This window comes from Massilia sp. BSC265 (assembly GCF_000740675.1).
GTDB lineage: Bacteria > Pseudomonadota > Gammaproteobacteria > Burkholderiales > Burkholderiaceae_D > Telluria.
Genome location: NZ_JPXI01000031.1, coordinates 55,794 through 111,626 on the forward strand (window position 1 = coordinate 55,794; position 55,833 = coordinate 111,626).

Annotated in this window: 58 protein-coding genes and 1 other RNA gene (2 of these 59 running past the window's edge); 38 read left to right on the forward strand and 21 right to left on the reverse strand. The window is 65.1% G+C overall.

Translation table 11 applies throughout. The features are described 5' to 3' along the window. The 5 genes from MA09_RS10965 to htpX all read left to right on the forward strand — a co-directional run. On the forward strand, positions 1–276 hold the 3' portion of the coding sequence (locus tag MA09_RS10965) for an EAL domain-containing protein (RefSeq protein WP_051933370.1). 2,466 nt of this gene lie to the left of the window's left edge; 276 of the gene's 2,742 nt are visible here — the last part of the coding sequence; its start codon lies beyond the left edge, outside the window; the stop codon is at positions 274–276. Between the two features lie 203 nt (positions 277–479). Beyond that, on the forward strand, positions 480–1,043 hold the full coding sequence (locus tag MA09_RS10970; protein WP_036248150.1) for a manganese efflux pump MntP family protein: 564 nt from the start codon (positions 480–482) through the stop codon (positions 1,041–1,043). A gap of 62 nt (positions 1,044–1,105) precedes the next feature. After that, positions 1,106–1,420 (forward strand): hypothetical protein, encoded by a 315-nt coding sequence (locus MA09_RS10975; protein WP_036248153.1) that lies wholly within the window; start codon positions 1,106–1,108, stop codon positions 1,418–1,420. 129 nt (positions 1,421–1,549) lie between these two features. Further along, positions 1,550–3,109: a TerC family protein gene (locus tag MA09_RS10980; RefSeq protein ID WP_036248157.1), complete on the forward strand. Its 1,560-nt coding sequence runs from the start codon at positions 1,550–1,552 to the stop codon at positions 3,107–3,109. A gap of 33 nt (positions 3,110–3,142) precedes the next feature. Next, the gene (gene htpX / locus MA09_RS10985) at positions 3,143–4,015 is read left to right on the forward strand and encodes a protease HtpX (RefSeq protein ID WP_036248159.1); all 873 of its coding nucleotides are present in this window, start codon (positions 3,143–3,145) and stop codon (positions 4,013–4,015) included. A 43-nt stretch (positions 4,016–4,058) separates the two neighbouring features. On the opposite strand, the gene MA09_RS24570 is transcribed toward htpX, so the two are convergent. From MA09_RS24570 to yghU, 4 genes are all read right to left on the reverse strand, one after another. Further along, positions 4,059–4,274, reverse strand: a complete 216-nt coding sequence (locus MA09_RS24570; protein ID WP_152594623.1) for a hypothetical protein — start codon at positions 4,272–4,274, stop codon at positions 4,059–4,061. A 241-nt stretch (positions 4,275–4,515) separates the two neighbouring features. Next, entirely contained in the window at positions 4,516–5,151 is a 636-nt protein-coding gene (locus MA09_RS10995) for an exopolysaccharide biosynthesis protein (RefSeq protein ID WP_229440663.1), read from the reverse strand. A gap of 123 nt (positions 5,152–5,274) precedes the next feature. Next, the gene (locus MA09_RS11000) at positions 5,275–5,754 is read right to left on the reverse strand and encodes a VOC family protein (protein WP_036248163.1); all 480 of its coding nucleotides are present in this window, start codon (positions 5,752–5,754) and stop codon (positions 5,275–5,277) included. Between the two features lie 120 nt (positions 5,755–5,874). Next, a complete protein-coding gene (gene yghU, locus MA09_RS11005) occupies positions 5,875–6,711 on the reverse strand; it encodes a glutathione-dependent disulfide-bond oxidoreductase (protein ID WP_036248166.1) in 837 nt (278 codons plus the stop codon). A gap of 179 nt (positions 6,712–6,890) precedes the next feature. On the opposite strand from yghU, the gene MA09_RS11010 reads away from it, so the two are divergent. Further along, positions 6,891–7,316 (forward strand): GNAT family N-acetyltransferase, encoded by a 426-nt coding sequence (locus tag MA09_RS11010; protein WP_036248169.1) that lies wholly within the window; start codon positions 6,891–6,893, stop codon positions 7,314–7,316. Between the two features lie 104 nt (positions 7,317–7,420). Here the strand turns inward: MA09_RS11010 and rpoH are convergent, their stop codons facing one another. The 4 genes from rpoH to ftsY all read right to left on the reverse strand — a co-directional run bounded on the left by rpoH (position 7,421) and on the right by ftsY (position 11,539). Continuing rightward, on the reverse strand, positions 7,421–8,311 hold the full coding sequence (rpoH, locus tag MA09_RS11015) for an RNA polymerase sigma factor RpoH (RefSeq protein ID WP_036248171.1): 891 nt from the start codon (positions 8,309–8,311) through the stop codon (positions 7,421–7,423). Positions 8,312–8,789: 478 nt separating this feature from the next. After that, positions 8,790–9,704, reverse strand: coding sequence for a permease-like cell division protein FtsX (ftsX, locus tag MA09_RS11020; protein WP_036248173.1), 915 nt, complete (start codon positions 9,702–9,704; stop codon positions 8,790–8,792). Next, positions 9,701–10,375, reverse strand: coding sequence for a cell division ATP-binding protein FtsE (locus tag MA09_RS11025; RefSeq protein ID WP_036248175.1), 675 nt, complete (start codon positions 10,373–10,375; stop codon positions 9,701–9,703). The genes ftsX and MA09_RS11025 overlap by 4 nt, the downstream gene beginning before the upstream one ends. 24 nt (positions 10,376–10,399) lie before the next feature. Next, a complete protein-coding gene (ftsY, locus tag MA09_RS11030; RefSeq protein WP_036248178.1) occupies positions 10,400–11,539 on the reverse strand; it encodes a signal recognition particle-docking protein FtsY in 1,140 nt (379 codons plus the stop codon). A 24-nt stretch (positions 11,540–11,563) separates the two neighbouring features. Between ftsY and MA09_RS24575 the strand changes: the two genes are divergently transcribed. After that, the gene (locus MA09_RS24575) at positions 11,564–11,980 is read left to right on the forward strand and encodes a hypothetical protein (protein WP_152594624.1); all 417 of its coding nucleotides are present in this window, start codon (positions 11,564–11,566) and stop codon (positions 11,978–11,980) included. A 126-nt stretch (positions 11,981–12,106) separates the two neighbouring features. Here the strand turns inward: MA09_RS24575 and MA09_RS11040 are convergent, their stop codons facing one another. Next, the gene (locus MA09_RS11040) at positions 12,107–13,810 is read right to left on the reverse strand and encodes a thiamine pyrophosphate-binding protein (RefSeq protein WP_036248184.1); all 1,704 of its coding nucleotides are present in this window, start codon (positions 13,808–13,810) and stop codon (positions 12,107–12,109) included. 161 nt (positions 13,811–13,971) lie between these two features. On the opposite strand from MA09_RS11040, the gene rnpB reads away from it, so the two are divergent. The 4 genes from rnpB to MA09_RS11055 all read left to right on the forward strand — a co-directional run bounded on the left by rnpB (position 13,972) and on the right by MA09_RS11055 (position 16,605). After that, an RNA gene (gene rnpB, locus MA09_RS23690) (RNase P RNA component class A) lies at positions 13,972–14,310 on the forward strand. Between the two features lie 38 nt (positions 14,311–14,348). Then, the gene (glpK, locus tag MA09_RS11045; RefSeq protein WP_036248564.1) at positions 14,349–15,836 is read left to right on the forward strand and encodes a glycerol kinase GlpK; all 1,488 of its coding nucleotides are present in this window, start codon (positions 14,349–14,351) and stop codon (positions 15,834–15,836) included. Between the two features lie 50 nt (positions 15,837–15,886). Next, complete coding sequence (locus MA09_RS11050; protein WP_036248186.1) at positions 15,887–16,261, forward strand: hypothetical protein; 375 nt, start codon at positions 15,887–15,889, stop codon at positions 16,259–16,261. Positions 16,262–16,344: 83 nt separating this feature from the next. Beyond that, on the forward strand, positions 16,345–16,605 hold the full coding sequence (locus MA09_RS11055) for a hypothetical protein (protein WP_152594625.1): 261 nt from the start codon (positions 16,345–16,347) through the stop codon (positions 16,603–16,605). A 12-nt stretch (positions 16,606–16,617) separates the two neighbouring features. On the opposite strand, the gene MA09_RS11060 is transcribed toward MA09_RS11055, so the two are convergent. Beyond that, on the reverse strand, positions 16,618–17,568 hold the full coding sequence (locus MA09_RS11060) for an AAA family ATPase (RefSeq protein ID WP_036248191.1): 951 nt from the start codon (positions 17,566–17,568) through the stop codon (positions 16,618–16,620). Between the two features lie 470 nt (positions 17,569–18,038). On the opposite strand from MA09_RS11060, the gene mraZ reads away from it, so the two are divergent. From mraZ to lpxC, 19 genes are all read left to right on the forward strand, one after another. Beyond that, positions 18,039–18,467, forward strand: a complete 429-nt coding sequence (mraZ, locus tag MA09_RS11065; protein WP_027867878.1) for a division/cell wall cluster transcriptional repressor MraZ — start codon at positions 18,039–18,041, stop codon at positions 18,465–18,467. Next, entirely contained in the window at positions 18,454–19,446 is a 993-nt protein-coding gene (gene rsmH, locus MA09_RS11070; protein WP_373887844.1) for a 16S rRNA (cytosine(1402)-N(4))-methyltransferase RsmH, read from the forward strand. The genes mraZ and rsmH overlap by 14 nt, the downstream gene beginning before the upstream one ends. Beyond that, positions 19,443–19,715: a cell division protein FtsL gene (ftsL, locus tag MA09_RS11075; protein WP_036248195.1), complete on the forward strand. Its 273-nt coding sequence runs from the start codon at positions 19,443–19,445 to the stop codon at positions 19,713–19,715. The genes rsmH and ftsL overlap by 4 nt, the downstream gene beginning before the upstream one ends. After that, positions 19,712–21,487 carry a penicillin-binding protein 2 gene (locus MA09_RS11080; protein WP_036248197.1) on the forward strand — a complete coding sequence of 592 codons (1,776 nt, stop codon included), beginning with the start codon at positions 19,712–19,714 and terminating at the stop codon, positions 21,485–21,487. The genes ftsL and MA09_RS11080 overlap by 4 nt, the downstream gene beginning before the upstream one ends. Beyond that, the gene (locus MA09_RS11085) at positions 21,487–23,022 is read left to right on the forward strand and encodes a UDP-N-acetylmuramoyl-L-alanyl-D-glutamate--2,6-diaminopimelate ligase (protein WP_036248201.1); all 1,536 of its coding nucleotides are present in this window, start codon (positions 21,487–21,489) and stop codon (positions 23,020–23,022) included. Before MA09_RS11080 ends, MA09_RS11085 begins: the two co-directional genes overlap by 1 nt. Then, on the forward strand, positions 23,022–24,395 hold the full coding sequence (gene murF / locus MA09_RS11090; protein WP_036248204.1) for a UDP-N-acetylmuramoyl-tripeptide--D-alanyl-D-alanine ligase: 1,374 nt from the start codon (positions 23,022–23,024) through the stop codon (positions 24,393–24,395). Before MA09_RS11085 ends, murF begins: the two co-directional genes overlap by 1 nt. A gap of 1 nt (position 24,396) precedes the next feature. Further along, positions 24,397–25,566 (forward strand): phospho-N-acetylmuramoyl-pentapeptide-transferase, encoded by a 1,170-nt coding sequence (mraY, locus tag MA09_RS11095; protein WP_036248207.1) that lies wholly within the window; start codon positions 24,397–24,399, stop codon positions 25,564–25,566. A 3-nt stretch (positions 25,567–25,569) separates the two neighbouring features. Then, complete coding sequence (gene murD, locus MA09_RS11100) at positions 25,570–27,069, forward strand: UDP-N-acetylmuramoyl-L-alanine--D-glutamate ligase (RefSeq protein WP_036248209.1); 1,500 nt, start codon at positions 25,570–25,572, stop codon at positions 27,067–27,069. Beyond that, positions 27,069–28,286 (forward strand): putative lipid II flippase FtsW, encoded by a 1,218-nt coding sequence (gene ftsW / locus MA09_RS11105; protein WP_036248211.1) that lies wholly within the window; start codon positions 27,069–27,071, stop codon positions 28,284–28,286. Before murD ends, ftsW begins: the two co-directional genes overlap by 1 nt. Continuing rightward, complete coding sequence (gene murG / locus MA09_RS11110) at positions 28,283–29,359, forward strand: undecaprenyldiphospho-muramoylpentapeptide beta-N-acetylglucosaminyltransferase (RefSeq protein WP_229440666.1); 1,077 nt, start codon at positions 28,283–28,285, stop codon at positions 29,357–29,359. Before ftsW ends, murG begins: the two co-directional genes overlap by 4 nt. Next, the gene (murC, locus tag MA09_RS11115) at positions 29,356–30,744 is read left to right on the forward strand and encodes a UDP-N-acetylmuramate--L-alanine ligase (protein WP_036248213.1); all 1,389 of its coding nucleotides are present in this window, start codon (positions 29,356–29,358) and stop codon (positions 30,742–30,744) included. The genes murG and murC overlap by 4 nt, the downstream gene beginning before the upstream one ends. Further along, complete coding sequence (locus MA09_RS11120) at positions 30,731–31,720, forward strand: D-alanine--D-alanine ligase (RefSeq protein ID WP_036248216.1); 990 nt, start codon at positions 30,731–30,733, stop codon at positions 31,718–31,720. Before murC ends, MA09_RS11120 begins: the two co-directional genes overlap by 14 nt. Before the next feature lie 6 nt (positions 31,721–31,726). Beyond that, on the forward strand, positions 31,727–32,551 hold the full coding sequence (locus MA09_RS11125) for a cell division protein FtsQ/DivIB (protein ID WP_036248219.1): 825 nt from the start codon (positions 31,727–31,729) through the stop codon (positions 32,549–32,551). Positions 32,552–32,564: 13 nt separating this feature from the next. After that, on the forward strand, positions 32,565–33,797 hold the full coding sequence (ftsA, locus tag MA09_RS11130; protein WP_036248222.1) for a cell division protein FtsA: 1,233 nt from the start codon (positions 32,565–32,567) through the stop codon (positions 33,795–33,797). Positions 33,798–33,976: 179 nt separating this feature from the next. Then, positions 33,977–35,170 (forward strand): cell division protein FtsZ, encoded by a 1,194-nt coding sequence (gene ftsZ / locus MA09_RS11135; protein ID WP_036248224.1) that lies wholly within the window; start codon positions 33,977–33,979, stop codon positions 35,168–35,170. Positions 35,171–35,398: 228 nt separating this feature from the next. Continuing rightward, complete coding sequence (locus MA09_RS11140) at positions 35,399–35,902, forward strand: peroxiredoxin (RefSeq protein WP_036248226.1); 504 nt, start codon at positions 35,399–35,401, stop codon at positions 35,900–35,902. 47 nt (positions 35,903–35,949) lie between these two features. Beyond that, positions 35,950–36,399, forward strand: coding sequence for a GNAT family N-acetyltransferase (locus MA09_RS11145; RefSeq protein WP_036248228.1), 450 nt, complete (start codon positions 35,950–35,952; stop codon positions 36,397–36,399). A gap of 35 nt (positions 36,400–36,434) precedes the next feature. After that, positions 36,435–37,277 (forward strand): DMT family transporter, encoded by an 843-nt coding sequence (locus tag MA09_RS11150; RefSeq protein WP_036248231.1) that lies wholly within the window; start codon positions 36,435–36,437, stop codon positions 37,275–37,277. A gap of 49 nt (positions 37,278–37,326) precedes the next feature. Continuing rightward, a complete protein-coding gene (gene lpxC, locus MA09_RS11155; protein ID WP_036248233.1) occupies positions 37,327–38,262 on the forward strand; it encodes a UDP-3-O-acyl-N-acetylglucosamine deacetylase in 936 nt (311 codons plus the stop codon). A gap of 43 nt (positions 38,263–38,305) precedes the next feature. On the opposite strand, the gene MA09_RS11160 is transcribed toward lpxC, so the two are convergent. Then, the gene (locus tag MA09_RS11160; protein WP_307183709.1) at positions 38,306–39,091 is read right to left on the reverse strand and encodes a DciA family protein; all 786 of its coding nucleotides are present in this window, start codon (positions 39,089–39,091) and stop codon (positions 38,306–38,308) included. Between the two features lie 108 nt (positions 39,092–39,199). Here MA09_RS11160 and secA point away from each other — a divergent pair, with 108 nt between their 5' ends. The 3 genes from secA (at position 39,200) to MA09_RS24125 (ending at position 43,314) form a co-directional block, all read left to right on the forward strand. Next, a complete protein-coding gene (gene secA, locus MA09_RS11165; RefSeq protein ID WP_036248238.1) occupies positions 39,200–41,983 on the forward strand; it encodes a preprotein translocase subunit SecA in 2,784 nt (927 codons plus the stop codon). A gap of 213 nt (positions 41,984–42,196) precedes the next feature. Then, a complete protein-coding gene (locus MA09_RS11170; protein WP_036248242.1) occupies positions 42,197–42,823 on the forward strand; it encodes a LysE family translocator in 627 nt (208 codons plus the stop codon). A gap of 101 nt (positions 42,824–42,924) precedes the next feature. After that, on the forward strand, positions 42,925–43,314 hold the full coding sequence (locus MA09_RS24125; RefSeq protein ID WP_229440670.1) for a DUF2750 domain-containing protein: 390 nt from the start codon (positions 42,925–42,927) through the stop codon (positions 43,312–43,314). An 11-nt stretch (positions 43,315–43,325) separates the two neighbouring features. On the opposite strand, the gene alr is transcribed toward MA09_RS24125, so the two are convergent. After that, positions 43,326–44,429 (reverse strand): alanine racemase, encoded by a 1,104-nt coding sequence (gene alr / locus MA09_RS11180; RefSeq protein ID WP_036248245.1) that lies wholly within the window; start codon positions 44,427–44,429, stop codon positions 43,326–43,328. A 7-nt stretch (positions 44,430–44,436) separates the two neighbouring features. Next, complete coding sequence (locus MA09_RS11185) at positions 44,437–45,726, reverse strand: D-amino acid dehydrogenase (protein ID WP_036248248.1); 1,290 nt, start codon at positions 45,724–45,726, stop codon at positions 44,437–44,439. 111 nt (positions 45,727–45,837) lie between these two features. Here MA09_RS11185 and MA09_RS11190 point away from each other — a divergent pair, with 111 nt between their 5' ends. Then, entirely contained in the window at positions 45,838–46,323 is a 486-nt protein-coding gene (locus MA09_RS11190; protein WP_036248250.1) for an Lrp/AsnC ligand binding domain-containing protein, read from the forward strand. Positions 46,324–46,368: 45 nt separating this feature from the next. Here the strand turns inward: MA09_RS11190 and MA09_RS11195 are convergent, their stop codons facing one another. The 4 genes from MA09_RS11195 to MA09_RS11210 all read right to left on the reverse strand — a co-directional run bounded on the left by MA09_RS11195 (position 46,369) and on the right by MA09_RS11210 (position 49,947). Further along, a complete protein-coding gene (locus MA09_RS11195; protein ID WP_036248252.1) occupies positions 46,369–47,319 on the reverse strand; it encodes a PD40 domain-containing protein in 951 nt (316 codons plus the stop codon). A gap of 168 nt (positions 47,320–47,487) precedes the next feature. Next, a complete protein-coding gene (locus MA09_RS11200; RefSeq protein WP_036248255.1) occupies positions 47,488–48,519 on the reverse strand; it encodes a MerR family transcriptional regulator in 1,032 nt (343 codons plus the stop codon). Between the two features lie 119 nt (positions 48,520–48,638). Beyond that, entirely contained in the window at positions 48,639–48,995 is a 357-nt protein-coding gene (locus MA09_RS11205; protein ID WP_051933373.1) for a peptidoglycan-binding protein, read from the reverse strand. Between the two features lie 190 nt (positions 48,996–49,185). Beyond that, a complete protein-coding gene (locus MA09_RS11210; protein WP_036248258.1) occupies positions 49,186–49,947 on the reverse strand; it encodes a transglycosylase SLT domain-containing protein in 762 nt (253 codons plus the stop codon). Between the two features lie 357 nt (positions 49,948–50,304). Between MA09_RS11210 and argJ the strand changes: the two genes are divergently transcribed. Genes argJ through MA09_RS11225 form a run of 3 tightly spaced genes read left to right on the forward strand, consistent with a single transcriptional unit; the run spans position 50,305 to position 52,870 of the window. Further along, on the forward strand, positions 50,305–51,543 hold the full coding sequence (gene argJ / locus MA09_RS11215) for a bifunctional glutamate N-acetyltransferase/amino-acid acetyltransferase ArgJ (RefSeq protein ID WP_036248261.1): 1,239 nt from the start codon (positions 50,305–50,307) through the stop codon (positions 51,541–51,543). 12 nt (positions 51,544–51,555) lie between these two features. After that, complete coding sequence (locus MA09_RS11220) at positions 51,556–52,461, forward strand: ATP-binding protein (protein WP_036248264.1); 906 nt, start codon at positions 51,556–51,558, stop codon at positions 52,459–52,461. Further along, on the forward strand, positions 52,454–52,870 hold the full coding sequence (locus MA09_RS11225) for an NUDIX domain-containing protein (RefSeq protein ID WP_036248267.1): 417 nt from the start codon (positions 52,454–52,456) through the stop codon (positions 52,868–52,870). The genes MA09_RS11220 and MA09_RS11225 overlap by 8 nt, the downstream gene beginning before the upstream one ends. A 16-nt stretch (positions 52,871–52,886) precedes the next feature. Here MA09_RS11225 and yacG read toward each other — a convergent pair whose 3' ends face one another. The 4 genes from yacG to MA09_RS11245 all read right to left on the reverse strand — a co-directional run bounded on the left by yacG (position 52,887) and on the right by MA09_RS11245 (position 55,435). Beyond that, on the reverse strand, positions 52,887–53,069 hold the full coding sequence (yacG, locus tag MA09_RS11230) for a DNA gyrase inhibitor YacG (RefSeq protein ID WP_036248269.1): 183 nt from the start codon (positions 53,067–53,069) through the stop codon (positions 52,887–52,889). Positions 53,070–53,083: 14 nt separating this feature from the next. Next, on the reverse strand, positions 53,084–53,839 hold the full coding sequence (zapD, locus tag MA09_RS11235; RefSeq protein ID WP_036248271.1) for a cell division protein ZapD: 756 nt from the start codon (positions 53,837–53,839) through the stop codon (positions 53,084–53,086). 104 nt (positions 53,840–53,943) lie between these two features. Further along, positions 53,944–54,561 (reverse strand): dephospho-CoA kinase, encoded by a 618-nt coding sequence (coaE, locus tag MA09_RS11240; RefSeq protein ID WP_036248275.1) that lies wholly within the window; start codon positions 54,559–54,561, stop codon positions 53,944–53,946. Between the two features lies 1 nt (position 54,562). After that, positions 54,563–55,435 (reverse strand): A24 family peptidase, encoded by an 873-nt coding sequence (locus tag MA09_RS11245; RefSeq protein WP_036248278.1) that lies wholly within the window; start codon positions 55,433–55,435, stop codon positions 54,563–54,565. Between the two features lie 213 nt (positions 55,436–55,648). Here MA09_RS11245 and MA09_RS11250 point away from each other — a divergent pair, with 213 nt between their 5' ends. Next, positions 55,649–55,833 carry the beginning of an MBL fold metallo-hydrolase gene (locus MA09_RS11250; protein ID WP_036248280.1) on the forward strand. It continues 1,186 nt past the right edge of the window, so the window shows 185 of its 1,371 coding nt (coding positions 1–185); the start codon lies at positions 55,649–55,651; its stop codon lies off the right edge, out of view.

A 55,833-nucleotide genomic window follows, 5' to 3' on the forward strand; every position in this document is an offset into this window, starting at 1 on the left:
ACCACCGAACTGGGCAACTCGAAAGAGGGCAAGGTGTTCTTCCAGGCGATCGTGTCGATGGCGCATGCACTCGGCATGTCGGTGGTGGCCGAAGGTGTCGAGACCGAGGAGCAGCTCGACATCCTGCGCGGCCTGGACTGCAACGAGGTGCAGGGCTACTACATCGCGCGTCCGGTAGCGGCGGCCGAGATGGCGGCGATGATGCGGCGCCGCTTCCTGCTCGGGCAGGGCGCGCTTGCGTCCGGTTCGCTTGCGCCGGAGGTTGTTTCCTTCTAGAATGCCCGCACCCTTTGGGGAGTAGCCTCTTCCCGCGCAACGCGGGAGGGCCCGTGTCAACATACTCGCTTCGCTCAGTTTCTTTCGCTGAAGCGTGGCGCGGGCGACCTAGCGGTTGGCGAGACCATCGGCCCATCCGCGCCAACTCGGGCGCGCGGATGCGCCTTTGCGCTCTACCCGAACCCAGCCCGACCGGAACCAGCATGACCTTCACCGCCCTCATCTTCCTCGCCCTCGCGATGTCGACCGACGCCTTTGCCGCGGCCATCGCCAAGGGCGCCGCCCTGCGCAATCCGGGGCTCCCGCAGGCGCTGCGCATCGGCCTGCTGTTCGGCTGCATCGAGACCATCACCCCGCTGATCGGCTGGGGCCTCGGCTCGCTGGCCGCCGACGCCATCCGCCAGTGGGATCACTGGATCGCCTTCGTCCTGCTGCTGGGACTGGGCGGGCGCATGCTCTGGCTGTCCTTCGCCGACGAGGACGAAGAAGAAGAGGGCGCCGGCGCGCAGAGCCTGCTGGTGCTGGTGCTGACGGCGGTGGCGACCAGCATCGATGCGATGGCGGTCGGCGTGGGGCTGGCCTTCGTGGACGTCTCGATCGTCCATGCGGCGGCGGCGATCGGCGTGGCCACCACGGTGATGGTGACCATCGGCGTACTGCTCGGGCGGCGCCTGGGCGCAGCGGTGGGTCGCCACGCCGAGCGCATCGGCGGGGTGGTGCTGGTGCTGGTCGGCACGACCATCCTGATCGAACACCTGTCGCATTGAGGCCGCAGCAAAGCAGGCGCGGCCCCATGCTATACTGGCCAGGTCATGTGTTTCCTCATCGTATGAGACGAATCCTCGTCATCTTCCTGATCCTGCTGTTCCCGCTGAACGTGATGGCGCTGTCGATGTCCGTGTCGATGGCGCAGCAGGATGGCGCCTCCGCGCATGCCGGCGTGGCATCCGGCGATGCCTTCCAGGGCGATACCCACCCCGACATCGATCCCGACGAACCGCCTGCGGCCGAACTGCATGACCTCATGTACCAGGACGGCTGCCTTCAGCTCGCCGTGCTTGCTGCCGCTGTCGTTGCGCCGCACGCTGCGGCGCCGTACTGCTTCTCCCTTCCGCCTCCCGACAAGCCGCCCCGCCTCGCCTGACGCGGGAGCTTTGCTCCGGCATCCGTCCGGTTCGCGCCGGGCGGCGCCGCACGCGCCTGCCTGCCTCCGGACGCTTCCTCCGGCCGCGGCCGGCGGCCACACTCTTTCAAATTTGACAAGGCAAGCAAGATGGAATGGCTAATGGACCCCTCGATCTGGGTGGGTTTGCTGACCCTGGTGTTCCTGGAAATCGTCCTGGGCATCGACAACCTGATCTTCATCGCAATCCTGGCGGACAAGCTGCCGCCGCACCAGCGCGACAAGGCGCGCATGCTGGGCCTGTCCCTGGCCATGGCGATGCGCCTCGGCCTGCTGACGATCGTCTCCTGGCTGGTTACCCTGACCACGCCCCTGTTCTCGCTCGGCTCCTTGTCCTTTTCGGGGCGCGACCTGATTCTCCTCATCGGTGGCCTGTTCCTGCTGTTCAAGGCCACCGTCGAGCTCCACGAGCGCCTCGAAGGCGTGGTCCACGTCCAGTCCGGGAACAAGGTGTATGCCGGCTTCGCCGCCGTGGTGGCGCAGATCGTGGTGCTCGACGCCGTGTTCTCGCTCGATGCGGTGATCACGGCCGTCGGCATGGTCGACGAGCTGGGCGTGATGATGGCGGCCGTGATCATTTCGATCGGCGTCATGATCCTGGCTTCGAAGCCGCTGACCCGCTTCGTCAATGCGCACCCGACCGTGGTGGTGCTGTGCCTGAGCTTCCTCCTGATGATCGGCCTGAGCCTGGTCGCCGAAGGGCTCGGCTTCCACATCCCGAAGGGCTACCTGTATGCGGCGATCGGCTTCTCGGTGCTGATCGAAACCCTGAACCAGTTCGCGCGCCGTAACTTCCTGAAGAACGAGGCGCGCCTGCCATTCCGCGAGCGGACCGCCGACACCGTGCTGCGCCTGCTGGGGAAGCGCCGCCATGACCTTGAAGCGGCGCCGGAAGAAGGGCAGGTACAGGACGACAGTTTCGCCGTCGAGGAGCGCAACATGGTCAGCGGCGTGCTGACCCTGGCCGACCGCTCGATCCGCTCGGTGATGACGCCGCGCGCGCAGATGTCCTGGGTGAACCTGGACCAGGCGCCGGCCAGCATCCTGCGGCAGCTGCAGGAAACCCCGCACAACCAGCTGCCGGTCTGCCGCGGCGACGTCGACCAGGTGGTGGGCGTGGCCCGGACCAAGGACCTGATCGGCGCGCTGCTGCTGCACCGGCGCATCGACCCGTCGGACACGGTGTTGCTGCGCAAGCCGATCTACCTTCCCGATACCGCCGGCGTGCTCGGCGCCATGGAAACGCTCAAGCGCGCCCGCGGCCAGCTGGTGCTGGTAGCCGACGAATACGGCGTCATCCAGGGCCTGCTGACCCCGATCGACATCCTGGAGGCGATTGCCGGCGAGTTCCCCGACGAGGACGAACAGCCGGCCATCCGCCAGCAGGGGCCGGACCGCTGGGAGGCCGACGGCAGCGCCGACCTGCACCTGCTCGAGCAGGCATTGCAGACCGATGCGCTGGTCGGCGGCGATGCCGGCTACACCTCGCTGGCCGGCTTCCTGCTGGCGCGCTTCGAAACCCTGCCTGCCGCCGGCCAGGCCGTCGACGTGAATGGTCTGCGCTTCGAGATCCTGGCCGTGGAAGACAGGCGCATCGTGCGGGTCGCGATTCTCCGCCTCGACCCGCAGGCCGAAGACGCCGCAAGCTGACCACCCATTACTTTTGCTATTGAAGGAAATTACATGAAACGCATCGTCCTGTTCCTCGCCACCAACCTGGCCGTCGTCCTGGTGCTGAGCCTGAGCGCCAGCCTGCTCGGCGTGAACCGCTTTCTCACAGCAAACGGGCTCAACCTCGGCATGCTGCTGGCCTTCGCGGCCCTGATGGGCTTCGGCGGCGCCTTCATCTCGCTGTGGCTGTCCAAGCCGATCGCCAAATGGTCGACCGGCGCGCGCGTCATCGCCCAGCCGGCCAATGCCACCGAGGCCTGGCTGCTCCACACGGTGGAGGCGCAGGCGCGCAAGGCCGGCATCGGCATGCCGGAAGTGGCCGTGTACGAGGGCGAGCCCAACGCCTTCGCCACCGGCGCCACCCGCAACGGTTCGCTGGTGGCGGTCTCCACCGGCCTGCTCGCATCGATGTCGCAGGAAGAAGTGGAAGCCGTGCTGGCGCACGAGGTGGCCCACATCGCCAACGGCGACATGGTGACGCTGACCCTGATCCAGGGCGTGGTCAACACCTTTGTCGTGTTCCTGGCCCGCGTGGTCGGCTACGCCGTCGACCAGATGCTGCGCCGGAACGACAGCGAACAGTCGGGACCGGGCATCGGCTACATGGTGACGGTCGTGGTCTGCGAGATCCTGTTCGGCATCCTGGCCAGCATCATCGTGATGTATTTTTCGCGCCAGCGCGAATTCCGGGCCGACCGCGGCGCCGCGCGGATCCTGGGACGTCCGCAGCCGATGGTCGCGGCGCTGCGGCGCCTGGGCGGGCTGGCCGAAGGCGAGCTGCCGAAGAACATGGCCGCGTTCGGCATTTCCGGCAAGGGTGCGCTGTCGCTGTTTTCCAGCCATCCGCCGATCGAGGCGCGCATCGCGGCATTGCAGGCGCAATGAGTGCGCCGGGCGCGGCTATCGGTGGGCAACCTGCCGGCCGCGCTCAGCGAAGGGGGCGGGGCTGCCGGCGGCGGTCGCGCTGGCGAAAGTGTTCGGGAGAGCACAGGACGCGCAGCGCTACCCGGCGAGGCACCCCGACCTGTTCCATGAACAGCAGGGCAGGGTGGACGCCATGACGGGCGCACAGCTTCAGCCCTTCATCGACCTGGCCAGCCGTCACGAAATCGGTGCGTGCATCGTTTCTGCTTTGCTCAACCATGTGCTCCCTCCATGCGAGCGAAGGATGCTAGCAGAGCTGTAAACGCACTTAAAGTAATTTCTTAAGAGTGTGCAGTAACTTGATGCTTTAGTAGCTAATTTGCAAAAATTGCCAGTCTGGTATTGCGCACTGTTGGCACCGTCGTTAGTGCCAGCTTGCATGTTCAAGCAAAGGCTGGTGCGCAGGGGCTGGAACGGAGACGAGCCGGATCGACCCAGCCCGTCGCATGCGGGAAGACAACTCAGCCGGCCATGCGATTGAAGAGCTCGCGCAGTGCGAGGCCACCGCCACCGATGAGCAGGCTGAAATACAGGATGGTGACGATGTTGCTGATGTGACCCAGCAACACGCTGACGCCGTCGCGCTGCAGCAGGCCGATCGCCAGGAACAGCAGCGCGATCGCAGGGAAGGTATTGCTGAATGGAATCAGGCCGAAAGGCATCATCAGCAGCACCGCGCCCAGGATCAGGCCGGCATTGTTGAGATGCTGGATCGGGCCGTGCGCCACCAGCCACTGGATACGGTTGGGCTTGCACACGCGTTCGATCCGGTACAGCCAGGGCAGTGCCTTACGCAGGGCCGGGCGCAGCTTGCTGGTGGAAATCGTCCGGTGCTTCAGTTTTGCCGGAACCCAAAGTTCGCGGCCGAACAGGCGGCTGATGCCGATCAGGAGGATCGCGGCGCCGAACACGGTGCTCACGCCCGGGATCGACACCGGGATCAGGAACACCAGGGTGAGCAGTGCCGTGAGGATCAGCAGGCCTTCGTTGCCGACGCGATGGATCAGTTCGCTCAGGGTGATACCGCCTGGCGGCAGGGAGCGGACCAGGCCGCGGAGTTTCTTGAAAACCGGTTCACCTTGCATGGGTTCTTTCATCTTGCTTCTCATGGTTCCTGGACTGGCAGGCAGCGTGCTGCCTGGTCGAAAGGCAAGAGTATAGTGCAGGACGTCCCGTTTCCGTGTCCGGAATGCCTGGCAATACGCGAATTCCACAGCGGTTCAGCCGCCGCGTGCCGCCTCGATCGCCGCCACGTCGATCTTGCGCATTGTCATCATCGCCTCGAACACGCGTTTCGCCACGGCCGGGTCGGGGTCGGCGATCCCCTCGGTCAGGGCGCGCGGCGTGATCTGCCACGACAGGCCCCATTTGTCCTTGCACCAGCCGCATGCGCTCTCCTGGCCGCCGCTGCCGACGATGGCATTCCACAGGCGGTCGGTTTCTTCCTGGTCGTCAGTCGCGATCTGGAAGGAAAAGGCTTCGGTATGCGGGAAGACGGGGCCGCCGTTCAGGCCGATGCAGGGAATGCCGGCCACGGTGAAGGCGACGGTCAGCACGTCGCCTTGCTTGCCGGCCGGATAGTCGCTCGGTGCACGGAATACCTGGCCGACTGCGCTGTCGGGAATGGTCGCCGCATAGAACTGCGCCGCTTCCAGCGCCGTTCCGTTGAACCAGAGGCAGATCGTGTTCTTGCTCACCATGGCATCTCCAATCGTTGGCAATTCATGCAGGAAGGCCGCGCCAGCATAACGCAAGCGCGCGGCCCTTCGTCAGCTGCCGGGGTCTGGCTTAAGGAAGATCAGCCATGGTGCATGAAGGCATCAATCGAGGTCGGCAGGGTCGTGGCGTTCCGGCACCTGCTCGTCCGGATTGCCGCGCACGCGGTTGACCTTGCGGCCACGGATGACGGCCGGGCGCGCCGCGATCTCGTCCGCCCAGCGGCGCACGTGCCGGTACTCGTGCACGGACAGGAATTCGCCCGCCTCGTACAGCTCGCCGCGCACCATGCCGCCGTACCACGGCCAGATTGCCATGTCGGCGATCGTGTACGTGTCGCCGGCTACATAGCGCTTGTCGGCAAGTTCGCGGTCGAGCACGTCGAGCTGGCGCTTGGTTTCCATCGCATAGCGGTCGATCGGGTATTGCAGCTTTTCCGGCGCGTAGGCGTAGAAGTGGCCGAAGCCGCCGCCCACGAAAGGTGCCGAACCCATCTGCCAGAACAGCCAGTTCATGGTCTCGGCGCGCGCCGGTCCGCTCTTGGGAAGGAAGGCGCCGAACTTCTCGGCCAGGTAGACCAGGATCGAGCCCGATTCGAACACGCGCACCGCTTGCTCGCCAGTACGGTCGACCAGGGCCGGGATCTTCGAATTCGGGTTGATCTCGACGAAGCCGCTCGAGAACTGGGCACCCTCGTTGATCTTGATGAGCCAGGCGTCGTATTCGGCCTGGACGTAGCCGAGGGCCAGCAGCTCTTCCAGCATGATGGTCACCTTGACGCCGTTGGGCGTGGCCAGCGAATACAGCTGCAGCGGGTGCTTGCCGACCGGGAGTTCGGCTTCGTGGGTCGGGCCGGCGACCGGACGGTTGATGTTGGCGAAGGTGCCGCCGGATGAGGCGGGCGGGGTCCAGACTTTCGGTGGGACGTAGGGTTCGGTCATCGGGGGCTCCGTTGGCATCTGGTCAAAGTGCCATTCTAGCCGGGGCATGCAGAACCTGCCGGACGGCGAGGGAGCGGAAAGACGGGCTGCGCGTTGACGAGTCGCCCCTCAACTACAGGTATACTTCGACGACTTCAAGGCCAGGGGGCCGTGAATTCGTATGCAAGGAGATCGCAACGGTGATTCGTCAGATGTGCAACTACGATATGGAAAGAGTGCTGGACATCTGGCTGCGTGCGTCGATCCAGGCGCACGCTTTCATCAGCGAGCAATTCTGGCGTGCGCAGCTCGGCAACATGCGCACCCTGTACCTGCCTGCGGCCACCTCGTATGTGTTCGAACGCGATGGCGGGGTAGCCGGCTTCTATAGCCTGTACGGCGACGCCTTGGCCGCGCTCTTCGTGGATCCGGATCGTCAGGGAGCAGGCATCGGGAGCCTGCTCCTCGCAGATGCCAAAAACCATCGAAGCGGGCTCGAACTGGCGGTGTATTCGGCCAATCACGCAGCCCGGAGATTCTATGAAAGGCATGGTTTCATCGCGGTCGATGAACGGCCGGATGAGCATACGGGGCATCCGGAAACCCTGTTGCGCTGGCAGGCCTAGCGGACGCCGTGAGGCGCTGAGGGTGGGATCGGTGTCACCATCCCGCTAGAAAAAAGAACGGCCCGGCCGCAATGCGACCGGGCCGTTCTTCATGGGGGGCAGGCTTACACGTATGCCGCCAGCGCGCCCTTCATCTTCTTCAGCGCAGCCGATTCGATCTGGCGGATACGCTCGGCCGACACGCCGAACTCCTCGGCCAGCGTGTGCAGCGTGGCGCCCGAACCGTCGTCGTTGGCCAGCCAGCGCGCTTCGACGATGCGGCGCGAACGCGGGTCCAGCTTCGACAGGGCGGTCTCCAGGCCTTCCGACTGCAGGCGGTCGTGTTGCTCGGCCTCCAGCACGCGGGTCGGTTCCTGCTGCTCCGACGACAGGTAGGCGATCGGGGCGAACTTGTCGTCTTCGTCGTCGGTCGGCGATTCGAGGGCGATGTCACGGCCCGACAGGCGGGTTTCCATCTCGATCACTTCCTCGCGCTTGACGTCGAGCATCTTCGCCAGTTCGTCGACCTGGCTTGGGGTCATGGTGTCCAGGCCCTGCTTGTTGCTGCGCAGGTTGAAGAACAGCTTGCGCTGGGCCTTGGTCGTCGCGACCTTCACCAGGCGCCAGTTCTTCAGGATGTATTCGTGCATCTCGGCCTTGATCCAGTGCATCGCGTACGAAACGAGGCGCACGCCCTGGTTCGGATCGAAGCGCTTGACCGCTTTCATGAGGCCGATATTGCCTTCCTGAATCAGGTCGGCGTGCGGCAGCCCGTAGCCGAGATAGCCGCGTGCGATCGACACCACCAGGCGCAGGTGCGACAGCACCAGCTTTTGGGCGGCGTCCAGGTCATTCTTTTCCCGCAGCGATTTCGCCAACGAAACTTCTTCTTCGTGGGTCAGCATCGGCAGGCGGTTGACGGCCGAGATATAGGCGTCGATATTGCCGAGATTGCCGGTGAAACCCAGGTTCAGGGCGCGACTGCCGGCAGGGACCAATGCGGATTGTGCGGACATGTTCATTTCCCTCGTAGTGATCTTGCTGCACCCCCCAATGTGCCACGGACCCATGCCGCGCGACACCAGCGTTACTGCTTGTTACGGGATGCTTTTCCTTGATTTCGCTGTATTCGAGACATATATTAGCACTCTCCTAGGGTGAGTGCTAGGCAGGCCATCGCTTTATCGAAATCGATTAAGTTTGGCTAAAGTATTGCTCATGGGAATCAAAATCGCGTCGTTTTTACTGTAGAGCAGGCGACCCGAATTTGATTGATACAGCTCAAAAGTGAACAAAAATAGCTGGAAAACGTGTTAGGGACAGGTTAAAGGCCCTGGGTAGTGGCCTTCTGTTGGATGGCGCACATTCGTCAAAGACGGCCTGTAGGAGTAGCGCTCGTCTGAGCGTAGGGTGGAACGGCTAGGCCGTTCGGAGTGTATGCCGAGAGACTGGACGCGCGGCCGGCTCGAGCGCTGCGCGTCCAGGGATGAAGACCTAGCGGACGCGCGCCAGGTGCCGCTGCACCGACAGCATTGCCCCGATCAGACCCAGGCCCGCGCTGATCGCGAGCACGCCGGTGGTCTCCAGCGCGCCGAGCGGCGCCAGCTGGAATTCCGAGGCGTACAGCCGTGCAAAGTCCGCGATCGCGCCGTTCAGCGGCCGCAGGGCCAGCACCACCGCGCCGAGCGCCACGGCGCCCGCGCACAGGCCGAGCAGGGCGCCCGTGTAATAGAAGGGGCGGTGGATGAAGTTGTCCGTCGCCCCCAGCAGCTTCGACACGGTAATCTCTTCCTTCTGCGTCAGTACCTGCAGGCGGATGGTGTTGAACACCACCGCGATCACCACGATACCGAGGGTGACGGCCAGCAGCAGCAGGGCCAGGCGCAGGACGGCCAGCATGGCGGCCAGGCGCTTTACCCAGGCCGAGTCGACCTGCACCACGTCGACGCCGGGCAGGGCGCGCAGCTGTTCGGTGATCGCATCCACCTGGGCCGCGGCACTGCTGCCGTCGAGCCGCATCTTGTAGCTGTCCGGCAGCGGGTTTTCGCCCAGCGTGTCGATCACGTCGCCCAGGCCGCTCCCGTCCTTCATCGAGGCCAGCGCTTCCTCGCGCGCAATGAAGTCGACGGCGGCCTTGCCGCCGGAAGACGCGATCGCCTTGAGGCGCGGCTGCAGGGCAATGGCTTCCTCGCGGGTCGCCTCGAGCTTCATGAACACGCTGATCTCGGGATCGACCGACAGTTGCTCGGACAGCGGCCGCACGTTGTCGAGCAGGGTGATGCCGGCGATCGGCAGCATCAAGGCGAAGGCGACGACGAGCACGTTGAACAGGAAGCTGCCCGGCGACTTGCGCACGGTGGACAGGGCTGCCCCCAAGGCAAAGCGGTGCTGGCGGAACCACGGGCTCATGCTGCACCTCCGGCGCGGCCGGCGTAGGCCAGTTGGCCGTGCTCGAGGCGGATCACGCGCGCCGCCCCGTCGAGCACCTGCTCGTCGTGGGTCGAGATCACGCAGGTCACGCCGACGGCGTGGAAGGCGCGCAATGCGTCGAGCACCTTGTCGGCGGCCACGCGGTCGAGGTTGGCGGTCGGTTCGTCGGCCAGGATGATCTGCGGGCGGTTGACGATGGCACGCGCCACCGCGACGCGCTGCTGCTCGCCGCCGGACAGCTCCAGCGGCATCGCCCTGGCGCGTTCCAGCAGGCCCACCTTGTCGAGGGCGGCCCGGGCGCGCTGCTCGGCCTGCGCCTTCGGCGCACCCGTGACGAGCAGCGGCAGCATCACGTTGCCGAGGATGTTGCGGTCGTTGAGCAGGCGCTGCTGCTGGAAGATCAGGCCCAGGTTACGGCGCAGGAAGGGGATGCCGGCCTTCCTGATGCGGCTGACATCCTGGCCGTTGACGGTGACCACCCCGCTGGTGGGCCGCTCGACGGCGGCCACCATCTTCATCAGGGTCGACTTGCCTGCGCCGGACGGGCCGGCCAGGTAGACCAGCTCGCCCTTGCCGATATTGAGGGACACGTCGCGCAGCGCATAGGCGTCAAGGGAGTATTGTTTGGAGACGGACTGGAATTCGATCATCGGGTGGCGTTCCTCGCTGTTCCCTTAGCCGAGCAGCGCTTCGACGAACTCTTCGGCGTTGAACGGCTGCAGGTCGTCCAGCTTCTCGCCCACGCCGATGAAGTACACCGGCACCGGGCGGGTACGTGCGATCGCGGCCAGCACGCCGCCCTTGGCGGTGCCGTCCAGCTTGGTGATCACCAGGCCGGTCAGCTGCAGCGCGTCGTCGAAAGCCTTCACCTGGGCCAGCGCGTTCTGGCCGGTGTTGCCGTCGATTACCAGCAGCGTTTCGTGCGGGGCGCCTTCCATGCCCTTGCCGATGACGCGCTTGATCTTCTTGAGCTCTTCCATCAGGTGCAGCTGGGTCGGCAGGCGGCCGGCGGTGTCGACCATGACCACGTCGACGCCGCGCGCCTTGCCCGACTGGACCGCATCGAAGGCGACGGCGGCCGGGTCGCCCGACGCTTGCGAGATCACGGTGACGTTGTTGCGCTGGCCCCAGACCATCAGCTGCTCGCGCGCGGCGGCGCGGAAGGTGTCGCCGGCGGCCAGCAGCACGGACTGGTCGAAACGCTGCATGTGCTTGGCCAGCTTGCCGATGGTGGTGGTCTTGCCGGCGCCGTTGACGCCCGAGATCATCATCACGAGCGGTTCGTGGCGGCCCAGTTCGAGCGGTTTCTGGAGCGGTGCCAGGAGCTCGATCATCAGCGCCTTGAGCGCGGCCTTGACCTGGGCGGCGTCCAGCAGCTTGTCTTCCTTGACCTTGCGGCGCAGGGCGTCCAGCAGGTGCTGGGTGGCATCCATGCCGGCGTCCGACATCAGGAGCGCGGATTCGAGTTCCTCGTACAGGTCCTCGTCGATGCGCGCACCGACGAACAGCAGCGACAGGTTGCTCGAGGTCTTGGACAGGCCGGCTTTCAGGCGCGCCATCCAGGACTGCTTCTTTTCGGCTTCGGTGGTCGGGCGCTCGGCGGTTTCCGGGAACAGCTCGCCGACGTCGGAAGCCGCGAGTGCGGCCGGTGCGGCCGGGGCAGACGACGGCAGCGGCGCCGGCGCGGGGCTGGGCGCTGCGTCCAGCCGGCCGGGCACGAACATCGGCGCCGCGTCGGCTGCGGGAGCCGAGGCGGGTTGGTTCGGCTCCGGGACCTCGGTCTCAGGCTTCTTTCTTTTGAAGAAACTAAACATATGTAGGGGCGAATCCTGCGCACGATGCCGGCGCTAGCCGACGATGAAAAAAGTAGCGAATATTTTACCAGAGCAGCAAGACGCTTCCCCGACTGGCGGGTCTCGACGCGAGAAGATGCGTGGAAGGAACTCTTTGTTGTGTTATTGCTGAAACCGACTGGCTACTCAACAGTGCGCTTCTGGAAAACGGTTGCGACTTGCGTTAAATTGAACACAGAGAGAAAACCACAAAATACGACGGGGCACACCGTGAAAATTACCAACTTCCTGAAGCGTCTCATCCATGGCGACAATGCCACGGATGGCGGCGCTGCGAACATGCGCAACATTATCGTGTGGGCGTTCATCGCCCTCGTCGCATTGTTCCTGACCAACCCGGATCAGGTCAGTTTCTTCGACAAGCCTATTCCGCTGCCGGCCGAGCTGGGACTGGGGCAGTAGGGTGGGCGGGTCTCCCGCCCACGCGTAATCGTGATGGGGTGATCTGTCGCGGACGTTCCGGCACATCTCGACCGCCTGGGGTGATCTGGTCCGGTGGACCGGATCACGAGCCGCCCACCCTGCGATTCAACGGCCAGCCTTGGCCGCTTCCGCCGTCTTGCGAATCGTCTCGAGCGTCGCGTTCGGCGTAATCAGGTTGCCGTCGTAGCGCAGCTCGATCACCGCCGGCAGCTTGCGTTCGTTCGCATACGCCAGTGCGCGCTGCAGGGCGGGCGCGAATTCCTCGGTCTTCTCGACCGCCTCGCCATGGCCGCCATAGGCGCGTGCCAGCGCGGCGAAATCCGGATTGTGCAGGGAGGTAGCAGACACGCGGCCCGGGTAGTCGCGCTCCTGGTGCATGCGGATGGTGCCGAACATGCCGTTGTTGAACACCAGGATGATCAGGCCGGCGCCGTACTGCACCGCGGTAGCCAGTTCCTGGCCCGTCATCATGAATTCGCCGTCGCCGGCGAAGGTCACCACGGTGCGCTGCGGATCGATGATCTTGGCCGCCACGCCGGCCGGCACTGCGTAGCCCATGGCGCCGTTGGTCGGCGCCAGTTGGGTGCGCCTGCCGCCGTAGCGGTAGAAGCGGTGCGCCCAGGTCGCGTAGTTGCCGGCGCCGTTGGTGATGATGGTGTCGCGCGGCGCCTGCCGCATGAGTTCCTGCACCACCTGCCACAGGTCGAGCGGCGCGCTGCCGTCGCGGAAGATCGGCGGCTGCGCCTGCCAGGCTGCCAGTTCGGCTTTCGCCTCTTCCACCGTGCTGGCCCAGGCCGAGGAATCGACCGGCTCCATCGCGGCCAGCATCGCGCACACTTGTTGGGCACCGCTGGCGATCATCAGGTCGGCCTGGTAGACGCTGCCCAATTCTTCCGGATCGGCGTGGATGTGGACCAGGCGCTGGCGCGGCACGGGCGAGGACAGCAGCGAATAGCCGCTGGTGGTCATCTCGCCCAGGCGCGGGCCGATGGCGATCACCAGGTCGGCTTCCTTCACGCGCGCAGCCAGTGTCGGGTTGATGCCGATGCCGACGTCGCCCACGTAGTTCGGGTGCGCGTTGTCCATCAGGTCCTGGAAGCGGAAGGTGCAGCCGACCGGCAGCCGGTTGGCCTCGGCGAAGCGGGCCAGGTCGGCGCAGGCCTGGTCGTTCCAGGAGCCGCCGCCGAGCAGCACGATCGGGCGCCGCGCTTGCGCCAGCATGGCGCGCAGCTGGGCGATCTGCGCCGAGGAGGGTGCGGCCTGCACCGGCTGGTAGCGGCGTGCGTCTGGCACCGCAGCCTGCGTGACCAGCATGTCTTCCGGCAGGGCCAGCACCACCGGGCCGGGACGGCCGCTGGTGGCAACCTGGAAGGCGCGCGCGATGTATTCGGGGATGCGGTCGGCGCGGTCGATCTGGGTAACCCACTTGGCCATCTGGCCGAACATGCGGCGGTAATCGATTTCCTGGAAGGCTTCGCGGTCGATGAAGTCGCTGCCGACCTGGCCGATGAACAGGATCATCGGGGTCGAGTCCTGGTAGGCGGTGTGCACGCCGATCGAGGCATTGGTGGCGCCGGGGCCGCGGGTGACGAAGCAGATGCCCGGCTTGCCGGTCATCTTGCCGTAGGCCTCGGCCATGAACGCCGCGCCGCCTTCCTGCCGGTTGATCACGAAGCGGATATCCGAATCGTGCAGGGCGTCCAGCACGTCGAGGTAGCTTTCGCCGGGCACGCCGAAGGCGGTGTCCACGCCGTGGGTATGGAGCGCATCGACCAGGATCTGGCCGCCGGTGCGGGAAGGGTGGGTCATTGTCTCTGTCGTCCTTGTGGTTTTGCCGGGCCGCGCCAGGCGATCCGAGCATTCTATGTGGATGAGGTGATGAAGGATTTTGAAATGGCGACACGAAATTTCAGAAAACGTGGCACCTCCAGCATAGGTTGCGCGAGCCCGATCGGTTACAATGCCCCCGTGAAGCAGGCCAGGCAGCCGCTGGCTGGCACCTTCGGGTGCCGGCGGGAGGAAGGTCCGGACTCCACAGAGCAGGGTGACGGTTAACGGCCGTCCGCTGAAAGCCGCAAGGTATAAGGCGAGGAATAGGGCCACAGAGACGAGCGTATTAAGTTACGGTGAAACGCGGTAACCTCCACCTGGAGCAATTCCAAATAGGCACGCGTTGATGTTGCTCGCGGAGCGTGCGGGTAGGAAGCTTGAGCGCTGGAGTAATCCAGCGCCTAGAGGAATGGCTGTCATAGGGGCGTCCCGCAAGGGAGACCACTACACAGAATCCGGCCTATCGGCCTGCTTTACATGAATTCTGCGCCCCGCCGAGGCGCCCCGGGAGATGCCGATGCAGAAATACATCCTGGCGCTCGACCAGGGCACCACCAGCTCGCGCGCCATCGTCTTCGACCGTGCCGGCCTGCCGGTCGCGCGCAGCCAGCACGAATATCCCCAGCACTTCCCCCAGCCCGGATGGGTCGAGCACGACGCCCTCGACATCTGGCACACCCAGCTCGCCTGCGCCCGCGAGGCCCTGCGCGATGCCGGCATTTCCGCTTCCCAGTTGGCCGCCATCGGCATCGCCAACCAGCGCGAGACCACGGTGCTGTGGGACCGCGCCAGCGGCGAACCGGTGGCCCGCGCCATCGTCTGGCAGGACCGCCGCACCGCCGCCATGTGCGACCGCCTGCGCGAACAAGGCATGGCGGAGGACATCCGGCAGCGCACCGGCCTCGAAGTCGACGCCTACTTTTCCGCCACCAAGCTGCAATGGCTGCTCGAGCAGGTGCCGGGCGCCCGGGGCCGTGCCGAACGCGGCGAACTCGCCTTCGGCACGGTCGACAGCTGGCTGGTGTACCGCCTGTGCGGGCGCCACGTCACCGACGCCAGCAACGCGGCGCGCACCATGCTTTTCAATATCCATACGCTGCGCTGGGACGAGGAACTGCTCGCCCTGTTCGACATCCCGTCTAGCGTGCTGCCGGAAGTCGTTGCCAGCTCCGAAACCGTCGGATTGGCGGCCGAGGAGTGGTTCGGCGCCGCGGTGCCGATCGCCGGCATCGCCGGCGACCAGCAGGCCGCCACCTTCGGCCAGGCCTGCCACCGCCAGGGACTGGTCAAGAATACCTACGGCACCGGATGCTTCATGCTGATGCACGCCGGCGCCACGCCGCCCGTGTCGCACAACCGCCTGCTGTCCACGGTCGGCTGGACCATCGGGGCCGCGACTGATTATCTATTGGAAGGCAGCGTCTTCATGGGCGGCGCCACCGTGCAGTGGCTGCGCGACGGCCTGGGCATCATCAAGCAGTCCAGTGACGTCGAGGCGCTGGCCCTGAGCGTGCCCGACAGTGGCGGCGTGATACTGGTGCCGGCCTTCACCGGTCTCGGCGCCCCGCACTGGGACCAGTACGCGCGCGGCACCATCGTCGGCATGACGCGCGGCACCACGGCCGGCCACATCGCCCGCGCCGCGGTCGAGGCGATCGCTTACCAAAGCGCGGAGCTGCTCGCGGCAATGCAGAAGGACGCGGCCTGCGCCGTCCTCGAAATGCGCGCCGACGGCGGTGCGGCCCGCAACGACCTCCTGATGCAGTTCCAGGCCGACCTGCTCGGCATCCCTGTGGTACGTCCACGCGTCACCGAGACCACGGCGCTGGGCGCGGCCTACCTGGCCGGGCTGGCGGTGGGCTACTGGGCAGGGAAGGACGAAATTGCCCGCCAGTGGCAGGTCGCGCGGCGCTTCGAGCCGGCGATGGCTGCGGGCCGGCGCGCCGAACTCATGGCGCGCTGGGGCAGGGCGGTGGAGCACGCGAAAGGCTGGGCGAACCCGTAAGCCGCCTGGCCCCCTGTTACTATAGGCCGTTTGAACCGGCAGGAGATGGCATGGAAGTCTGGAAGCAGTCGGCATTGGCGTGGATCGGGTGGATTTTCGGGATCACCGCCGCCTTCGAGCTGCTCATTTTGCTGATGGGAGGGGGAGGCGCCAAGGTGCTGGTCCGCCTCCTTGTCCTTGCCGCCCTGTTCGCGCTGCTGCTGAAGGGCTACCGTTTTCCACGCTATGTGCTCGGCCTCCTCTACCTTGCAGGCGGCCTGTTCGCCCTGTTCGCGGTCCTGTCGAACACTTCCAACCTGTTCCTGGTGGTCTCGATGCTGCCCTTCGGCGTCTTCAGCCTGGTTGTGGCCTGGTTCTTTTTCCGTTCCAGAGCATTGCGCGCCTGGGCCGAAGCGCGCAGCAAGCCGACGGTGGGCGGAACCTGAGCTGCGCGCGGGCAAGCGTGTTCCACCGATGCGTTCCGTCCCGTATGATCTCCGCATGACGACAGCTTGGCGAGGAGGGAAGCATGCTTAAATTGGGAGAAACGGATCCTCGGCTGATCGACAAGCTCGGCACGCTCGCGGCGCGGGTCGTCGAAGATTCACTGGCTTCGGGACTGACCTGGGACCAGGCAGTCGTGGCCCTCGGCATCGCAGCCAAGGCCATGTCGGCCAAGGCAGCGAGCCAAGGTGGCGCCACGCCGGCGGATTACGCACTGCATGCCGAGAAACGCCTGAAGGAAGGCATGGACCGCAGTGCCGCGGTCCTCAAGGCCTATCTATCCTGAAGCAGGTCCCGCTCAGAACCCGATCCGCCCCCTGCCCGGGGTCGGCTTGATCCGGATATCGTCCACGCTCACGCGTTCGCGCCCGGCCGCCACCGCGTGGCCCAGGCCGTCGAGCAGGGTCTTGCGCAGGTCGCGCGGCGACACGTTCACCAGCTTGTCGAGCACCACGTCTCCCAGACGCGGATCGAAGGCCGCCAGGTTCAGCTCATCGAGCAGCCCGGCATACATGCGCTGGGCGATGCCGGCCGCCTGTTCCGCTGTCGGCGTCGGCACCTCGTAGACCGCCATGCGGTTGAGCAGCGGGTGCGGAATGCCTTCGGCCGAGTTGGCGGTCAGCACCCAGAAGATCTGCGAGGCGTCGATCTCGACGTCGATGAATTCGTCGCGGAAGCTGCTGGCCGTTTCCGGTTCCAGCAGCTGATACAGGGCGGCAAGCGGATCGGACTGCGAGGAGCCGGTCGCCTTTTCCACTTCGTCCAGCACGATCAAAGGATTGGCGTACTGGCCGCGCACCAGGCGCTCGGCCACCTTGCCACACTTGGCGCCGCGCCAGCTGGCCGAGCTGCCGGTGATGACGAAGCCGGCCGACAGTGCATTCATGCTGATCAGTTCACATTCGGTCTGCATCACCCGGGCCAGGCGCCGGGCGAAGTGGGTCTTGCCCACGCCGGGGCCGCCCAGCAGCAGGATCGGCATGACATTGAAGCCGCGGTCGCCCGCATGGGCCAATGCCAGGTACCGGGCCAGGTCGTCCAGGACTTCCTCGAAGTTCGGGCATTCCTCGAAAAGGGGATCGAGGGCATCGATCGATGAGGGCTTGGTCACGAAGCGGTCGGCCCCGGTCTCCAGCATGCGCTCGTAGAACGCTTCGAGTTCCGGGGAGCGGCCGCGGCTGCGGTCGAGCGCTTCCTGAACTTCGATCAGGTCGTAGACCGCGCAGGTACGGGCGAGTGTAATGCTCACAACGTTCTCCTTCTCAGCCCGCTCCCGTCCGGCTCTCCCATCCTGCCGAGCGGGCCGTAGCCGGATGGATCTTTGCCTCGACTCGATCCTAACGCTTCCAGACGAGCGCCGCCAATCCTTCACAACCAATTCCGCACAGCAACTTTAGTTTCCATAAACAAAGACAACGTCATGACGTGACGTTAATCAAACTGAAAGCTTGTCATGACAACTGAGGTCCAACCTTCATGTTGTTTCCTAAGTGACTGATTTAGGAGACATTTTACCTTGACGATCCCTCAATAGGCGCTGCTAAGTCATTGGTTTCATTAGACAAATTCGGATTTGCCAAGCGTGAATTCGCTTGACCACCAACATTGATTCCAATAAAGTGGGAAACAGTGTGAAAAAGTGTCGAATTGTGGGGGAGTTTTGGAACCCCGAGCGGCTAAATAATTCTAAATTGATAACTCTCCAAGCTAGGTAAATACGTGTTCCAGGGCGCGTCAGCGATCAATCTCGATGCCAAAGGAAGGATGTCGATTCCGGCAAAGCATCGTGACGCCCTTGCGGTCCAGTGCGAGGGCCGGATGACGCTGACGAAGCATCCGCACGGCTGCCTGCTGTTTTTCCCACGCCCGGTGTGGGAGCAGCATCGCGAGCAGATCGCCGCCTGGCCGATGTCCGCCAGAGCGTGGCAGCGCATTTTCCTTGGTAACGCGTGCGATGTCGAGTTGGACAGTGCAGGCCGGGTGCTGATTTCGCCCGAACTGCGCGCTGCCGTGGGTTTGGAGAAAGAAGTCATGATGTTGGGCATGGGCACCCACTTCGAAATCTGGGATGCCGCCAAGCTTGCCGAAAGCGAAGCCGAAGCTGTTGCCGGCGGCATGCCCGATGTCCTTTCCAATTTCTCCTTCTGAGGCGCCGATGACGGAAATAAACACGGTGCCTGCAGCTTTTCAGCATCGCACAGTGCTGCTGGATGAAGCAGTGGATGGGCTCAAGCTCGAGGGCGAGCGCATCAACGGTACTTATATAGATGGCACGTTCGGCCGTGGTGGCCACAGCCGCCTGATCCTGTCGCGACTGGGCCCGCAGGGCCGCCTGGTCGCTTTCGACAAGGATCCGCAGGCGATCGCCACCGCGGAGCAGGTGCAGGACCCACGTTTCACGATCGTGCATGACAGTTTTGCCACGATGCTCGATGCGCTTGACGCGCGCGGCATCAGCCAGGTGGACGGCATCTTGCTGGACCTTGGTATTTCGTCGCCCCAAGTGGACGACGCCTCCCGCGGATTCAGTTTCCGCCAGGACGGCCCGCTCGACATGCGCATGGATACCACGCGCGGCATGTCGGCGGCCGAATGGCTGGCCACCGCGACGGAACAACAACTGGAAAAGGTTATACGGGATTATGGAGAAGAACGGTTTGCTTTCCAGATTGCAAAGGCGATTATTGCTCGCCGCGCAATCCAGCCAATTTCGACCACACGAGAGCTTGCCGCAATCGTGGCAGACGCGGTCAAGACTCGCGAAAAGGGCAAAGATCCGGCAACCCGGACCTTTCAGGCTGTCCGGATTTTCATCAATAAAGAGCTTGAAGACCTTGAAGCAGGTCTGAGCGCCGCCTACGCGATGCTGGCGCCGGGGGCGCGCATGTCCGTGATCAGCTTCCACTCGCTGGAAGATCGCATGGTCAAGCAGTTCCTTGCGTCCAAGGCCAAAGTGGAGCAGCCGGACCGCCGGCTGCCGATCCGCGCCGCCGACCTGCCGCAGCCCTTGATGAAGTTGATCACCAAGACCAAGCCGTCCGGTCCCGAAGTCGAGGCCAACCCGCGCGCCCGCTCGGCGGTGCTGCGCGTGGCGGAGCGCTTGCCTGCCTCTGGAGGGGCGGCATGAGCGTCAAGCTGAACATCGTCCTGACGGTGGCCGTGGTCGGCTGCGCGCTGTCGGTGGTGAACGCGCGCTACCAGTCGCGTCACCTCCTGATCGAACTCGAGCGCCTCAACCAGCACGCGCGCCAGCTCGAGATCGACTGGGCCCAGCTGCAGCTCGACCAGTCCACGCTCGGCAAGAACGAGCGCATCGAGCAGATCGCCCGCACCAGTCTGAACATGTCGCCGCTCACCCCGGCCCGTACCCAGTACCTGACGGAAGGGGCGAAATGAGCCGCGCCGAACGTCGCACTACGGCGCGGGTGGCCGCATCCAAGGGCGTGGCTTTCTCGAAGAGCCCGGTCCTGGCCGTGAACGTGCCCAACTGGCGCTCGCGCCTGGTGCTGTTCGTCCTGTTCGCCGCCTTTGCGGCGCTGGCCGTGCGCGCCCTCTGGCTGCAGGGCGTGTCCACCCAGTTCCTGCAACAGAAGGGCAAGAGCCGCTACGAGCGCCTGGTCGAACTGCCGGCCGCGCGCGGCAAGATCATGGACCGCAACGGCCAGGTGCTGGCCTCCTCGCTGCCGGTGAAGGCGGTGGCCGCCTTCCCGAAGGAAGTGCTGAATGCGCCAGACGACAAGCTGGCCGAGTTGGCGCGCCTGCTCGAGATGCCGCTGTCCGAGGTGCGCGCCAAGCTCGACCCGAAGCGCAGCTACGTCTACCTCAAGCGCCAGGTCGAGATGGACAAGGTCGAGAGGATCGAGGCGCTCAAGATCGACGGCATCGACACCCGCAAGGAATACAAGCGCTACTACCCGCAGGGCGAGGTGATGACCCACATGGTGGGCTTCACCAACGTCGAGGACAAGGGCCAGGAAGGCATGGAGCTGTTCCACCAGAAGGCGCTGATGGGCGTGCCGGGCAGCCGCCGCGTCATCCGCGACCGTCTCGGCCACATCGCCGAAGACCTGGGCATGTTCCGCGAGCCGCACCACGGCAAGGACCTGACCCTGTCGGTCGACAGCAAGCTGCAGTACATCGCCTTCACCAGCGTGAAGAACGCGGTCGAGAAGTTCAACGCCCAGGCCGGCGGCGCCGTGGTGCTCGACGTGCACACGGGCGAAGTACTGGCCATGGCCAACTACCCGACCTACAACCCGAACGACCGTTCGGGCCTGACCGGCGCCCAGCTGCGCAACCGCGTCATTACCGACACCTTCGAGCCGGGTTCGACCCTCAAGCCGATCACGGTCGCGCTCGGCCTGGAAAAGAAGAAGATCACGCCCGACACGGTGTTCGACACCTCGGGCGGGCGCATCGTCGTGGGCGGCCGCCCGATCCGCGACATGCACCCGAAGGACGCCCTGACGGTGAGCGGCATCATCCAGAAGTCCTCGAACGTCGGCACCGTCAAGATCGCCCAGATGCTCGAACCGAAGGACATGTGGGAGCTGTACACCAAGCTCGGCTACGGCCAGGCGCCGCGCTTCGGCTTCCCGGGCGCCGTCGCCGGCCGCGTGCGTCCATGGAAATCCTGGAAGCCGATCGAATACGCCAACATGTCCTTCGGCCACGGCCTGTCGGTCTCGCTGCTGCAGCTGGCGCGTTCCTACATGGTGTTCGCTCGCGACGGCGACATCATTCCGCTCTCCTTCCTGAAGGTGACCGAAGAGCCGGTCGGCCAGCAGGTGATCTCGCCCAGGACCGCGGCCCAGGTGCGCACCATGCTGGAATCGGTCGTCGGTCCGGAAGGCACCGCATCGAAGGCCCAGGTGGCCGGCTACCGCGTGGGCGGCAAGACCGGCACCGCCGAGAAGATCGTCAACGGCCGCTACTCGAAGACCGACAACATCGGCTACTTCGTCGGCATCGCGCCGATGTCCAGGCCGCGCTTCGTCATCGCGGTCATGATCGACAATCCGCGCGGCGCCCTCCGGACAGGCGGCAGCGTCGCGGCGCCGACCGCCGCGGACCTGGCCTCGAATGCCTTGCGGGCGGCGAACATACCGCCCGACTCATCGATCACCGACATCATCATTCCGGAAGAACCGGTAGAGGAGAGCTTGTGATGGCGATGAGCCTGAACGACATCTGCCAGTGGATCCGTGCCGCCGCCCCAGGCGGCCGACTTGTTTCCGACTCCCGCAGCGTGGCCAAGGGAGACGTGTTCTTTGCCTATCCGGGCGAAGCCGCGGACGGACGCCGCTATATCGCCGCCGCCATCGCGGCAGGCGCGGCCGCCGTCGTCTACGAAGAAGACGGTTACTGCTGGGACGCGGCACATGAGGTGGCGCACCTCGGCGTGGCCAGGCTGAAGAAGAACGCGGGGCCGATCGCCCATGGCGTGCTGCAGCATCCGGATGCCGGCATGTTCACCGTCGGCGTCACCGGCACCAACGGCAAGACGTCCTGCGCGGTGTGGACCGGGCAAGCGCTGGCACGCCTCGGCGAGACCGCCGCCGTGATCGGCACCCTGGGTGTCGGCCTCGTGAAGAAAGGGGCGGAGCCGCAGTTCGACGCCACCGGCTACACCACCCCGGACGCCGTGCTGCTGGCCCAGACCCTCGGCGACCTGCGTGCGCGGGAAGTCGGCGCGCTGGCGATCGAGGTCTCGTCCATCGGCCTGGTGCAGGAGCGTGCCGCCGGCATGCACTTCGACGTCGCCATCTTCACCAACCTGACCCGCGACCACCTCGACTTCCACGGCACGATGGAGGCTTACGAGGCGGCCAAGATCAAGCTGTTCGAGTGGGAAGGCCTGAAGCACGCCGTTGTCAACCTCGACGACCCGGCCGGCCAGCGCCTGGTGGCGCACCTGCGCAAGCACTTTGCAGGCTTGCCGGTCACCGCTTACACGCTCAGAAGCGAGGCCGAGCAGCCTGCCATCGAGGGCGTCGGCATCCTGCGCGCCTCGAACATGCGCAGCCGCCACGCGGGCACCGAATTCACTGTCGACACCCCGGCAGGTACTTCCCTTGTGAAGACCCGGCTGGTCGGCCACTTCAACGTCAGCAATGCGCTGGCGGTGCTGGGCGCACTGCTGGCCAAGGGCGTACCGCTGAAGATCTCGGTGGATGCCGTCGAGGCGCTGGTGCCGGCCCCGGGCCGCATGCAGCAGATCGGCGGCCAGGATGCGCCGATGGTCGTGATCGACTACGCGCATACCCCGGACGCGCTGGAAAAGACACTTGAGGCCCTGCGCCAGGTGGCCCGCGAGCGCGGCGGCCAGCTGTGGTGCGTGTTCGGCTGCGGCGGCGACCGCGACCCGGGCAAGCGTCCGCAGATGGGCGCGATCGCCCAGATCGCCGAGCACGTGCTGGTCACCAGCGACAACCCGCGCAGCGAGGAACCGGCGGGCATCATCGCCCAGATCGTCGCCGGCATGGACCCGAACCACCCGACGTCAACCCACCAGGCCGTCGAGGACCGCGCCACCGCGATCCTGCTGGCCGTGAAGAACGCCGGCAAGCAGGACGTGATCCTGCTGGCAGGGAAGGGCCATGAGCCCTACCAGGAAATCAAAGGCAAGAAGATTCCGTTCTCCGATGCCGACCACGCTTCGCTGGCATTGACCGCGCGGCTCACCATGATGAGGACCCACTGATGCGCGGTACGCTTGCACAACTGGTCGCCGCGATCCCGGGCGCACGCCTGGTGGGTGGCGACCTTGCCTTCCAGGGCGTGTCGACCGACAGCCGCACGGCGCCCGCCGGCGCGCTGTTCGTCGCCCTCAGAGGCGAGACCTTCGACGCACACAGCTTCCTCGGCCAGGTCGCCGGGCGCGGCGTCGCAGCCGTGGTCGTGCACGCGCTGCCGGAAGGCTGGACCCTGCCGGCCATCGTGGTGCCGGATACACTGGTGGCGCTGGGCCGCATCGCCAATTTCTGGCGCACGCAGTTCGAGATTCCCGTGATCGGCGTCACCGGTTCGAACGGCAAGACCACGGTCAAGGAAATGATCGCGTCCATCCTGGCGGCCGCCGTCGGAGAGGACGCGCGTCTCGCCACGCAGGGCAACCTGAACAACGAGATCGGCGTGCCGCTGACGCTGTTCCGCCTGGGTGCGGAGCATCGCGCGGCCGTGATCGAGATGGGCATGAACCATCCGGGCGAGATCGCGCGCCTGGCTGCCATCTCGGCCCCGACGGTCGCCATGGTGAACAACGCCCAGCGCGAGCACCAGGAATTCATGCACACCGTGGAAGCGGTGGCGCGCGAGAACGGTTCGGTGCTGCAGGCGCTGCCGAGCGACGGCGTCGCGGTGTTCCCGGGCGACGACAGCTATACGGAGCTGTGGCGCGGCCTGGCGCCGTGCCCCGTCCTGACCTTCGGCCTGACGGACGCGTGCGACGTGCGCGCGACCTACACCTCGACCGGTTTCGGCAATGCGCTGCAAGTCCACGCACGCGGCCAGCAGTTTGCGCTGAACCTGGCCGCCGCGGGCGACCACAACGTGCGCAACGCGCTCGCTGCAGCCGCCAGCACGCTGGCCGCGGGCATTCCGGTCGACGCCATCGTGCGCGGCTTGGAAAGCTTCGCCCCGGTCGGCGGCCGCCTGCAGCGCAAGCAGGCTGCGAACGGCGCGACCGTCATCGACGACACCTACAACGCAAATCCCGACTCGATGCGCGCCGCGATCGACGTCCTGGCCGCCTATCCGGTCCCCCGCATCCTCGTGGTGGGAGACATGGGCGAAGTCGGCACGCAGGGCAAAGAGTTTCACGAAGAAGTCGGTGCCTACGCGCAGGAGCGTGGCATCGAACACGTGCTCGCCACTGGCGAACTGGCCCGTCACATGGTGGCGTCGGGGGCACGGCATTACGAGCAGTTCGACGAATTATTGGCAGCACTGGATTCAACACTGGGCGGCAATACCGAGGCGACTGTGCTGGTGAAGGGCTCGCGCTTCATGAAAATGGAGCGCGTGGTCCAGCACCTGACCGGATCAACTACTACAGGCAACAAGGACGCCCACTGACATGCTTCTCTGGCTAGCCCAATATTTTCAGGACTACATCGGTCCGCTGCGCGTGTTCAACTACATCACCTTCCGCGCGGTCTTCGCGACCATCACCGCGATCGCCATCGGCCTGATCTGCGGCCCGGCAGTGATCCGCAAGCTGACCGCCATGAAGGTCGGCCAGGCCGTGCGCACCTACGGTCCGCAAACCCACCTGGCCAAGCACGGCACCCCGACCATGGGCGGCGTGCTGGTCCTGATCGCGATCGGCATCTCGACCCTGCTGTGGTGCGACCTGTCCAACCGCCTGATCTGGCCGGTGCTGGTCGTGACCATGGGCTTCGGCGCCGTCGGCTGGGTCGACGACTACCGCAAGGTGGTCTACAAGGACCCGGAAGGCATGCGCTCGGGCGAAAAATACTTCTGGATGTCGCTGATCGGCATCGCCTCGGCCCTGTACCTGGCGTTCTCGGTCTCGGCCGCCAATCCGTGGGAAGTGCTGCAGCTGTTCTACGCCTGGGTGCAGTCGGGCTTCTCGATGACCCTGCCGCCCAAGGCCGACCTGATCGTCCCCTTCTTCAAGTCGATCAGCTACCCGCTCGGCGTGTGGGGCTTCATCGCGCTGACCTACTGCGTCATCGTGGGTTCCTCGAATGCGGTCAACTTCACCGACGGCCTCGACGGCCTGGCGATCATGCCGACCGTGATGGTCGGCGGCGCCCTCGGCCTGTTCGCCTACCTGACCGGCAGCGTGACCTATTCGAACTACCTGTTCATCCCCTACATTCCGGGCGCCGGCGAACTCCTGATCTTCTGCGGCGCGATGGCGGGCGCTGGCCTGGCCTTCCTCTGGTATAACGCACACCCCGCACAGATGTTCATGGGCGACGTCGGCGCGCTGGCGCTGGGCGGCGCGCTGGGCACCATCGCCGTCATCGTGCGCCAGGAGATCGTCTTGTTCATCATGGGCGGCGTGTTCGTGGCCGAGACCCTGTCGGTGATCATCCAGGTCAGCTGGTTCAAGTACACCAAGAAGCGCTACGGCGCCGGCCGCCGCGTGTTCCTGATGGCGCCGCTGCACCACCATTTCGAACAAAAGGGCTGGAAGGAGACCAAGGTCGTGGTCCGCTTCTGGATCGTGACCATGATGCTGGTCCTGGTTGGCCTGTCTACGTTGAAGCTGCGCTGAAGAATGAACTACGAAGGCAAATCCGCATTGGTGCTGGGCCTGGGCGAATCCGGGCTGGCGATGGCGCAATGGCTGGCCCGTTGCGGGGCACGCGTGCGCGTGGCGGACACGCGCACCGAGCCGCAGCGCCTGTTCGCCCTGCGCCAGGTGCTGCCGAATGGTGAGTTCGTTGGCGGGGAGTTCGGTGGGTCCCTGCTGGAAGGAATGGATTTCGTGGCCGTGAGCCCGGGCCTGGCGCCGGATCGGGAACTCGCGCACATCACTCCCGCAGCACGCGAGCGCAACATCCCCGTATGGGGCGAGATCGAACTGTTCGCGCAGGCGCTCGCGCACCTGCGTGCCGAGCGCGGCTATGCGCCGAAGCTCATCGCCATCACCGGCACCAACGGCAAGACCACGGTGACGAGCCTGACCGGCCTGCTGTGCCGCCGTGCCGGCCTGTCGACCCGCGTGGCCGGCAACATCAGCCCGGCCGCGCTCGACGTGCTGCGCGAAGTGCTCGACAACGATGACCTGCCGCAGGCCTGGGTGCTCGAGCTGTCGAGCTTCCAGCTGCATACCACCTTCAGCCTGCAGGCCGATGCGGCCACCGTGCTGAACCTGACCCAGGACCACCTCGACTGGCATGGCAGCATGGATGCCTACGCCGCCGACAAGGCGCGCATTTTTGGTTCCGACACGGTGCGCGTGCTGAACCGGAACGACGCCATCGTGATGCGCATGACGGCCGCCGACGCGCCGGCCCATACCTTCGGTACGGACGAACCGTCGGATCCGAACAGCTTCGGCCTGGTCAACGAGCGCGGCGTGCTGTGGCTTGCCAATGCCGTTGCGCTCGACGACGAGCCGCCCAGGAAACTCAAAAAAGGCGAGATCGCGCCGCCCGTGGAAGTCGCCGTGAACCGCCTGATGCCGGCCGACGCGCTCAAGATCCGCGGCCTGCACAATGCCTCGAACGCGCTGGCCGCGCTGGCCCTGTGCCGCGCCTGCGGCCTGCCGCTGGCGCCGCTGCTGCACGGCCTGCGCGAATACGCCGGCGAGCCGCACCGCGTCGAGCTGGTCGCCAGCATCGACGGCGTCGACTACTACGACGACAGCAAGGGCACCAATGTGGGCGCCACCGTCGCCGCGCTGGAAGGCCTGGGCAAGGCTTTCGCGGGCGAAGACCAGCAGATCCTGCTGATCGCCGGCGGCGACGGCAAGGGCCAGGACTTCGCGCCGCTGGCCTTGCCGGCCTCGCGCTACGTGCGTGCCGTGCTGCTGATCGGCCGCGATGCGCCGGCTGTCAGGGCTGCGATCGAGCCGACCGGCGTGCCGGTGTTCGACCTGCCGGGCCTGCCGGAAGCGGTGCGCCGCGCCGCCGGCCTGGCGCGTCCGGGCGACAGCGTGCTGCTGTCGCCGGCCTGCGCCAGCCTCGACATGTTCACCAACTACGCGCACCGCGCGCAGGTGTTCGTCGACGCGGTCCGTGACATCGCACTGGAAAAAGGGCAGGAGATCTGATGGCCTTCCAGATTCCCTTCAAGTTCTCCGGATCGAGCAGCGACGCCACCATCGCGGCGCGCAGCCGTCCGTCGAAGATGATGGACTACGACCAGCCGCTGGTCTGGGTCACCGTGCTGCTCATGATGTTCGGCCTGGTGATGGTGTATTCGGCCTCGATCGCGCTGCCGGACTCGCCCAAGTTCGCCTACCTGAACGACAAGAACGAATATTTCCTGTACCGCCAGACGATGTACATCATCGTTTCGATGGCGGCCGCCGCCGTCGTGTTCCAGGTGCCGGTGGCCGTGTGGCAGAAGTGGGCGCCGATGATGTTCATCGGAACGCTGGTGCTGCTGGTGATCGTGCTGATCCCGGGCATCGGCCACTCCGTCAACGGCGCGCGCCGCTGGCTGCCGCTGAAGGTCATGCTGCTGCAGCCGTCCGAGATCATGAAGATCGCGGTGGTGCTGTACGCGGCCGACTTCACGGTGCGCAAGCAGGAATACATGCACAAACTGACCAAGGGCTTCCTGCCGATGATGGTGGCGATCGGCCTGGTCGGCGGCCTGCTGCTGATGGAGCCGGACCTCGGCGCCTTCGGCGTGATCGTCTGCATCGCCATGGGCATCCTGTTCCTGGGAGGGATCAACATCGTCTGGTTCGGCGGCATCGGCGCGCTGCTGGTGCTGATCTTCAGCGCGATCATCGCGCTGTCGCCGTTCCGCCGCGCCCGCATGTTCGCCTACCTCGACCCGTGGGCGGACGGTCATGCGCTGGACAAGGCCTACCAGCTGACACACTCGCTGATCGCTTTCGGCCGCGGCGAGTTCTTCGGCGTGGGCCTGGGCGGCAGCGTCGAGAAGCTGTTCTACCTGCCGGAAGCGCACACCGACTTCATCATGGCGGTGATCGGCGAAGAGCTGGGCCTGGTCGGCGTGCTGACCGTGATCGCCATGTTCTACTGGCTCGTCAAGCGCGCCTTCGACATCGGCCGCCAGGCCATCGCCCTCGACCAGATTTTCGCCGGCCTGGCCGCCAAGGGCATCGGCATCTGGATCGGCGCCCAGACCTTCATCAACATGGGCGTCAACCTTGGCCTGCTGCCGACCAAGGGCCTGACCCTGCCGCTGATGAGCTTTGGTGGCTCAGGCGTCCTGTTCAACTGCGTCGGCCTCGCCATCCTCCTGCGGATCGACTACGAGAACCGGGTGCGCATGCGTGGAGGCCGCACATGACCAAGCGCCTGATGATCATGGCGGCCGGCACCGGCGGCCACATCTTCCCCGGCATCGCGATCGCGCACACCATGCGCGCGCGCGGCTGGGAAGTCTCGTGGCTGGGCACCGCCCACGGCATGGAAACCGACCTGGTGCCGAAGGCCGGCATCCCGATGGACAGCATCGACTTCGCCGGCCTGCGCGGCAAGGGCCTGGGCCACACCATCAAGGGCGCGTTCAAAATGCTGGGCGCCTTCGCCGCCTGCCGCCGCTACCTCGGCCAGCGCAAACCCAATGTCGTGCTGGGTATGGGCGGCTACGTCACGGTGCCGGGCGGGATGATGGCGAAGACGCGCAACATTCCGCTGGCGTTGGTGAATGCCGATGCGGCGCTCCTGCTATCGAACAAGACCCTGGCCCCGATCGCCAGCCGGGTGCTGTTCGGCTTCCCGGCCGATTTCGGCGCGGCGCTTGGCAAGGCGGTTGTCACCGGCAATCCGGTGCGCCAGCAGATCCTCGATCTGCCGCAGCCGGCAGCGCGTTTCGCCGGCCGCAGCGGCCCGCTGCGCGTGCTGGTGGTCGGCGGCAGCCTGGGCGCGAAGGTGCTGAACGACAGCGTGCCGGCCGCGCTGGAGAGAATCGACCCGGCAACGCGCCCGATCGTGACCCACCAGTCGGGCAAGAAGAACATCGACGCGCTGCGCGCCGCCTATGCGGCAGCCGGCGTGCAAGCCAATGTGGTCGACTTCATCGACGACATGGCGGCGGCGTATGCGAACGCAGACCTGGTGATCTGCCGCGCCGGCGCGATCACGGTGTCGGAACTGACGGCGGCGGGCGTGGCCAGCGTGCTCGTGCCTTTCGTCGCGAGCACCACCAGCCACCAGCGCGACAACGCGATCTGGATGCATGGACAGAAGGCGGCCGTTCACCTGCCGCAGGGCGAACTGAATCCGCAGCGGCTGGCTGGCCTGCTGCAAACGACGACGCGTGAAGACTGCCTGGCGATGGCCAGGTCAGCCTACGGCGTGGGCAAGCGCGACGCCAACGAGGCGATCGCGCGCGAACTGGAGAAACTGGCGGACGCATGAAGCACAAGATCAAGAACATCCATTTCGTCGGTATCGGCGGCAGCGGCATGAGCGGCATCGCCGAGGTGCTGCTCAACCTGGGTTACAACGTGTCGGGTTCCGACCTGGCAAGCAATGCCGCCAGCCAGCGCCTGGCGGAACTGGGCGCCCGCGTCTACACCGGCCACTCGGCCGAGCATGTCGTCGGCGCCAACGCGGTCGTGACCTCGACCGCCGTCAACGAAGCCAATCCGGAAGTGGTTGCCGCCCGCGCCGCCAAGGTGCCGGTGGTGCCGCGCGCGATCATGCTCGGCGAACTGATGCGCCTGAAGCGCGGCATCGCGATTGCCGGCACCCATGGCAAGACCACCACCACCAGCCTGGTGGCGTCTGTGCTGGCCCAGGGCGGCCTGGACCCCACCTTCGTGATCGGCGGACGCCTGACCGCGGCCGGCGCCAACGCCAAGCTGGGCTCGGGCGACTACATCGTCGCCGAGGCCGACGAGTCGGACGCCTCCTTCCTGAACCTGACGCCGATGATCGAGGTGATCACCAACATCGACGCCGACCACATGGACACCTACGAGCACGACTTCGAGAAGCTGAAGGCCGCCTTCGTGAACTTCACCCACCGCCTGCCGTTCTACGGCCGCGCGATGCTGTGCATCGACGATCCGCACGTGCGCGCCATCCTGCCGCAGGTGACCAAGCCGGTGACGACCTACGGCTTCTCGCCGGACGCCGAAGTGCGTGCTTTGGACGCTTATGCCGAGGGCGTGCAGATGCACTTCACGGTGCGCCAGCAGGGCTACCCGGACGCGAAGTTCGTGCTGAACCAGCCGGGCATGCACAACGTGCTGAACGCCTGCTCGGCGATCGCGATCGCGCGCGAGATCGGACTCGACGACGCCTCCACCAACCTGGGCCTGCAGAATTTTAGCGGCGTCGGCCGCCGCTTTACCCGCTACGGCGAGGTGGCGATCCCTGGCGGCGGCAGCTTCACCCTGGTGGACGACTTCGGCCACCACCCGGTCGAGACCGAGGTGACCCTCGCCGCCGCGCGCGCCGCCTATCCGGGCCGCCGGCTGGTGCTGGCCTTCCAGCCGCACCGCTACAGCCGCACGCGCGACCTGTTCGAGGACTTCGTGAAAGTGCTGGCGACCCCGGACGTGCTGCTGCTGGCCGATGTCTATGCCGCCGGCGAGGCCCCGATCGTGGCCGCAGACGGCCGCGCCCTGGCGCGCGCACTGCGCACCGGCGGCAAGCTGGAACCGATTTTCGTGGAGGCGATCGCCGACATGCCCGCCGCCATCATGAGCGTGGCGCGCGACGGCGACGTCGTTCTCACCATGGGCGCCGGCTCGATCAGCGGCGTCCCGCACCAACTGACCAATGCAAAGGCTTAATACCGTGAACGCAACCACCTCCACCATTGATCCGGCATCCTTCGGCAAGGTTGGCGTGCTGTTCGGCGGCCGCTCCGCCGAGCGTGACGTGTCGATCATGTCGGGTACCGGTGTCCTGAACGCCCTGAAATCGCGTGGCGTCGATGCCCATCCCTTCGACCCGGGCACCCAGAGCCTGGCCGAACTGGCCGAACAGAAGTTCGACCGCGTGTTCATCGCGCTGCACGGCCGCTACGGCGAAGACGGCAGCCTGCAGGGCGCGCTCGAGCAGCTCGGCATCCCCTACACCGGTAGCGGCGTGATGGCGTCCGCCGTCGGCATGGACAAGATCACCACCAAGAAGATCTGGAAGATGGACGAGATCCCGACGCCGGACTACATGACGATCGATCCGTCCACCGACCTCGACGAAGTCCTGGTCGCGCTCGGCCTGCCGATGATCGTCAAGCCGCCGCTCGAAGGCTCGACCATCGGCATCACCAAGGTGAACAAGGCCGGTGAGCTGAAGGCCGCTGTCGACCTGGCCCTCGGCTTCGACCCGGTGGCGCTGGCCGAGGAATTCGTCACCGGCCGCGAATTCACCGTGGCCGTGCTGGGCACCGGCAAGACCGCCCGTGCCCTGCCGATCGTCGAGATCGTGGCGCCGGAAGGCAACTACGACTACCAGAACAAATACTTCACCGACGACACCAAATACCACTGCCCGGCCCAGCTGGACCCGCTACTTGCCGAGGAAATCCAGCGTCACGCCGTGAACGCCTACCGCGCGCTCGGATGCGAGGGCTGGGGCCGGATCGACGTGCTGGTGCGCAAGGAAGACATGCGTCCCTTCCTGCTGGAAGTGAATACCTCGCCGGGCATGACCTCGCACTCGCTGGTGCCGATGGCCGCGCGCGCAGTGGGGATCAGCTATGAAGACCTGTGCCTGGAAATCCTGGCGTCGGCGCGCCTGAAGATGGCAAAGGCAAAGGAATAAAACCGCATGTGGCATGACGTCCGCGCCCTCAACGCGACCGCCAGCAGCCTGGTGGCGCTGGTGGTGCTCGCCTGTATCGGGTCCGGCGTGTGGTGGCTGTCGCAGCGCCCCATGTTTTCGCTGCGCGCGGTGACGGTGGAAAGCATGTACCAGCTGCCGCTGCGCCACGTGAACGAGCTCACGGTGCGCAACGGCGTGATCGGCAAAATTCGTGGCAACTTCTTCACCACGGACCTGGAGGGGGTGAGGGCCACTTTCGAAGCGGTGCCCTGGGTGCGGCGCGCCACGGTGCGCCGCGAGTGGCCGGACCAGCTGATCGTCGAGGTGGAAGAGCACGAGGCGCTCGGCACCTGGGGCGAGGATGGCCGCCTGCTGTCGGTCAAGGGCGACGTCTTCACCGCCAACCTGGCCGAGGCGGACGACGACCACGAGCTGCCGGCCTTTAACGGCCCGAAGGGCAGCGAGAAGGAAGTGCTGGCCCGCTTCACCGAGCTGCGTTCCTGGTTCGCGCCGGTACAGCTGGCGCCGATGGCGCTGTCGCTGTCCGACCGGTATGCCTGGACCGTGAAGCTGGATAATGGCATGAGCGTGGCGCTCGGCCGGGAGCAGGACAAGGACACGCTGAAAAAGCGCGTGCAGCGGCTGGTGGGCGTCTACCCGCAGCTGGTCGCGCGGCTGCAGGAAGGGCGCATCGACACCATCGACATGCGCTATCCGAACGGTCTCGCGCTGTCCTCGGCAGCGCTGGCAGTGCCGGAAGACGCCACCAAGCCGGTCAAGCCGGCAAAGAAAAAACCGAATCAATCCAACAAGACAACCAAGCAAACATAAGCAGGCAACAGCAATGACAAAAGACGCGAAGAACCTGATCGTCGGCCTCGACATCGGCACCTCGAAGGTGGTGGCGGTCGTGGCCGAAGTGATGTCCGATGGACGCCACGAGGTGATCGGCCTCGGTCAGCACGAGTCGAAAGGATTGAAGAAGGGCGTGGTCGTGAACATCGAAGCCACCGTCGAGTCGATCCAGCGCGCGCTCGAGGAAGCGGAGCTGATGGCCGACTGCAAGATCCGCAACGTCTATGCTGGCATCGCCGGCAGCCATATCCGTTCGTTCAATTCGAGCGGCATGGTTGCGATCAAGGACAAGGAAGTGACGGCCACCGACGTGGCGCGCGTGATCGAGACCGCCAAGGCGGTCAACATCCCGACCGACCAGCAGCTGCTGCACACGGTACCGCAGGAATTCATCGTCGACAACCAGGAAGACGTGCGCGAGCCGATCGGCATGAGCGGCATCCGCCTCGAGGTGCGCGTGCACATCGTCACCGGTGCGGTATCCGCGGTCCAGAATATTGTAAAGTGCGTGCGCCGTTGCGGGCTCGAGGTTTCCGACCTGATCCTGCAGCCGATGGCATCGGCCGACGCCGTGCTGACCGCCGACGAGAAAGAGCTGGGCGTGGTCCTGATCGACATCGGCGGCGGCACCACCGACATCGCCGTGTTCTCCGACGGCGCGATCCGCCACACAGCCGTGCTGCCGATCGCCGGCGATCAGATCACCAGCGACATCGCGATGGCGCTGCGCACGCCGACCGGCGAAGCCGAGGACATCAAGATCCGCTATGGCGTCGCCAAACAGGTGCTGGCCGACCCGGGCGAGACCCTGGAGGTGCCGGGGCTGGGCGACCGCGGACCGCGCGCCCTGTCGCGCCAGGCCTTGGCGGCCGTGATCGAGCCGCGCGTCGAAGAACTGTTCGCGATGGTGCACACGGTGGTGCGCGAGTCGGGCTACGAGGGCGTGCTCTCGTCGGGCATCGTGCTCACCGGCGGCAGCTCGATCATGCCGGGCATGCTCGAGATGGCCGAAGACATCTTCCTCAAACCGGCGCGCCTCGGCACGCCGGATTACCGCGGCCAGCTGGCCGACGTCGTGCGCAGCCCTCGCTACGCCACGGTGCTCGGCCTGCTGCTGGAGGCGAAGAAGCAGTACCTGCGCGGACACATCGTCACGCGTCAGGATGGTTCGGTGAAAGCAGTGTGGCAGCGGATGAAGGAATGGATAGCGGGGAACTTCTAAAGCGAGAGCAGAGATCAGTAGTCGGGCAAGGCGTTAAATTTTTCAGTACGTCAGCAACAAAGCGTTCACGGGTAAAGATTTTTTAAATACAATCGCTACTTCCGGTTTTTCAGGGCTCTGCCAGGGGCCTGGCACCAGCCTTGAGACGGAAGCGGCATCTTGAATATTGGGAGTTCGATATGGAGTTCGATATGGTCGATAACGCAGCACTGGGAACCGTTATCAAAGTTGTCGGCGTCGGCGGCGCCGGCGGCAACGCGGTTCAGCACATGATCAACAAGGGTGTGTCCGGTGTCGAGTTCATCGCCGCAAACACGGATGCGCAGGCACTTGCGGTTTCGGGCGCCAACAACATCATCCAGATCGGCGAATCCGGCCTGGGCGCGGGCATGCGTCCGGAAGTGGGCCGCCAGCTCGCCGAGCAGTCGCGTTCGCGCATCGAGGATGCGCTGCGCGGCGCACACATGGTCTTCATCGCTGCCGGCATGGGCGGCGGCACCGGCACCGGCGCCGCACCGATCGTCGCCGAAGTCGCCAAGACCATGGGCGCACTGACCGTTGCCGTGGTCTCCAAGCCGTTCTCCTACGAAGGCGACAAGTGCATGCAGGTTGCCGAAGCGGGCCTGGAAGAGCTGAGCAAGCACGTCGACTCGCTGATCGTCATCCTGAACGAGAAGCTGGAAGACATCTACGAAGACGAGTCGATGCTCGACTGGATGAAGCACGCCGACGACGTCCTGAACAACGCGGTGGCCGGTATCGCCGAAATCATCAACGTGCCGGGCCACATCAACGTCGACTTCAACGACGTGAAGACCATCATGAGCGAGCAGGGCAAGGCCATGATGGGCACCGCGACCGCTTCGGGCGTGGACCGTGCGCGCATCGCTGCCGAGCAGGCCGTGGCATCGCCGCTGCTGGATGGCATCGACCTGTCGGGCGCCAAGGGCGTGCTGGTCAACGTGACCGCCAGCCGCGGCCTGAAAGGCAAGGAGATCAAGGAAGTCATGGCCGCCGTGCGCGCCTTCGCCGCGCCGGACGCGTCGATCGCACAGGGCATCGCCTACGACGACGCGATGGGCGACGAGCTGCGCGTGACCGTGGTCGCGACCGGCCTGGGCAAGAACAAGAAGATGCAGCTGGTGCAGCCGCAGCAGATGCTCAAGACCGGCACCTACAACGCGCCGGTGATGGCCGGTACGACGGCCGTGGCCGGCGGCCTGACCATGGGCCATGCGGGCGACGCGCTGGGCGGCATGAAGCAGCCGGCCGTGTGGCGCCGCGAGCAGGCATCGGAGCAGGTGCAGGCGATGCAGCGCAACGGTGTCGAGACCTACGACATTCCGGCCTTCCTGCGCAAGCAGGCTGACTGATTCGAAGTCGGATGAATGAATGGGGGCCAGCGCAAGCTGGCCCTTTTTTTTCGTAGGGTGGGCGGCTTCGCCGCCCACGCGTTCAACTCACGGTAGATTAACCACTCCGCCCGTACTGGCTGAACGCGTGGGCGGGAGACCCGCCCACCCTACGAAAGCCCTTTCAGCAGACTCAGTCGACATCGGCGATAATTGCCGGATTCTCAAAACATTGAAGGAGCACACCCCATGACCATCCAGATCGGCGACCGCCTGCCGGAAGGCACCCTGTCGGAATTCATCGAAACCGAAACCGCCGGCTGCTCGCTGGGTCCCAATACCTTCGAAGTGGCCGACCTGGTGCGGGGCAGGAAGATCGTCATCTTCGGCCTGCCGGGCGCCTTCACCCCGACCTGCTCGGCCCAGCACGTGCCGGGCTACGTCAAGAACGCCGAAGCCCTGAAGGCCAAGGGCGTCGACGAAATCTGGTGCATCTCGGTCAACGACGCCTTCGTCATGGGGGCCTGGGGCCGCGACCAGAAAGCGACCGGCATCGTGCGCATGATGGCCGACGGTAACGGCGCCTACTCGAAGGCCCTGGGCCTGGACGCCGACTTCTCGAAGTACGGCATGGGTACCCGCTCGCAGCGCTATTCGATGCTGGTCGAAGACGGCGTGGTCAAGCAGCTGAACGTCGAGACCGCCGGCTTCGAGGTGTCGAGCGCCGAAAAGATGCTGCAACAACTGGGTTAATCTTTCCCGATCCCTGCAAACGGCGCTGCGGCGCCGTTTTTTATCCCATGATCATCAATACCGAATCCCCCGACCAGCCGGAAGTACGGGCCATGCTGGAGCAGCTCGACGCCTACTGCGCCGCGCTGTACCCGGCCGAATCGAACCACCTGATGGACGTCGCCTCGCTGCTCGCGGGCGACGTTCTGTTCCTGGTCGCGCGCAATGTGGAGGGTAGGGCGGTCGGCTGCGCGGCGCTGATCAACCGTGGCAGCTACGGCGAAGTGAAACGCATGTTCGTCGACGCAGCAGGGCGCGGCCGCGGCACTGGCCGCCAGCTGCTCGACCAGCTGGTGATGTTCGCGCGCATGTCCGGCCTGCAGGTCTTGCGCCTGGAAACCGGCATCCACCAGCGAGAGGCGATCGGCCTCTACGAACGCGCCGGGTTCAAACGCTGCGGGCCTTTCGGCGAGTACCAGCCCGATCCGCTCAGCCTGTTCATGGAAAAAAGCCTTTGAAACGACCCGCTGGTAACCTCTACAGCATCTATGCGATGATGCTGGCCGTGTTCATGTTCGCGCTGATGGACACGGTGATGAAAGTCCTCTCCCAGACCTACCCGGCCATCCAGGTGGCCGCGCTGCGCTCGCTCACCTCGCTGCCGCTGATCGTCGTCTATGTCGGCATCAAGGTCGGCTACGGCGACATCTTCCGCATCCGCTGGCCGCTGCATCTCCTGCGCGCGGTGCTGGGCATCGCGATGCTGAGCTTCTTCGCCTTCGGCATCCGCAAGCTGTCGCTGGCCGAGGCCTACACGATCTTCTTCATCGCGCCGGCGATCATCACCGCGCTGTCGGTCTGGTTCCTGAATGAGCGCGTCAACCTGGCCCGCTGGATCGCGATTGCCGTTGGACTGTGCGGCGTGCTGGTGGTGCTGCGCCCGAGCGGCGCCGGTTTTCTTACCATCGGCGGCCTGGCGGTGCTGGGTGCGGCCTCGATGTATGCCATCTCGGCGATCACGGTCGGCATCCTCGCCCGGACCGACCGCAGCGAGCACATGGTGTTCTGGCTGATGGTCATGATGTCGATCGGCGCCGGCGCCTTGGCGGCGCCGGGCTGGGTCGGCATGCGCATGAGCGATATCCCTTTGTTGCTGGGCCTGGCCCTGAGCGGCTTCATCGGCCAGCTCGCCATCACCGAGGCCTTCGCCAAGGGGGATGCCTCGAGCGTCGCGCCCTTCGAGTACACCGCGCTGGCCTGGGCGGTCGGCCTCGACTGGCTGCTGTGGCAAACCCTGCCGGACGGCTGGACGGTGGTGGGGGCGGCGATCATCATCGGCAGCGGTATGTATCTGATTCGCCACGAAAAAGTCCACGTGGAGTCGGACCATCCGTAGAAGCGGGCAGGCCTCAGCGAGGGCAGGGGCGCTGGGCTATAATCGCCGGATGCTGAAACAACGAACCATCAAACAGGTCGTCCGCACCACCGGTGTCGGCGTCCACTCGGGCACCAAGGTCGAACTGACCCTGCGTCCGGCGCCGCCGGGCGCCGGCATCACCTTCCGCCGCGTCGACTACGATCCCATCGTCGCCATCCCGAGCGCGGCCGACGTGGTCGGCGAGACCCGCATGGCCACGGTCCTGATCCGGGATGGCGCGCGCGTTTCCACCGTCGAGCACCTGATGTCGGCCTGTGCCGGCCTCGGCATCGACAACCTGACCGTGGACGTGACGGCCGAAGAGATCCCGATCATGGACGGTTCGGCGGCTTCCTTCGTGTTCCTGCTGCAGCAGGCCGGCCTGGAAGAGCAGGATGCGCCGAAACGCTTCATCCGCGTGCTGAAGGACGTCGAGATCCGCCAGGGCAGCGGCAACAACGAGAAGTGGGCGCGCCTGTCGCCCTACGACGGCTTCAAGCTCGACTTCTTCATCGAGTTCAACCACCCTGCCGTGGACGGCACCATGCAGCGCGCTTCGGTGGACTTCGGCGACGTGTCCTATGTACACGACGTGGCGCGCGCGCGTACCTTCGGCTTCATGCAGGACGTGGAAACCCTGCGCGGCATGGGCCTGGCGCGCGGCGGCTCGCTGGAAAACGCGATCGTGATGGACGAGTACCGCATCCTGAATGCGGACGGACTGCGCTACGAGGACGAGTTCGTGCGCCACAAGATTCTCGACGCGATCGGCGACCTCTATATCGTGGGCCACCCGCTGCTGGCCAGCTACACGGCGCACAAGTCGGGCCACGCGCTCAACAACGAACTGCTGCGCAAGCTGCTGGCAACGCCGGATGCCTACGAGTGGGTCGAATTCGATTCGCTGAGCGAGGCGCCGCCGTCTTACCTGCGGCAGATGACGCGGGAGTGGGCGCAGATGTGATGTGCCCGGGCGCACGCCGGTGTCCGCGCGTGCACGTCCTTGTTTACTTCCGCTTCTCTGCGAGCCTGCGCAAGGCCGCCACCAGATCCTTGTTCTGGCTGGTATCCTCCAGCGACTCCGCCAGTTCCTCGAAAGCCTGCACCGCGGTCTTCGGCAACTCCAGCGTGCGCATCTGCGGCTTGTCCTCCGGCATCGCGCGTCCCACCTGTACTTTCAGCTTGACCGATTCCACCGCCCAGCCGCGCTGCGCCAGCGCGGACTGCAGCTTGGGCAGCATCTGCTTCATCCGTGCCGCCACGGCCGAGCTCGGCACAGCGAGCACCAGCACCCCGTCGTGGAACGAGATCACATCGGTGTTGCCGGCCATGACGGGCAGGATGGCGGCGCAGTCGGACTGCAGGCGCGCCATGCGCATCGCGGCAGGCAGGAGGCTGGCCATGCGGTCGTTCTTGCGCAGGAAATCTGTCGCGACGATCGAGGTCTGCCGGTTCTTGGTACCGTAGATATGCACGGGATCAGGTAAACAAAGGGAGGGGAATGACGATGCCCGCACCATATCACAAAGCGGATGCGCTGCGCATCCAATGTGCAGTTGCCGGGCGCCGAGGCCGCTCAAGCCGTGGCGGAACTGTGGCGTACGATGCAATTTGATAACATTCTGCTGTCCAGCAGCCTTGTTATCCTGCCCAATGACCCCAAGTGTGGCCGGATCGCATGATAAAATCAGTAGCTTTTTGCCATAGGCGGTCTTCGGCGGGTCGTAAAAACGGTCGCCTCGGAAAACCTGCTGCGCGTTGCACTGGCGGTCTGTGATGCTCGCTGTACTCACGTACAGCTGCGCTTCTCGACCACCATTGCCGCCGCTCGCGACGGTTTCCGAGGCGCCCTACGGCTCACCCCTGGCTCTTTTTGCGGCGTAATTTTCTAGAACACAGCAATGTCATTCCTGACCCAGATTTTCGGCAGCCGTAACCAGCGTCTGCTCAAGCAATACCAAAAGACCGTGCGTCAGATCAACGCGCTCGAGCCCCAGATGGAAAAGCTGTCGGACGCCGAACTCCAGGCCAAGACGCCGGAATTCAAGGACCGCCTGGCCAAGGGCGAGACGCTCGACGACATCCTGCCGGAAGCCTTCGCCGTCTGCCGCGAAGCCGCGAAGCGCGTCATGAAAATGCGCCACTTCGACGTGCAGCTGATCGGCGGCATGGTCCTGCACCAGGGCAAGATCGCGGAAATGGGCACCGGCGAGGGCAAGACCCTGATGGCGACCCTGCCGGTCTACCTGAACGCCCTGTCGGGCAAGGGCGTGCACGTCATTACCGTCAACGATTACCTGGCACAGCGCGACGCCGAGTCGATGGGCCGCCTGTACGGCTGGCTCGGCCTCACCACCGGCGTGAACCTGTCGCAGCTCGACCACGACAGCAAGCAGAAGGCCTACGCTTCGGACATCACCTACGGCACCAACAACGAATTCGGCTTCGACTACCTGCGCGACAACATGGTCTACGACGTGCGCGAACGCGTGCAGCGTAGCCTCAATTTCTCGGTGGTCGACGAGGTCGACTCGATCCTGATCGACGAAGCGCGGACGCCGTTGATTATTTCCGGCCAGGCCGAGAACCACACCGACCTGTACCACCGCCTGAACGCGCTGCCGCCGCTGCTGACCCTGCAGGTCGGCGAGGAGACCCCGGACGGCAAGGGCAAGATCGAAGTCCCGGGCGACTACACCAAGGACGAGAAGGCGCACACCGTGCTGCTGACCGAAGCCGGCCACGAGAAGGCAGAAAGCATCCTGACCGAATGGGGCCTGCTGCCGGAAGGCGCCTCGCTGTACGACGCCGCCAACATTACCCTGATCCACCACCTGTACGCGGCGCTGCGCGCCCACGTCCTGTACCACAAGGACCAGCACTACGTGGTGCAGAACAACGAAGTGGTGATCGTCGACGAATTCACCGGCCGCCTGATGACGGGCCGCCGCTGGTCGGACGGCCTGCACCAGGCCGTGGAAGCCAAGGAAGGCGTGCGCATCCAGAACGAGAACCAGACCCTGGCCTCGATCACCTTCCAGAACTACTTCCGCATGTACACCAAGCTGGCCGGCATGACCGGTACGGCGGACACCGAAGCCTACGAATTCCAGGAGATCTACGGCCTCGAGACCGTGGTCGTCCCGCCGAACAAGCCGTCGCAGCGCAAGGACCGCCAGGACCAGGTCTACAAGTCGGCCGAAGAGAAGTACAACGCGATGCTGGGCGACATCCGCGACTGCTACGAGCGCGGCCAGCCGGTGCTCGTGGGTACCACCTCGATCGAGAACTCGGAACTCCTGTCGGGCATCCTGAACAAGGCCAAGCTGCCGCACAACGTGCTCAACGCCAAGCAGCACGCTAGAGAAGCGGAAATCATCGCGCAGGCCGGTCGTCCGAAGATGATCACCATCGCCACCAACATGGCGGGCCGCGGTACCGACATCGTCCTGGGCGGCAACGTCGAGAAGCAGATCCAGCTGATCGAGGCCAACGACGCACTGTCGGACGCCGACAAGGCCGCGCAGGCCAAGCAGCTGCGCGACGAATGGCAGTCGCTGCACGACCACGTGGTGAGCGTGGGCGGCCTGCACATCATCGGTACCGAGCGCCACGAATCGCGCCGGGTCGACAACCAGCTGCGCGGCCGCTCGGGCCGCCAGGGCGACCCGGGTTCCTCGCGCTTCTACCTGTGCCTGGACGATCCGCTGCTGCGCATCTTCGCCGGCGACCGCGTGCGTGCGATCATGGAACGCCTGAAGATGCCCGAAGGCGAGCCGATCGAGGCGGGCATCGTGACCCGCTCGATCGAGACCGCCCAGCGCAAGGTCGAGGCCAGGAACTTCGACATCCGCAAACAGCTGCTGGAATACGACGACGTCGCCAACGACCAGCGCAAGGTGATCTACACCCAGCGTAACGAGCTGCTCGAATCGGTCGACATGGCCGAGCTGATCGCCTCGCTGCGCGTGGGCGTGTTTACCGACCTGGTGCGCCAGTACGTGCCGGCCGAATCGGTCGAGGAGCAGTGGGATATCCCATCGCTGGAGTCGGTCCTGGCCGCCGAGTGGGGCTTGACGGTGCCGCTGCAGAAGATGCTGGCCGACGACCCCAACCTGAACGACGACGACATCCTCGAGAACGTGCTGAAGGCGGCCGCGGAGTCGTACGAGGGCAAGGTCGCCGTGGTGGGCCGCGAATCCTTCGGCGGCTTCGAGCGCAACGTCATGCTGCAGAGCCTGGACACCCACTGGCGCGAGCACCTCGCGGCGCTGGACCACCTGCGCCAGGGCATCCACCTGCGCGGCTATGCGCAGAAGAACCCGAAGCAGGAATACAAGCGCGAAGCCTTCGAGCTGTTCAGCAGCATGCTGGACGCGATCAAGAACGAAGTGATCCGCACCATCATGACGGTCCGCATCCAGACCCGCGAAGAAGTCGAGGCAGCCGAAGCGGCGATGGCGGCCCAGGTCGCGCACCTGGAAAACATCAACTTCCAGCATGCCGACTTCAACCCGTCGGCGGCGCCGGAAGAGCTGCTCAACCCGAACCCGGTGCGCGCGGATTCGGCGGCGGTGGCGGCGGAAGACCACAACACCTACATGGGCATGAAGGTCGGCCGCAACGATCCGTGCCCGTGCGGCAGCGGGAAGAAGTTCAAGCAGTGCCACGGCAAGCTGGCGTAAGCTGCGGTATCGTGTGTGAATGGAAACGGCCGGGTGAACCCCGGCCGTTTTTTTACGTTCGAACCTGAAGTTCGCCATGGCGTTGGCGTCTGTGTAAGGTTTCACAGCAGGATGCGATTTTCTTCATTGGCAAGCTGCTATGCTGAGCGCAACGGCTGCCATCGGCCAAAAGCAGACCCAGACATCGTTACCAACTTCTTACTGAACAGAGTTATGTTATCTATAGAGCAATTCTTTGCGTTCCTTGCCGCTGCGCTTCTCATCACCGCTACGCCCGGCCCAGACAATCTGATGGTTCTTGGGATGGGTATATCGAAAGGGCAGCGGCGCGGAATCGTGTTTGGTCTAGGCTGTGCTTTTGGTTGCCTCAGCCATACGATTTTGGCGGTGGTTGGCGTTAGTGCATTGATCGCAGCTTCGCCCGCAGCATTTACATTGCTCAAGATTGCAGGGGGCTTATATCTGATTTGGCTCGGCTACAACGCTCTGCGCAGTTCGGGTTCGGTGAAGATCGAAGCTGTACAGTCCGTGGATGAATCATTGACCAAGCTATTCCTCAAAGGTTGTTTGGCAAACGCGATCAATCCTAAGGTTGTCCTCTTTTTCTTATCCTTCTTGCCACAGTTCGTCATTCCCGCAAACGGCCCCGTTGGCCTGCAGCTTGCTGGCTTGGGACTAACTTTTACACTCCAAGCGGCTGTACTGTTTGGGTTGCTCGGCTACTTTTCCGGCGCGATTGGCCAATGGCTGAGTAAGCGCCCAAAAGCTGGTGTTGTCCTCGATCGTATCGCCGGCGCAGTGTTCGTGGGCTTAGGCTTGAAGCTCATTGTTTCCCGCTGAAATTTAGGTCTGCTTCGGGTCGATTGCGGTCACTCAGCAAGTGCCCCGTCCAGCCCGAGCCAAACCAAGCTGGGCCAGATGAGACGCCAAGGACTTAAGCATTGAAACTTTCCCAATCACAGTTCACTGCATTGATGTCTTCGTCGGACACTGCGCGATTCAAGCATTTCATCGGCCGTGCCGCAGACTGTGAACGGCTATGGAGTCTGCGCGACGCCAGTGGCTGGGTAGTAGCGGTGGATTGCGCCGGTGCACCCGGTTTCCCGGTATGGCCGCATCTAGACTACGCAAGGGCTTGCGCGACGGGCATGTGGGCCGGATACCTGCCGGCCGAGATCGATGTGCATGCGTTCACAGAAGCATGGTTGCCCGATATGGCGGAACGCGGGGTGTCGGTCGAGGTCTTCCCGACCCCGTCGGCGAGGGGAGTATGGATGAGGCCGGAAGAACTGCAGCATCACCTCGCCGATGAGCTGGACAAGTACGCTTGAGCGAACGGCGTTCAGACGTAATGCCGATGGAAGCGGTTGCCGAGGCGCGTCAGCACTTCGTAGCCGATGGTCCCGGCCAGCGCCGCCACCTGGTCCACTGGCTGGTGCGCGCCCATCAGCTCGACCTCCGCTCCCGGCACGATGCGCTCCGGCGCGATTCCGGTCACGTCCAGCCCCATGCTGTCCATCGACACCCGGCCCACGATCGGCACCTTGACGCCATCCACGAAGGCGAAGCCGCGCCCCGACAGCGAGCGGAACCAGCCATCCGCGTAGCCGACCGACACGGTCGCGATGCGCTGCTCGCCGGTGCAGGCATGGTGCGCGCCGTAGCCCACCACGTCGCCTTCGCACACGCTGCGCACCTGCACCACGCGCGCGTGCAGCGAGACCGCCTGCCTGAGCGGATTCGGAGTGCCCGGCTGCGGATTGATGCCATACAGCGCCGCACCCGGGCGCAGCAGGTCGTAATGGTACGAAGAACCCAGGAACACGGCCGAGGAATTGGCCAGGCTGGCCGGCACGCCCGGGAACAGCTCGCGCAGTTCGTCGAAGCGGCGGCGCTGCGCCTCGTTCATCGGGTGCAGGGGCTCGTCCGCGCAGGCCAGGTGGCTCATCACGAGGGTGGGGCGCACGCCCGCGAGCCAGTCGCGGTCGGCCACCAACGCCAGCAGATCGGCCGGCGCGATGCCCATGCGCGACATGCCGGTGTCGACCTGGATCGCGGCCGGCAGCTCGCGCCCGAGCTTGCGTGCCAGCGCACGCCATTCCTGCACCTGGCCCGGATCGTTCAGGACCGGCCGCAGGTCGTACTGGAAGCAGTCGCGCGACGTCCCCGGCGGCGGGCCGTGCAGCACGTAGATCGCGCAGTCCTCGGGGACCAGCTGGCGCAGGCGAATGCCTTCGTCCAGGTGGGCGGTGAAGAAGGTCTTGCAGCCTTCGAGCACCAGTGCCGGCGCCACCTGTTCCATGCCGAGCCCGTAGGCATCGGCCTTCATGACGGCCGCGCAGGCCCCCTTGGTTTTCCCGGCCAGCAGCCGGTAATTGTCACGGATCGCACCCAGGTCGACCACTAGCCGCGCCCCTGCGCGGGACGCATCTACCGAATCCACCATCTCCCGCTTACGCCTTGACCAGTTCCGGCGCGGCGCCGCGCTGCGGGACGCCGGCATAGCGGAACACCGCCAGGTCCTCGGCGCGAATGGCCGGCTGCTTGCCGCTCACCAGGTCGGCGATGACGGCGGCCGAGCCGCAGGCCATGGTCCAGCCCAGGGTGCCGTGGCCGGTATTGGTGAACAGGTTGCGCAGCGGGGTGGCGCCGACCACCGGGGTGCTGTCCGGCGTCATCGGGCGCAGGCCGGTCCAGAAGCTGGCCTGGCGGGTGTCGCCGGCGCCCGGGAACAGGTCGTTGACGACCATTTCCAGGGTTTCACGGCGCGCCGGGTTCAGGACCTTGCTGTAGCCGGCGATCTCGGCCATGCCGCCCACGCGGATGCGGTCTTCGAAACGGGTCACGGCGATCTTGTAGCTCTCGTCCAGGATGGTCGACACCGGCGCACGTGCGGCGTCGGTGATCGGCACGGTGATCGAGTAGCCCTTCAGCGGGTAGACCGGCAGCGTGAACTGGTTCTTGAGCAGCAGGCGCGAGTAGCTGCCCAGCGCCAGCACGTAGCGCTCGGCGGTGAGCACGCCCGTGTCGGTGCGCACGCCGACGACCTGGTCGCCGCTGGTGAGCAGTTCGCGGATGTCGGTGTCGAACTCGAAGCGCACGCCCAGGTCGCGCGCCATCACGGTCAGGCGGCTGGTGAACAGCTGGCAGTCGCCGGTTTCGTCGTTCGGCAGGCGCAGGCCGCCCACCAGGGTGGCATGATTGCCCAGCGCCGGCTCGGCCTTGCCCAGCTCGCGGCCCTGCAGCAGTTCGTACTCGACGCCGGCTTCCTTCAGCACTTCGATGTCCTTGCCCGCGCTCTCCAGCTGCTGCCGGGTGCGGAACAGCTGGATGGTGCCGAGGGTGCGGCCCTCGTACTCGATGCCGGTCTGGGCGCGCAGTTCGCGGATGCAATCGCGGCTGTACTCGGCCAGGCGCACCATGCGTTCCTTGTTGACGGCATAGCGGTCGGCGGTGCAGTTGCGGTACATCTGCCACATCCAGGCAAGCTGGAACAGCGAGCCGTCCGGGCGGATCGCCAGCGGCGCGTGCTTCTGGAACAGCCACTTCGCGGCCTTCAGCGGAATGCCCGGCGCCGCCCACGGCGAGGCATAGCCCGGCGAGATCTGGCCGGCATTGGCGAAGCTCGTCTCCAGGGCAGGGCCGGGTTGACGGTCGATGACGGTGACGTCGTGGCCTGCCTTGGCCAGATAGTAAGCGGTGGTCACGCCGACCACGCCGCTGCCCAGTACGAGAACGCGCATGATGTGCCTAGGTCCTGAAGTAAAAGAAGCCGGATTTAGAAAAGATTGCCATGATACATGGGGAAGTGAAATAATGGTTCCTGTTGTCACACACGTTTTCAGTGAAAATTCATGCGCGTCCAGAAGAACTCCCACCGCGTCCTCGACAAGATCGATCTCCACATCTTATCGATTCTCCAGGACGACGCGCGCATCGTCATGAAAGACCTGGCCGAGCAGGTCGGGCTGTCGCTGACGCCCTGCATCGAACGGGTCAAGCGCATGGAGCGCGATGGCGTGATCAGCGGCTACCACGCGCGCGTGAATCCGCAGGCCATGGGCCTGCAGATCCTGGTGTTCGTCGAAATTACCCTGCACCAGAAATCGGAGAAAGCGTTTGACCGCTTCCGCCGCGCGATGCTCGGCATTCCCGAAGTGATGGAGTGTCACCTGGTGTCGGGCGACTTCGACTACCTGATCAAGGCCCGTATTCCCGAAATGTCGGAATACCGCCGCCTGCTGGGAGAAATCCTGCATGTGGCCGATGCCGGCCAGTCGAAAAGCTATGTGGTGATGGAAGAGCTGAAGGAAACGCTGGCGCTGTCGATCCCGCGCTGAGCGGGCCGGCGCCGCTGCGCCGGCTTGCTCATGCAGGACGCAGGCTCAGGGAAAGGCCGGCAGGTCGATGCTGTAGATATTGCGAAGGCCGTTGTGCGCCACGCCCAGCAGTTCGCCGTCGACATCGGCCGCGCTGCGCAGGGTGCCTTGCCGGGGCCATGTGACGCCGGCATCGCGGCGGGTGCTTGAAAACAGCAGGGTCTTGCCGTCCGCGCCGATCGAGCCAGTGAATTCCATTTGCGGCGAGTTCACCGGACCGTCGAGCCGGCGAGGCGCACTCCACGCCTGGCCGTCGCGGCCGACGTGGAACAGGTCGATGTTGCGATTTGCATCCGCCATGGCGAGAATGCCGAAGCTCTGGTCAGGGGCGATCGCGAACGACATGCCCGTGAACGGCATCGGCTCGGGAGCAGCATAGGCGCCATTCACCAGCTTCGCACGCAGGATCGGGCCACCGCCCGCGCGGCCAAAATACAGGGTGCCGTCGGCCGCCAGCGAGGGATAGGTCTCGTTCAGGCCACTGTTGATGTGGTCGGGCAGGCGGGTCGGTTCACCCCAGCTGCCATCCGCCTGTCGCATGACCTGCCAGAGGTCGAGGTCCGCCTTCGGTTGGGCGCCACCCTCGGTCCGGTTCGAAATGAACACATAACGGGCGCCATCCGGGCTGAGCGCGCCATCGCCATCGTTCCATCGCCCCGAGAACGGCAGCACCGTCGGCATCTCCCACTTGCCATTGACCAGGCGCGCCTGCATCAGGGTCATGCGTGAAAATCCGACATCGGTACGGGTGAACAGTAGCGTGCGGCCGTCCGCGGTGAGCGCGGGCGCGAAATCATGGAAGGGGCCGGAAACCGTCCCTTCGCCGACGAGGCGCGGCTTGGCGGCGAGCGGCAGGGATGGGGCATCGGCGGCCAGGGCAGGCGGCGGGCAGGCAACTGCGAGGAGGGAGATGGGCGCAAGCGCGCGCGAGATCTTGTGGAGGAATGGCTGTGTCATGGATGAACTGCGGTGCAGAAGAGGTCCTGGTCATGTGGAGGGAACAGGCAATGTAGCATCCGCGCATCGGCGAGTTTTCGTAAATTTGTATCCCTGCCGTGGGGTTCGCTCCGGAGCCGCCCAGGACCCGGCGGGCCGGAATGCCGCAGCACCGGCCCGCAATTCATGTCATGCCTTGCGTGGCTGCATCGCCATGCCTGCCATTGCCTTGCGCAGGAAGGCAAGGACCTCATCGCCGATGCCGGTGCCGAGGTGCAGCAGCGGCTCGGAGCTGGCGGCAAGCCGGAACTGGCTGACCACCTCGGGGTCGTCGCCCACCATGTCGGTGAACATCATGAACCAGCGTCGCGCAAGTTCCTGGGCCTTGAGCGACTGCGCCTCCGGATCGGCTTCCCTGCATGCGTGGACCTGGGTCGCCAGTACGATCCACTCGTCCGAATGCGATGCTTCGTGGCGGCGCATGCGCTCGATCGCAGCAAGCGGCAGGTAGCGCGCATAGATGGCGAAGCGGACCTCGGCGATCGCGGTGCGCATGTAGTCCAGCACGGCGGGCGTCAGGCCGAATTCCTTTTGCGCCTCCGGGTCCTGCCCGGTCATCACCGTCAGGCGCAGGATGAAGGCCGGGTTGCCGCCGCTGTCGCGCTCCAGGCAGGCCAGCCAGCGTTCGGCAAAGCTTCCGGCCTCGCTGGACGTTGGCGGAACGCCGCGCTCGATCAGCGATTGCGCATGGCGCACCAGCTCCTGCCATTCGGCCTGGGCCGCGCGGTTCTGGTACAGCGGCAGCCGCGCCAGTTCTTCCTTCGAAAAGTGTTTCTCGTACATGGTCATCTGCTCCAGGGTGGTTAGCCAGATGGACAGGTCGGTCTCCTCGCCGGCGGCCAGCTTTGAACGCAGGCGCAGCAGTTGCTCGCGCATGTGCGCCGCTTCGGCAATCTGCCGTTCGAGGCCGGAGAGCTGGCGTTCGACGATGGCCAGCGGCGAGGCATCCGGACTGTCCAGGTAAGCCCCGATGTCGGCCAGCGCCATGCCGAACGCGCGCAGGGCCTGGATCTGCTGCAGGCGCGCCACGTCGTCGCGGTCATAGAGCCGGTAACCGGCATCGGAACGCGCAGAAGGCGAGAGCAGCTTGATACTGTCGTAATGGTGCAGCGTGCGGACCGTCAGGCCGGCGCGCGCCGCGAGTTCTCCCACTTTCAACATCGAGCTTCTCCCTGTTCTTCATGCGTAGCGCTACTCTGGAGCCTCACGCGGCGTGAGGGTCAAGCGCATTGTTGGACATGCGTGCCCCGCATGATACGGGCACGCACGTCCCGGGAGAACTACCAGGCCATCTTGTTCCAGGTGTCGTCACCGACGATGCCGTCGGCGCTCAATCCCTTCGAGGTCTGGAAGTTGCGCACCGCGGTCGCCGTAGCCGGGCCGAAGGCGCCGTCCACCGCGATGCCCGCGCCGCTCTCGTTGAGCTGGCTCTGCACGGCGCGCACCTTTGCGCCCGAGTCGCCCTGCTGGGTGAGGATGGCCAGCGCCGGCCAGGTGGCGTTGCCGACGATGCCGTCCGCGCCCAGGGCGTGCGAGGCCTGGAAGTTCTTCACCGCGTTCTGGGTCGCGGTATCGAAGCTGCCGTTCACGGTGAGGGTATAGCCCCATTGCTGCAGCAGGTACTGGATGGTGCGCACACGCTCGCCCGTGTTCCCGTACTGGACCAGCTGGGGTGCACGGTCACGTGGCTGACCGAGGCGGTGCGGCTTGAGTAATTGCAGCTGGCGGCCGGGTTCCAGATGGCAGGGGGGTAGTCGGTCGAGGCAAGCGCCGGCGGGGCCGACGCGACGAAACACAGGCCCGCGAGTAGGCCGCGCATCATGATGTTCATAGATTGTCTCCGTATGTGCTTCGTTTTCTATTTATTCCGGTGTCGACGAAATCCGGCGCCGAAATCTTCGGATCGGGCGTGCCGGTTTCCACGGTGATGCGGCGTGCGGACAGCTTGCGCAGCCGCTCCTTGCCGTAGACTTTCTCCATCTCGACGTGCTTCTGGTCGATCTCGAACTTGTCACTGCGGCGGCCCTGGCGGATGGCGGTCAGCACTTCGTAGCTGTAGATTCTTGCGATTTCCGGCTGCGGGATGCCGCTGTAGCGCGCCACCGCGGCTTCCCAGTCCTCGAGCGGGAAACCCTTGTTCTTGCGGGCGCCGTAGTGGGCGAGCAGGGCGGCGGCGGCGCGGATGTTGGTGCGCGTGTCAGACACCGCCTGTTCCGGCGTGACGCGGATCAGGGCCGCGCCTTCCCGCAGCGAATGGCCGAAGTGATTGTCGTCGCGCAGGCCCATGATGCCGTAGCTGATCGGCATGCCGTCATGCGATTCCACCTCGACCTCGGGTTCGCCGTTCTTCTTGAGCTTGCCCTTGGGGACGTGCGGGTGCCAGCGGGTTTCGGCATAGGCGATCGACTGCAGCAGTTCGACCGGCACGTTGAACTCGTTCGAGGCTTCCCGGAAGTACTGCTTGTACTGCTTGGCCGATACGGTCAGCTCGGCCGGTTTGCCATCGGCGAATGCGAGCGGCGCTGCCGCCGTCCCAACCAGTGCTGCACATAGCGCGACGAGCAGCCGCGCCTTGACGCTTTGCTTCATTGTTGTCTCCAGTGTTGTTTGAATGGGCTCCGGCACGAGGCCGGAAAGGGGCGCGGAAGAGCGGAAAAACAGGCCGTTTCCGGGCCTGTTGAGTATATGCATGCTCCGGATGGTGAAACGATAAGACTTTGATTTAAAAAAATATTTCGCTAGAAATGAATCGTGCTCAAGGTGTCACTAAAAGTCGGTACATACACGCGGATTAAGGGGGTGTAAGCGAGGCTTATCGGTTTATGCGGATCGCATAAGCCGGGGCGTGGAACCGCAGCCGAAACGGGAGCCGAAGCGGCCTGCCCGCCGTGGGCGCCGCTGGCAGTACAATATCGGATTACCTATCTTTTCTTTTAAGAGAATGCCATGGCCGTCAATTCCCCCCTGCCAGTCGCAGCCGACCTGAAACCCGTGAACGGCATTGAAATCGGCTTTGCCGAAGCCGGCATCAAGAAGCCCAACCGCAAGGACCTGCTCGTCATGAAACTGGCCGAGGGCGCGACCGTGGCCGGTGTCTTCACCAAGAACCGCTTTTGCGCCGCGCCGGTCCAGGTGAGCAAGGCCAACCTGGCAGCGGTTGCGAATGGCGGCAAGCCGATCCGCGCGCTGGTGGTCAACACCGGCAATGCCAACGCCGCCACCGGCGAGCAGGGCCTGGCCAACGCACAGGCCACCTGCGCCGAAGTGGCGAAGCTGCTCGGCCTGGACGCACAGCAGGTGCTGCCGTTCTCCACCGGCGTGATCCTCGAGCAGCTGCCGATCGAGAAGATCGTCGCCGGCCTCCCTGGCGCCGTGTCGAACCTGAAGGCGGACAACTGGTTCAACGCCGCCGAGGCGATCATGACCACCGATACCCAGCCGAAGGCGGCCTCGCGTACCGTCACCATCGGCGGCCACCTTGTTACCATGACCGGCATCAGCAAGGGCGCCGGCATGATCAAGCCGAACATGGCGACCATGCTGGGCTACCTGGCGATCGATGCCCGCGTGGCGCAGCCGGTGCTGGACGAACTCGTGAAGCACGCGGCCGACCACTCGTTCAACAGCATCACGATCGACGGCGACACCTCGACCAACGACTCCTTCATCATTGTTGCCACCGGTGCGGGCAGCCTGAACATCGATGCCGCTTCCGGTGCCGACTACGAAGCGCTGAAGGAAGCGGTCACCGACATCTCGCGCAACCTGGCGCAGCAGATCATCCGCGACGGCGAAGGCGCGACCAAATTCATGACCATCACGGTGGAGCAGGGCACCAGCGTGGAAGAGTGCCGCAAGATCGCCTACTCGATCGCCCACTCGCCGCTGGTCAAGACCGCCTTCTTCGCCTCGGACCCGAACCTGGGCCGCATCCTGGCCGCCATCGGCTATGCCGGCGTGGACGACCTGGATACCACCAAGCTCGACCTCTACCTGGACGACGTGTGGGTGGCCAGGAGTGGCGGGCGCAACCCGGACTACAAGGAAGAAGACGGCCAGCGCGTGATGAAGCAGGCCGAGATCACCGTGCGCGTCACCTTGGGACGAGGCGAGGCCGTGGCGACCGTCTGGACCTGTGACCTGTCGCACGACTACGTCTCGATCAACGCCGACTATCGTTCCTGACGGCGTGTCACGATGACGCCTCTGGAACAGTTCCTGCACCGCGCCGAAGCCCTGCTGGCGCGGGTCGAGGCGGTGCTGCCGCCGGCGGTGCCGCGCGAGCCGGACTGGAAACGCAGCTTTGCCTTCCGCTGGCGCAAGCGCGTCAACGGGGGCGGCAAGTACCTCGCGCCCGTACTGCATGCCTCGACCATCCGGTTGGAGGACCTGCAGCACGTCGACGCGCAAAAGCGCCAGATCGAACAGAACACGAAGCAGTTCGTGCAGCGCCGCCCGGCCAACAACGTGCTGCTGACCGGCGCGCGCGGCACCGGCAAGTCCTCGCTCATCAAGGCCTGCCTGAACGGCTTCGCCGACCAGGGCCTGCGCCTGATCGAGGTGGACAAGGCCGACCTGGCGGATTTGCCCGACATCGTCGATGTGGTGGCCGGAAGACCGGAGCGCTTCGTGATCTTCTGCGACGACCTGTCCTTCGAGGAAGGCGAGGCCGGCTACAAGGCCTTGAAGGTGGCCCTGGATGGCAGCATCGCAGCAGCTTCGGACAATGTGCTGATCTACGCGACCTCGAACCGGCGCCACCTGATGCCGGAGAAGATGTCGGACAATGCCGGTTACACGCATGGCGACGACGGCGACCTGCATCCGGGTGAGACGGTGGAAGAGAAGATCTCGCTGTCGGAGCGCTTCGGCCTGTGGCTCTCCTTTTATCCGTTCAAGCAGGACGACTACCTGGGTATCGTGGCGCACTGGCTGGCCAGCTTCGGCTGCACGCCGCAGCAGATCGATGCGGCGCGTGCCGAAGCCCTGCAGTGGGCCTTGCAGCGCGGCTCGCGCTCGGGCCGGGTGGCATGGCAGTTTGCGAAGGACTACGCCGGCAAATTACCTGACAGTGAAGCGGCGGACAAAGAAACCAATGAATGATATGAAGGCAAAACCGGTCGACGTCGCGGTCGGCATCCTGATGCGTTCCAACGGCGACGTCCTGCTGGGCCAGCGCCCGGAGGGCAAGCCCTACGCCGGCTACTGGGAATTCCCCGGCGGGAAAGTCGAGCCGGGCGAGGACATCTTCCACGCGCTGCAGCGCGAGTTCGTCGAAGAGCTGGGCGTGCGGGTGCTCGCCGGCGAAGCCTGGTGCTGCGTCGAGCACGTGTACGAGCATGCACACGTGCGCCTGTACTTCTACATCTGCCGCGAGTGGGAGGGCGAGCCGCAAAGCCTGGAGGGGCAGGCCTTTGCGTGGCAGGGCGGGTACAGCGTCAGTCCGCTGCTGCCGGCGACGATACCGCTGCTGGAGTGGCTCGATAAATTGCGTTTCGCTGAGAAGCGGTAAGCGCCCAAGCAGGCCCTTAGTTGTCCGTCGGCTTGTCGTCCTGCGGATCGTTGGTGGAGGCGCCGGGAATCGTGTACTTCTCTTCGGCCCAGGCGCCCAGGTCGATCTGCTTGCAGCGCTCCGAGCAGAACGGGCGGTACTTGTTCTCCGGGGTCCATTCGACCTTCTTGCCGCAGGTCGGGCAGGCTACAACAGTCATTTCAATAATACCGATCAGAAGTTACACAGGGTCAGGTTGAAGGGCACGTCTTCTTCCAGCGCCTTCGGCTTGCAGTCGCCGTCCTGGGTGGTGAAGCGTACCCACAGCATATACTTGTTGGCCGAGATTTCGGGGATGGCGCCGAGCGACTCGTCGATCGACAGGCGCAGCATCTGATAGACCTTCCCCTGCAGCATCTGCTGGTAGCTGCCGCCCGTGGCGATCATCTTGACCGGGCCGCCGGAATCGCGCAACAGGCGCAGCACCAGTGCGAGGGCCTCGAACAACGGGGCCAATGGGGCGAACCAGCCCATGACATCGGCCTGCCGCTGCTGCGCCGGACGGTGCTGCCAGGCGTAATACGAGGGCAGGTCGAATTCGCAGGCGCCGCCCGGGATGATGGTGCGGCCGCGGATGCTCATCAGCCACTCGTTGTCGCGCACGTTCTGGCCGGTCTTGCCCTGGCTTGCTCCCAGTGCGCCGCTGACGGCGTCCAGCTCGGCCAGCACGGCGTCGAGCATCTCGGTGGCGACATTGGGATTGCTGCGGTAGGACAGCAAGCTCTGCTTCTGACGCTCGAGTTCCTGCAGCAGGTCGGACTTCAGGTCGGCGCGTCCGGCCACTTCCAGCATGTCGAAGATCGTGGCGAGGGCCACGTGATGCTGCATCGGGTGCTCTTGTTGCACAAAGAACTTGAACTTCTCGTACAAATCTTCCAGCCGCAACAACGTGCGAATCCGCTCGTTGAAAGGATATTCGTAGACGATCAAAATGACATTCCTCTGAATGTAGGCTGGCGAGCAACCCCGTGATTCTGAACCATGCTGCGTAAAATTACAAATCCCGCATTGACGAAGCGCACTAACCCAGCCATTTATTTGCTCAGGGATAAATACATAGCGTGCAAACGCTCCACTTGAGGGCGCAGCATGTCCAGTCCGTCGTCGTTGAGAATGATATCGTCGGCCGCCGCGCGGCGCTGTTCGCGTGTGACCTGGGCGGCCATGATGGCGCGCACCTGGGATTCGCTGATCCCGCTGCGGGCCATCACGCGGGCCACCTGCAGTTCTTCCGGGCAGTCGATTGCCAGCACCCGGGTGACGCGTTCACGCCAGGTGCCCGATTCGATCAGGAGGGGCACGACGAAGATGACGTAGTCGCCGGTAGCGATGCTTGCTGCGGCCGCGGTGGCGTCGCGGATGCGCGGGTGCAGGATGGCCTCCAGCCGGGCGCGCGCCGTGTCGTCGCTGAAGACCAGGGCGCGCATCTTGGCCCGGTCGAGCGCGCCCTCGGGGGTGGCGAACGCAATCCCGAACTCGGCGAGCAGCGCCGGCATCGCCGCGCCGTGCGGGGCAGTGAGCGCATGGGCGATCAGGTCGGTATCGATGACCGAGGCGCCAAGGGCCGCGAACATGTCGGCCACGGTGGTCTTGCCGCAGCCGATGCCGCCGGTCAGGCCGACCGAGAACGAGGGCTTGTGCGGGGCGTCCATCTCAGCCGGTCACGACGGACTGCAACTGGGCGCTGATGCCGCTGCCGTAGAGCAGGGCGATCAGGCCGGCCGCCGCCAGGTAGGGGCCGAAGGGAATCGGCTTGTCGCGGCCGCGCTTGGCGAACACGATCAGGCTGATGCCGACGATTGCTCCAACCACCGAGGACAGCAGGATGATGGTCGGCAGCATCTGCCAGCCGAGCCAGGCGCCGAGGGCTGCGAGCAGCTTGAAGTCGCCGTAGCCCATGCCTTCCTTGCCGGTGACCAGCTTGAACAGCCAGTACACCGACCACAGCGCCAGGTAGCCGGCGGCGGCGCCGATCACCGCATCCTGCAGCGGTACGAAGGTGCCGTTGAGGTTGACCAGCAGGCCCGCCCACAGCAGCGGATAGGTCAGGTCGTCCGGCAGCAGCTGGGTGTCGACGTCGATGAAGGTCATCGCGACCAGCAGGAACAGGAACAGCAGCGTCGCCAGGCCGGCCAGGCCGCTGCCGAAGGTCCACACCAGCACGCCCGCCAGGATGCCGGTCAGCAGCTCGACCGCCGGGTAGCGCGGCGAGATCGGGGCCTTGCACTTGCGGCACTTGCCGCGCAGGGCCAGCCAGCTGACGACCGGGATGTTTTCCATTGCCGTGATCCCGTGGCCGCAGTGCGGGCAGCTTGATCTCGGCACCATCAGGTTGTAGCGGTCGGTGTGCGGTGCTTCCTTGCCGCTTTCCTGCGCCACGTAGTTGTCGGATTCGCGCTGCATCATCCTTGGAATCCGGTGGATGACCACGTTCAGGAAGCTGCCGACGAGCAGCCCGAACAGGGCGGCCACGAGGGTGGCGCTGAGTGTGGCCGGTGGGGCGAACAGCAGGGATTCCATGGGCATGGCGGCAAGGTCCGATCAGAAAGCAGGGGGGACGGCAGAAAAAGATTCTTTACATCAATCTATTGTAGAGGTTTCCCGCGATTTGGCGAAGCATCTGCATGTTGCCGGGATGTTTGCACGGCTTGCGGCCCCGGCGCACGATTGTGAGGGATCATGCCCGGGCGGTGGCGCGCGGCTACGCTGGCCTTGATAGAGCCATTCCCAGGTGCCGCAATGCCACGCGCAACACTTACTTTCCTGAACCACGCCTGTTTCATGGTCCGCACCGACGGTGCCCTGTTGGTGTCCGACCCATGGCTGGAGGGCGCGGTGCTCGACGGCGCCTGGAGCCTGGTCGACGGCGCTACCTCCCATGCGGCCCTGCTGGACATCCTGAATGCTGCCGGCGTGCCTGTGTA

Bases quoted from the DNA above. Each gene is read 5' to 3' on its own strand.
- MA09_RS10970 (WP_036248150.1), top strand. From the start codon at position 480: ATGACCTTCACCGCCCTCATCTTCCTCGCCCTCGCGATGTCGACCGAC.
- MA09_RS10975 (WP_036248153.1), top strand. From the start codon at position 1,106: ATGAGACGAATCCTCGTCATCTTCCTGATCCTGCTGTTCCCGCTGAAC.
- MA09_RS10980 (WP_036248157.1), top strand. From the start codon at position 1,550: ATGGAATGGCTAATGGACCCCTCGATCTGGGTGGGTTTGCTGACCCTG.
- htpX (WP_036248159.1), top strand. From the start codon at position 3,143: ATGAAACGCATCGTCCTGTTCCTCGCCACCAACCTGGCCGTCGTCCTG.
- MA09_RS24570 (WP_152594623.1), bottom strand. From the start codon at position 4,274: ATGGTTGAGCAAAGCAGAAACGATGCACGCACCGATTTCGTGACGGCT.
- MA09_RS10995 (WP_229440663.1), bottom strand. From the start codon at position 5,151: ATGAAAGAACCCATGCAAGGTGAACCGGTTTTCAAGAAACTCCGCGGC.
- MA09_RS11000 (WP_036248163.1), bottom strand. From the start codon at position 5,754: ATGGTGAGCAAGAACACGATCTGCCTCTGGTTCAACGGAACGGCGCTG.
- yghU (WP_036248166.1), bottom strand. From the start codon at position 6,711: ATGACCGAACCCTACGTCCCACCGAAAGTCTGGACCCCGCCCGCCTCA.
- rpoH (WP_036248171.1), bottom strand. From the start codon at position 8,311: ATGTCCGCACAATCCGCATTGGTCCCTGCCGGCAGTCGCGCCCTGAAC.
- ftsX (WP_036248173.1), bottom strand. From the start codon at position 9,704: ATGAGCCCGTGGTTCCGCCAGCACCGCTTTGCCTTGGGGGCAGCCCTG.
- MA09_RS11025 (WP_036248175.1), bottom strand. From the start codon at position 10,375: ATGATCGAATTCCAGTCCGTCTCCAAACAATACTCCCTTGACGCCTAT.
- ftsY (WP_036248178.1), bottom strand. From the start codon at position 11,539: ATGTTTAGTTTCTTCAAAAGAAAGAAGCCTGAGACCGAGGTCCCGGAG.
- MA09_RS24575 (WP_152594624.1), top strand. From the start codon at position 11,564: ATGCCGGCGCTAGCCGACGATGAAAAAAGTAGCGAATATTTTACCAGA.
- MA09_RS11040 (WP_036248184.1), bottom strand. From the start codon at position 13,810: ATGACCCACCCTTCCCGCACCGGCGGCCAGATCCTGGTCGATGCGCTC.
- glpK (WP_036248564.1), top strand. From the start codon at position 14,349: ATGCAGAAATACATCCTGGCGCTCGACCAGGGCACCACCAGCTCGCGC.
- MA09_RS11050 (WP_036248186.1), top strand. From the start codon at position 15,887: ATGGAAGTCTGGAAGCAGTCGGCATTGGCGTGGATCGGGTGGATTTTC.
- MA09_RS11055 (WP_152594625.1), top strand. From the start codon at position 16,345: ATGCTTAAATTGGGAGAAACGGATCCTCGGCTGATCGACAAGCTCGGC.
- ftsL (WP_036248195.1), top strand. From the start codon at position 19,443: ATGAGCGTCAAGCTGAACATCGTCCTGACGGTGGCCGTGGTCGGCTGC.
- MA09_RS11080 (WP_036248197.1), top strand. From the start codon at position 19,712: ATGAGCCGCGCCGAACGTCGCACTACGGCGCGGGTGGCCGCATCCAAG.
- MA09_RS11085 (WP_036248201.1), top strand. From the start codon at position 21,487: ATGGCGATGAGCCTGAACGACATCTGCCAGTGGATCCGTGCCGCCGCC.
- murF (WP_036248204.1), top strand. From the start codon at position 23,022: ATGCGCGGTACGCTTGCACAACTGGTCGCCGCGATCCCGGGCGCACGC.
- mraY (WP_036248207.1), top strand. From the start codon at position 24,397: ATGCTTCTCTGGCTAGCCCAATATTTTCAGGACTACATCGGTCCGCTG.
- murD (WP_036248209.1), top strand. From the start codon at position 25,570: ATGAACTACGAAGGCAAATCCGCATTGGTGCTGGGCCTGGGCGAATCC.
- ftsW (WP_036248211.1), top strand. From the start codon at position 27,069: ATGGCCTTCCAGATTCCCTTCAAGTTCTCCGGATCGAGCAGCGACGCC.
- murG (WP_229440666.1), top strand. From the start codon at position 28,283: ATGACCAAGCGCCTGATGATCATGGCGGCCGGCACCGGCGGCCACATC.
- murC (WP_036248213.1), top strand. From the start codon at position 29,356: ATGAAGCACAAGATCAAGAACATCCATTTCGTCGGTATCGGCGGCAGC.
- MA09_RS11120 (WP_036248216.1), top strand. From the start codon at position 30,731: ATGCAAAGGCTTAATACCGTGAACGCAACCACCTCCACCATTGATCCG.
- MA09_RS11125 (WP_036248219.1), top strand. From the start codon at position 31,727: ATGTGGCATGACGTCCGCGCCCTCAACGCGACCGCCAGCAGCCTGGTG.
- ftsA (WP_036248222.1), top strand. From the start codon at position 32,565: ATGACAAAAGACGCGAAGAACCTGATCGTCGGCCTCGACATCGGCACC.
- ftsZ (WP_036248224.1), top strand. From the start codon at position 33,977: ATGGAGTTCGATATGGTCGATAACGCAGCACTGGGAACCGTTATCAAA.
- MA09_RS11140 (WP_036248226.1), top strand. From the start codon at position 35,399: ATGACCATCCAGATCGGCGACCGCCTGCCGGAAGGCACCCTGTCGGAA.
- MA09_RS11145 (WP_036248228.1), top strand. From the start codon at position 35,950: ATGATCATCAATACCGAATCCCCCGACCAGCCGGAAGTACGGGCCATG.
- MA09_RS11150 (WP_036248231.1), top strand. From the start codon at position 36,435: ATGATGCTGGCCGTGTTCATGTTCGCGCTGATGGACACGGTGATGAAA.
- lpxC (WP_036248233.1), top strand. From the start codon at position 37,327: ATGCTGAAACAACGAACCATCAAACAGGTCGTCCGCACCACCGGTGTC.
- secA (WP_036248238.1), top strand. From the start codon at position 39,200: ATGTCATTCCTGACCCAGATTTTCGGCAGCCGTAACCAGCGTCTGCTC.
- MA09_RS11170 (WP_036248242.1), top strand. From the start codon at position 42,197: ATGTTATCTATAGAGCAATTCTTTGCGTTCCTTGCCGCTGCGCTTCTC.
- alr (WP_036248245.1), bottom strand. From the start codon at position 44,429: ATGGTGGATTCGGTAGATGCGTCCCGCGCAGGGGCGCGGCTAGTGGTC.
- MA09_RS11185 (WP_036248248.1), bottom strand. From the start codon at position 45,726: ATGCGCGTTCTCGTACTGGGCAGCGGCGTGGTCGGCGTGACCACCGCT.
- MA09_RS11190 (WP_036248250.1), top strand. From the start codon at position 45,838: ATGCGCGTCCAGAAGAACTCCCACCGCGTCCTCGACAAGATCGATCTC.
- MA09_RS11195 (WP_036248252.1), bottom strand. From the start codon at position 47,319: ATGACACAGCCATTCCTCCACAAGATCTCGCGCGCGCTTGCGCCCATC.
- MA09_RS11200 (WP_036248255.1), bottom strand. From the start codon at position 48,519: ATGTTGAAAGTGGGAGAACTCGCGGCGCGCGCCGGCCTGACGGTCCGC.
- MA09_RS11210 (WP_036248258.1), bottom strand. From the start codon at position 49,947: ATGAAGCAAAGCGTCAAGGCGCGGCTGCTCGTCGCGCTATGTGCAGCA.
- argJ (WP_036248261.1), top strand. From the start codon at position 50,305: ATGGCCGTCAATTCCCCCCTGCCAGTCGCAGCCGACCTGAAACCCGTG.
- MA09_RS11220 (WP_036248264.1), top strand. From the start codon at position 51,556: ATGACGCCTCTGGAACAGTTCCTGCACCGCGCCGAAGCCCTGCTGGCG.
- MA09_RS11225 (WP_036248267.1), top strand. From the start codon at position 52,454: ATGAATGATATGAAGGCAAAACCGGTCGACGTCGCGGTCGGCATCCTG.
- yacG (WP_036248269.1), bottom strand. From the start codon at position 53,069: ATGACTGTTGTAGCCTGCCCGACCTGCGGCAAGAAGGTCGAATGGACC.
- coaE (WP_036248275.1), bottom strand. From the start codon at position 54,561: ATGGACGCCCCGCACAAGCCCTCGTTCTCGGTCGGCCTGACCGGCGGC.
- MA09_RS11245 (WP_036248278.1), bottom strand. From the start codon at position 55,435: ATGCCCATGGAATCCCTGCTGTTCGCCCCACCGGCCACACTCAGCGCC.